The sequence below is a fragment of the Paenalcaligenes hermetiae genome (genome assembly GCF_039543645.1).
GTDB lineage: Bacteria > Pseudomonadota > Gammaproteobacteria > Burkholderiales > Burkholderiaceae_B > Paenalcaligenes > Paenalcaligenes hermetiae.
Genome location: NZ_BAABKD010000008.1, coordinates 230,686 through 277,333, shown reverse-complemented (window position 1 = coordinate 277,333; position 46,648 = coordinate 230,686). Strand labels below are relative to the sequence as shown.

At 48.5% G+C, this 46,648-nt stretch carries 39 protein-coding genes and 1 other RNA gene (1 of these 40 cut by a window edge); 28 read left to right on the top strand and 12 right to left on the bottom strand.

What is annotated here, in order from left to right; genetic code table 11:
- The coding region (locus ABD980_RS05700; RefSeq protein ID WP_345370250.1) for an RNA-guided endonuclease InsQ/TnpB family protein at nt 1–967 on the top strand (967 nt) is incomplete at its 5' end.
- A gap of 66 nt (nt 968–1,033) precedes the next feature.
- On the opposite strand, the gene ybaK is transcribed toward ABD980_RS05700, so the two are convergent.
- Both ybaK and ABD980_RS05690 read right to left on the bottom strand, forming a co-directional pair.
- Entirely contained in the window at nt 1,034–1,516 is a 483-nt protein-coding gene (gene ybaK, locus ABD980_RS05695) for a Cys-tRNA(Pro) deacylase (protein ID WP_260649226.1), read from the bottom strand.
- 14 nt (nt 1,517–1,530) lie between these two features.
- Nucleotides 1,531–2,448 carry a site-specific tyrosine recombinase XerD gene (locus ABD980_RS05690; RefSeq protein ID WP_345370247.1) on the bottom strand — a complete coding sequence of 306 codons (918 nt, stop codon included), beginning with the start codon at nt 2,446–2,448 and terminating at the stop codon, nt 1,531–1,533.
- A gap of 92 nt (nt 2,449–2,540) precedes the next feature.
- Here ABD980_RS05690 and modA point away from each other — a divergent pair, with 92 nt between their 5' ends.
- From modA to ABD980_RS05675, 3 genes are read left to right on the top strand one after another with little or no spacing between them, the layout of a single operon-like run.
- Nucleotides 2,541–3,317: a molybdate ABC transporter substrate-binding protein gene (gene modA, locus ABD980_RS05685; RefSeq protein ID WP_300648632.1), complete on the top strand. Its 777-nt coding sequence runs from the start codon at nt 2,541–2,543 to the stop codon at nt 3,315–3,317.
- A 60-nt stretch (nt 3,318–3,377) separates the two neighbouring features.
- Complete coding sequence (gene modB / locus ABD980_RS05680; protein ID WP_345370244.1) at nt 3,378–4,055, top strand: molybdate ABC transporter permease subunit; 678 nt, start codon at nt 3,378–3,380, stop codon at nt 4,053–4,055.
- 1 nt (nt 4,056) lies between these two features.
- Complete coding sequence (locus ABD980_RS05675) at nt 4,057–4,803, top strand: sulfate/molybdate ABC transporter ATP-binding protein (protein WP_345370242.1); 747 nt, start codon at nt 4,057–4,059, stop codon at nt 4,801–4,803.
- Here the strand turns inward: ABD980_RS05675 and ABD980_RS05670 are convergent, their stop codons facing one another.
- Nucleotides 4,804–5,616 carry a TOBE domain-containing protein gene (locus ABD980_RS05670; RefSeq protein ID WP_345370241.1) on the bottom strand — a complete coding sequence of 271 codons (813 nt, stop codon included), beginning with the start codon at nt 5,614–5,616 and terminating at the stop codon, nt 4,804–4,806. It lies immediately after the preceding gene.
- An 81-nt stretch (nt 5,617–5,697) separates the two neighbouring features.
- On the opposite strand from ABD980_RS05670, the gene ABD980_RS05665 reads away from it, so the two are divergent.
- From ABD980_RS05665 to ABD980_RS05625, 9 genes are all read left to right on the top strand, one after another.
- On the top strand, nt 5,698–8,346 hold the full coding sequence (locus ABD980_RS05665) for a PD-(D/E)XK nuclease family protein (RefSeq protein ID WP_345370240.1): 2,649 nt from the start codon (nt 5,698–5,700) through the stop codon (nt 8,344–8,346).
- A complete protein-coding gene (locus ABD980_RS05660; protein WP_345370239.1) occupies nt 8,336–11,629 on the top strand; it encodes a UvrD-helicase domain-containing protein in 3,294 nt (1,097 codons plus the stop codon). Before ABD980_RS05665 ends, ABD980_RS05660 begins: the two co-directional genes overlap by 11 nt.
- Before the next feature lie 16 nt (nt 11,630–11,645).
- Nucleotides 11,646–11,743: signal recognition particle sRNA small type (gene ffs, locus ABD980_RS05655), an RNA gene on the top strand.
- 103 nt (nt 11,744–11,846) lie between these two features.
- Complete coding sequence (gene dnaX, locus ABD980_RS05650) at nt 11,847–13,883, top strand: DNA polymerase III subunit gamma/tau (protein ID WP_345370238.1); 2,037 nt, start codon at nt 11,847–11,849, stop codon at nt 13,881–13,883.
- A gap of 49 nt (nt 13,884–13,932) precedes the next feature.
- Nucleotides 13,933–14,259 carry a YbaB/EbfC family nucleoid-associated protein gene (locus ABD980_RS05645; protein ID WP_260649217.1) on the top strand — a complete coding sequence of 109 codons (327 nt, stop codon included), beginning with the start codon at nt 13,933–13,935 and terminating at the stop codon, nt 14,257–14,259.
- Complete coding sequence (gene recR / locus ABD980_RS05640) at nt 14,260–14,868, top strand: recombination mediator RecR (RefSeq protein ID WP_260649216.1); 609 nt, start codon at nt 14,260–14,262, stop codon at nt 14,866–14,868.
- Between the two features lie 40 nt (nt 14,869–14,908).
- Nucleotides 14,909–15,958, top strand: a complete 1,050-nt coding sequence (locus ABD980_RS05635) for an ABC transporter substrate-binding protein (RefSeq protein ID WP_345370235.1) — start codon at nt 14,909–14,911, stop codon at nt 15,956–15,958.
- Between the two features lies 1 nt (nt 15,959).
- Nucleotides 15,960–16,760, top strand: coding sequence for an ABC transporter ATP-binding protein (locus ABD980_RS05630; RefSeq protein ID WP_377536209.1), 801 nt, complete (start codon nt 15,960–15,962; stop codon nt 16,758–16,760).
- Nucleotides 16,761–16,763: 3 nt separating this feature from the next.
- Complete coding sequence (locus tag ABD980_RS05625; RefSeq protein ID WP_377536197.1) at nt 16,764–17,552, top strand: ABC transporter permease; 789 nt, start codon at nt 16,764–16,766, stop codon at nt 17,550–17,552.
- A gap of 61 nt (nt 17,553–17,613) precedes the next feature.
- Here ABD980_RS05625 and tal read toward each other — a convergent pair whose 3' ends face one another.
- A complete protein-coding gene (gene tal / locus ABD980_RS05620; RefSeq protein ID WP_345370231.1) occupies nt 17,614–18,579 on the bottom strand; it encodes a transaldolase in 966 nt (321 codons plus the stop codon).
- A 164-nt stretch (nt 18,580–18,743) separates the two neighbouring features.
- On the opposite strand from tal, the gene carA reads away from it, so the two are divergent.
- Nucleotides 18,744–19,904 (top strand): glutamine-hydrolyzing carbamoyl-phosphate synthase small subunit, encoded by a 1,161-nt coding sequence (carA, locus tag ABD980_RS05615; RefSeq protein WP_345370229.1) that lies wholly within the window; start codon nt 18,744–18,746, stop codon nt 19,902–19,904.
- Between the two features lie 17 nt (nt 19,905–19,921).
- Nucleotides 19,922–23,152 (top strand): carbamoyl-phosphate synthase large subunit, encoded by a 3,231-nt coding sequence (gene carB, locus ABD980_RS05610; RefSeq protein WP_345370227.1) that lies wholly within the window; start codon nt 19,922–19,924, stop codon nt 23,150–23,152.
- Between the two features lie 38 nt (nt 23,153–23,190).
- Here the strand turns inward: carB and ABD980_RS05605 are convergent, their stop codons facing one another.
- From ABD980_RS05605 to ABD980_RS05585, 5 genes are all read right to left on the bottom strand, one after another.
- Entirely contained in the window at nt 23,191–23,826 is a 636-nt protein-coding gene (locus tag ABD980_RS05605) for a histidine phosphatase family protein (RefSeq protein ID WP_260649212.1), read from the bottom strand.
- A gap of 7 nt (nt 23,827–23,833) precedes the next feature.
- Nucleotides 23,834–24,736 carry a LysR family transcriptional regulator gene (locus ABD980_RS05600; protein ID WP_300647352.1) on the bottom strand — a complete coding sequence of 301 codons (903 nt, stop codon included), beginning with the start codon at nt 24,734–24,736 and terminating at the stop codon, nt 23,834–23,836.
- 5 nt (nt 24,737–24,741) lie between these two features.
- Nucleotides 24,742–25,839 (bottom strand): ABC transporter ATP-binding protein, encoded by a 1,098-nt coding sequence (locus ABD980_RS05595; protein WP_260649210.1) that lies wholly within the window; start codon nt 25,837–25,839, stop codon nt 24,742–24,744.
- Nucleotides 25,840–25,848: 9 nt separating this feature from the next.
- Complete coding sequence (locus ABD980_RS05590) at nt 25,849–27,549, bottom strand: ABC transporter permease (RefSeq protein WP_260649209.1); 1,701 nt, start codon at nt 27,547–27,549, stop codon at nt 25,849–25,851.
- A 65-nt stretch (nt 27,550–27,614) separates the two neighbouring features.
- The gene (locus ABD980_RS05585) at nt 27,615–28,937 is read right to left on the bottom strand and encodes an ABC transporter substrate-binding protein (RefSeq protein WP_260649208.1); all 1,323 of its coding nucleotides are present in this window, start codon (nt 28,935–28,937) and stop codon (nt 27,615–27,617) included.
- Nucleotides 28,938–29,130: 193 nt separating this feature from the next.
- Here ABD980_RS05585 and ABD980_RS05580 point away from each other — a divergent pair, with 193 nt between their 5' ends.
- Both ABD980_RS05580 and greA read left to right on the top strand, forming a co-directional pair.
- On the top strand, nt 29,131–30,453 hold the full coding sequence (locus tag ABD980_RS05580; RefSeq protein WP_345370219.1) for a solute carrier family 23 protein: 1,323 nt from the start codon (nt 29,131–29,133) through the stop codon (nt 30,451–30,453).
- A 229-nt stretch (nt 30,454–30,682) separates the two neighbouring features.
- A complete protein-coding gene (gene greA / locus ABD980_RS05575; RefSeq protein WP_260649206.1) occupies nt 30,683–31,159 on the top strand; it encodes a transcription elongation factor GreA in 477 nt (158 codons plus the stop codon).
- 90 nt (nt 31,160–31,249) lie between these two features.
- Here greA and ABD980_RS05570 read toward each other — a convergent pair whose 3' ends face one another.
- Nucleotides 31,250–31,666, bottom strand: coding sequence for a YhbY family RNA-binding protein (locus tag ABD980_RS05570; protein ID WP_345370217.1), 417 nt, complete (start codon nt 31,664–31,666; stop codon nt 31,250–31,252).
- Between the two features lie 17 nt (nt 31,667–31,683).
- Here ABD980_RS05570 and ABD980_RS05565 point away from each other — a divergent pair, with 17 nt between their 5' ends.
- The 5 genes from ABD980_RS05565 to ABD980_RS05545 all read left to right on the top strand — a co-directional run bounded on the left by ABD980_RS05565 (nt 31,684) and on the right by ABD980_RS05545 (nt 37,433).
- On the top strand, nt 31,684–32,319 hold the full coding sequence (locus ABD980_RS05565; RefSeq protein WP_260649204.1) for an RlmE family RNA methyltransferase: 636 nt from the start codon (nt 31,684–31,686) through the stop codon (nt 32,317–32,319).
- 103 nt (nt 32,320–32,422) lie between these two features.
- Nucleotides 32,423–34,357: an ATP-dependent zinc metalloprotease FtsH gene (gene ftsH / locus ABD980_RS05560; protein WP_260649203.1), complete on the top strand. Its 1,935-nt coding sequence runs from the start codon at nt 32,423–32,425 to the stop codon at nt 34,355–34,357.
- Nucleotides 34,358–34,380: 23 nt separating this feature from the next.
- Nucleotides 34,381–35,223 carry a dihydropteroate synthase gene (gene folP / locus ABD980_RS05555; RefSeq protein ID WP_260649202.1) on the top strand — a complete coding sequence of 281 codons (843 nt, stop codon included), beginning with the start codon at nt 34,381–34,383 and terminating at the stop codon, nt 35,221–35,223.
- A complete protein-coding gene (glmM, locus tag ABD980_RS05550; RefSeq protein ID WP_345370214.1) occupies nt 35,216–36,556 on the top strand; it encodes a phosphoglucosamine mutase in 1,341 nt (446 codons plus the stop codon). The genes folP and glmM overlap by 8 nt, the downstream gene beginning before the upstream one ends.
- 91 nt (nt 36,557–36,647) lie before the next feature.
- The gene (locus tag ABD980_RS05545; protein ID WP_345370212.1) at nt 36,648–37,433 is read left to right on the top strand and encodes a GNAT family N-acetyltransferase; all 786 of its coding nucleotides are present in this window, start codon (nt 36,648–36,650) and stop codon (nt 37,431–37,433) included.
- Here ABD980_RS05545 and ABD980_RS05540 read toward each other — a convergent pair.
- Nucleotides 37,430–38,953, bottom strand: coding sequence for a Ppx/GppA phosphatase family protein (locus ABD980_RS05540; RefSeq protein ID WP_345370210.1), 1,524 nt, complete (start codon nt 38,951–38,953; stop codon nt 37,430–37,432). The genes ABD980_RS05545 and ABD980_RS05540 overlap by 4 nt on opposite strands.
- 157 nt (nt 38,954–39,110) lie before the next feature.
- Here ABD980_RS05540 and ppk1 point away from each other — a divergent pair, with 157 nt between their 5' ends.
- The 6 genes from ppk1 to ABD980_RS05510 all read left to right on the top strand — a co-directional run bounded on the left by ppk1 (nt 39,111) and on the right by ABD980_RS05510 (nt 45,889).
- A complete protein-coding gene (gene ppk1, locus ABD980_RS05535) occupies nt 39,111–41,201 on the top strand; it encodes a polyphosphate kinase 1 (RefSeq protein ID WP_377536198.1) in 2,091 nt (696 codons plus the stop codon).
- Between the two features lie 107 nt (nt 41,202–41,308).
- A complete protein-coding gene (pstS, locus tag ABD980_RS05530; protein WP_345370208.1) occupies nt 41,309–42,352 on the top strand; it encodes a phosphate ABC transporter substrate-binding protein PstS in 1,044 nt (347 codons plus the stop codon).
- A 124-nt stretch (nt 42,353–42,476) separates the two neighbouring features.
- Complete coding sequence (pstC, locus tag ABD980_RS05525) at nt 42,477–43,415, top strand: phosphate ABC transporter permease subunit PstC (RefSeq protein WP_260649197.1); 939 nt, start codon at nt 42,477–42,479, stop codon at nt 43,413–43,415.
- Between the two features lie 11 nt (nt 43,416–43,426).
- Nucleotides 43,427–44,293 (top strand): phosphate ABC transporter permease PstA, encoded by an 867-nt coding sequence (gene pstA, locus ABD980_RS05520; protein ID WP_345370204.1) that lies wholly within the window; start codon nt 43,427–43,429, stop codon nt 44,291–44,293.
- 31 nt (nt 44,294–44,324) lie between these two features.
- Entirely contained in the window at nt 44,325–45,101 is a 777-nt protein-coding gene (gene pstB / locus ABD980_RS05515) for a phosphate ABC transporter ATP-binding protein PstB (protein ID WP_260649195.1), read from the top strand.
- Between the two features lie 62 nt (nt 45,102–45,163).
- Nucleotides 45,164–45,889 carry an ABC transporter substrate-binding protein gene (locus ABD980_RS05510; protein ID WP_345370202.1) on the top strand — a complete coding sequence of 242 codons (726 nt, stop codon included), beginning with the start codon at nt 45,164–45,166 and terminating at the stop codon, nt 45,887–45,889.
- 92 nt (nt 45,890–45,981) lie between these two features.
- Here ABD980_RS05510 and ABD980_RS05505 read toward each other — a convergent pair whose 3' ends face one another.
- Nucleotides 45,982–46,648 carry the 3' portion of a TRAP transporter substrate-binding protein gene (locus ABD980_RS05505; RefSeq protein ID WP_345370200.1) on the bottom strand. The gene runs 323 nt beyond the window's last position, so the window shows 667 of its 990 coding nt (coding positions 324–990); its start codon lies off the right edge, out of view; the stop codon is at nt 45,982–45,984.

The window sequence follows — 46,648 nt, the reverse complement described above, 5'->3', positions numbered from 1 at the left end:
GAAAGAGCGCTACGAGCGCGGAGAGAAGAAGCTGGGCTACGCCGGGCTGTGCAAGATGCTCACCGAGTGGCGCGACAGCTTCCGCTACCCCGACCCGAAGCAGATCAAGCTCGATCAGGGCAACAGTCGTATCTTCCTGCCCAAGCTGGGATGGCTGCGCTACCGCAATAGTCGCGAGGTGCTGGGCACAGTCAGAAATGTCACCGTGAGCCAGTCTTGCGGCAAGTGGTTCGTAAGCATCCAGACCGAGCGCGAAGTTGAGCAGCCCGTGCCGCAGGGTGGCGCAGTCGGCATCGACATGGGCATTGCGCGATTCGCCACCTTATCGGACGGCACGTTCTACGCGCCGCTCAACAGCTTCAAGCGGCATGAAACGGCCTTGCGTAAAGCGCAGCAGGCGATGAGTCGCAAAACCAAATTCAGCAACAACTGGAAGAAGGCGAAAGCCCGCGTCCAGCGTATCCATTGCCGGATCGGCAACGCCCGCCGCGACTACCTGCACAAGTCCACGACCGCGATCAGCCAAAACCACGCGATGGTGTGTATCGAGGATTTGCAGGTACGGAACATGTCCAGGTCAGCGGCAGGTAGCACCGAAAAACCGGGAAGAAACGTTCGTGCCAAGTCCGGCCTGAACAAGTCCATCCTCGATCAAGGCTGGTTCGAGTTCCGCCGCCAACTGGATTACAAGCTGGCGTGGAACGGCGGCTGGCTGGTTGCAGTGCCGCCACAGAACACGAGCCGTTCCTGTCCGTGCTGTGGCCATGTGTCTGCCGACAACCGGCAGACGCAAGCCCGATTTGCGTGTGTGGAATGTGGCTTCGAGGAAAACGCCGATCTGGTCGGCGCGATCAATGTGCTAAGGGCGGGACACGCCCGGTTCGCCTGTGAAGTGAGCGATGCAGTAGGGTCGCCAGCAGCAGGAACCCACCGAAGCGACTCAGGGGCGGCATTGAGCCGCCCCTGAGCGCCGTAGGAATCTCCGGCCTTCAGGCCGGGGAGGATGTCAATAGAAAAGATAGCGGGGATGGGTTTAGTCTAGTGCTACATCCACGGGTTTTGCCTTAAGATAATCAACCAAAATTTTTGGGTTGATTTGTATTAGTAGACCTCGCTTGCCCCCATTAATATAGATGCTTTCATAATCCAAAATACTTTTTTGTACCCAGACTGGCATGGTTTTACGCGTTCCAAAGGGCGAAGTGCCACCAACTAAATAGCCCGAGTGACGTTGAGCTGTATTTGGTTCACAAGGCTGAATGTGCTTGACTCCCGTTTGTCTGGCAAGATTTTTAGTCGAAACCTCTTGGTCTCCATGCATAAGAATAATTAAAGGCTGTTTTTTTTCGTCTTCCATCACTAATGTTTTGATCGTGATATGTGGGTCAAGCCCTAATTTTTTAGCAGCATCATTAGCACCGCCTTTGGCAGCATAGTCGTAGATGTGCTCACTGAATGGAATTTTACGTTGTTTAAGCCAGAGAGTGGCTGGGGTTTCACTTGTTTTTTTTGCCATGATGATAAGCTAAGTTACGCTCTAGGATGGTGTAGAGCATGTAGCTGACGTAAACGCTCACGAGTAATGTGACTATAGATTTGGGTGGTGCTTGGGTTTTTATGGCCAAGTAAAAGCTGTACCATGGCCACGTCAGCACCATTGTTTAATAAATGTGACGCAAACGCATGGCGCAAGCTATGTGGGGATAAATCTTGTGTAAGCTGGGCTTGTTGGGCGTATTTTTTAATAATGAGCCAAAAACCTTGTCGTGTCATTGCTTTGCCTTGCGTGCTGATGAATACAGCATCACTTTGCCGCTGCCGCAAAATCAACGGGCGAGCGTGTAATAAATAACGCTCTAGCCAGTATTTTGCGTCCTCTCCGATAGGGATTAGCCGTTCTTGGATACTGTGTGGGTTTGGATGAATAACCCGTAGTACCCCTTGCGCTAAGTCTAGCTGCTCTAGACGTAGCGCTACGAGCTCACTCACACGCATCCCCGTTGCATAGAGAAGCTCAAGCATGCTTTTATCACGTAAGCCCAGTCGTTGTTGGGTGTTTGGAGCTTGTAGCAGGGCATCAATATCGGCATGGGTCAGCGGTTCGCTAGGTGTGGTCGTGATTTTTAGTGGGCGTAAGGATTCTGCTGGATTGTGATACGTTGGGTCTTGGTCACAGAGCCAATGGAAAAATTTCTTGATACTAGCAATACGTCGGTTAACCGTACTGGGCGAGGCATTGGCAGTGGGATCATTTAGCCATGCTTGCAGCTGCTCGGTAGAGACCTGGGTTAAGTCTTGCGAAAAGGGTTGCTGATCGAGCCAGTGCTTTAACTGTTGTAAATCACGCAGATAGGCGGCAAGCGTGTGCTCGGATAAGGCTTGTTGCCGTAAAAAACGAATAAATGCTTCGATAAAAGCCATGATGGAAAAGAAGAGGTTGTCTTCCAATTAAGATAGCTATATACCTATATATATAGGGGTGGTAAACTACTCAAACAAATTGTTAACTATAGCGCAAGTCAATCCTACACAAGGAGTCCATGGTGAAATTATCGCTTAAAAAATCGCTCAGTCGTGTTTTAACCGTTGGTGCAGTAGCATTTTCTTTTGTATCGGCGCCAGCACAAGCCGCAGATCTAGTGGTATCCGCAGCGGCTAGCTTAACCAATGCACTCAAAGAGGTGGGCGAACATTTTCAAAAACAGCACGAGGGCACACAGGTATTGAACAGTTTTGCGGCATCGGATGTGCTAATGCAGCAAATCGTCAACGGTGCTCCTGTGGATGTATTTGCTTCGGCAGACCAAAAAGCGATGGACAAAGCCATCGAAGCGGGAGCCATTGATGCCGATACGCGCAAGGATTTTGTGCAAAATGGTGTAGTGCTTATTGTACCGAGTGATAACCCAAAAAACATCCAGAGCTTAGCCGATTTAGCTAAAGAGGATGTCACACGTGTAGCGTATGGTAATCCTGCTACTGTGCCCGTTGGGCGTTATACCCAGGGTTCCTTAGAAAAATCTGGCGATTGGCAGGCTGTAGAAAGCCGTAAAGTCCTTGGGCAGAATGTGCGTCAGGTCTTAGATTATGTGGCCCGTGGCGAAGTGGATGCCGGGTTTGTGTTTGCTACAGACGCCGCCATTATGAAAGACAAGGTCAATGTGGTACAAGAGCTAGAAACCACTGTGCCGGTGACATACCCAATCGCATTGGTCAAGCGTGATGGTCGCAATGAGCTGGCTCAGGCTTATTTAGACTTTGTGTTATCAGAGGAAGGTCAGGCTATTTTGGCTAAATACGGTTTTAGCAAGCCCTAACCTTGGTGTTATCTTTGAGACGAAGGCTGCTTGAGCAGCCTTTCTTGCCCGGTATTCCCCATGTCTGATCTTTGGATCCCCCTACTGCTTTCTTTAAAAGTCGCTGGTTGGGCAACCTTATTTGCTGCTGTTCTCGGCATAGCAGTGGCTTTTTTGCTCTCGCGCTGGCGCTCGCCGTTATGTAATTTGGTGGACTCTATTTTGACTTTACCAATGGTTTTGCCGCCTACTGTAATTGGCTATTACCTTTTGGTTTTATTAGGGCGTCGTGGATGGCTAGGGCAGTGGTTATCTCAATGGGGGATTGAACTGGTCTTTACGTGGCAAGGCGCCGTGGTAGCGGCTACTGTCGTGGCTTTTCCATTGGTGTTAAAGTCTGCGCGTGCCGCTTTTGAGGATGTGGATTATCGGCTAGAGGATGCGGGTATCGTTTTGGGATTAAGCCGCTTACAGGTGTTTTTTCGCGTCAGTTTGCCTTTGGCGATGCGTGGAATCATGGCAGGGGTACTGCTTGCTTTTGCACGGGCTTTAGGCGAGTTTGGAGCGACCCTGATGATAGCAGGCAGTATACCCGGGCGCACGCAAACGTTGTCGATTTCTATTTACGAAGCTGTGCAGGCCGGAAATGATGATCTGGCAATGATTTTAGTGTTAGTGACCTCGGCAAGCTGTATTGCAGTATTGTGGTTTGCTGGTTTATTAACCCCAGCGCAGCAGCGCCATCGGGGGGCTCGTTAATATGGCGGTTTCTATACATATACAGCGCTCGTTAAGCTCAGCAACGCGACAGTTTGAGCTCAATATACAGTTAGACAGTCAGGCGCAACGCATTGCTTTGTTTGGGCCCTCTGGGTCGGGTAAAACATTAACCATCCAAGCGGTTTCGGGGTTAATGACACCGGATCAGGGCAGTATTGTTGTCAATGACACTCTGCTATTTTGTTCTCAAAAAGGCGTAAACCTGAGCCCGCAACAACGCCATTTAGCTTACTTGTTGCAGGATTATGGGTTATTTCCCCATTTGACCGTCGCGCAAAACATTAGTTTTGGTTTGCGCAAAGGGTGGTTGAATCCATCTAAAAAATGGGTGCCTGCTCAAGCAAAAAAATGGATTGATGCGTTTGAGCTAACGCCAATTTTAGGGAATTACCCCGGGGAAATTTCAGGTGGGCAAAAGCAGCGTACCGCTTTAGCGCGAGCTTTAGCGGTGAATCCCTCCATGCTGTTGCTCGACGAGCCTTTGGCGGCTTTGGATATTAACTTGCGGGTAAAAATGCGCCAGGAGCTCAGTGCACTGCAAAAGCGGCTGGGCATCCCTTCGATTATTATTACGCATGACCCCGAGGATGCCATTGTGTTAGCCGATGAAGTGTATCGTATTGCCGATGGGCGTATTGTTGGTCGCTGTACACCCGCCGAGCTAAACCATGAAATCCAGCGCAGTAGCGAGCAGCTACTGGTGGATTTACAAAAAACCTCGCATTAGTTATTCCATGGTGCCAAGCAATACGCTAGATGCTTTGAAAATAGCGATGGCAGGTTGTCCTACCTTAAGCTTCAGATTTTCTAGGCTTTGCATGGTAATGATGGCGGTAATGCGGTGCTTTTCAGAAATTTTGATACCTATTTCAGCATTAACGGCACCAGATTCAATATGGGCAATGGTTCCTTGGAGCTGGTTGCGCGCAGACAGCTTACTTTCAGAAGGCAGACCTACAATAATGGAAGAGGCTTTTAGAAAAGCAAGCGCGCGCATGCCCTCTTTTAGCCCCATGCTATCTACACTTTCATTGGTAATAGAAGCAATAATAGGTTGCGTGCCACCGATGTCTAAGGCGACCTCTGTATTGACGGCACCGAGTGTGATTTTAGTGATTTTGCCCGCAAAATTATTACGAGCCGAAGTTTGTACCATCATAGTTTGTAATAACTCCAGATTTTTGTCTGAGCCAGGTTGAGCTTTGGCTAAGTGGCTCATAAAGCGCTGGTGTGCTGCGTCCAGCTGTTGGTAGAGCTCAAGAATTTCTAATGCTTTTGGGGTAAGGGAAGCCCCACCGCCACGCTGACCGCCTGTTGTGCGTAAAACCAAAGGCTCATCTGAGAGATTGTTCATGGTGTCAATGGCATCCCAGGCGGCTTTGTAACTCAGGTCGATATGACGTGCGGCGGCGGAAATGGAGCCGTGCTCATGAATCGCGGCTAAAAGCGCCATGCGCCTTGGATTGCCCCAATTTAGTTTGCCAGAACGAAACCAGATAGAACCAGCGAGCTCAAAAGGAGGGGTGTTTTCAGATGACATGGTTATGGTTTAATAGTGTGGATGTAACAAAAATGGAAGCCGCACTCAAGCGCGTCATGCATTCTATTTAAAGGATTAAAAATGGGCTTGTCCTGTGATTTTAACCAACTCTTGCAATTAGAAAGCACAGAAACCCTAGTGCTGACGGTTAACAATCGTTTTGCCCGGCGGTTGCTAGCACAATTACAGCATAGCTTATTAGGCCAGAAAAAAGCCATGGCTGTACCGGATATTATGCCGTTTTCTGCATGGTTAAGACAGGTCAATGATGATTTAACCTTTTCTGATAATAAGGCGCCCGCTGCTTACTTGCTTGATTCATTTAGTCGTTTATATGTTTGGGAACAAGTGATTTATGAGCAAGAACCAGAGCAATCCTTATTGATTGATGTGCCACAGGCGGCCAAGATGGCAGCGGAAGCGGATCAGCTTATCGATGAGTGGGGCTTACAGATTGAGCCAGAGACTCATACCGGGGACTCCGCGCGCTTTATGCAATGGCGTCAAGCATACAGAGCACATTTAGAGCAGTATGATTTAGATGATGTTAACCGAGCTACAGAGCGGGTTGCACAAGCCTTAGAAGCTGGGGACTATATCCCCACTTGGCGGCATGTGGTCTTGGTGGGTTTTCATGAAATTTCACCGCGCTTGCAGCGTATGCTCGATGCGCTCTTAATGCATGGGGTTCGTTATTATTTCTATCGGGCGGAGACTAGGGATCAGACACATTGTGAGCGCATTCAAACGTCTTCTCCTGATGCCGAGTGGCGATTAGCGGCTCGCTGGGCAGCGCAGCAGTTACGTGAGAATCCGCAGGGCTGTTATGCCATTGTGGCTTTGGAGCTTGAGCAGCAGGCGGCTTTTGCACATCGGGTGCTTGCACATGAGCTAGCTCCTAGAACAGCTGGGGATAAGTTTTTTGCTTGGAATATTGCTGTCGGTAGACCACTGGGGCAGTGGCCACTGGTTCGCGCAGCGCTTAATTGGTTAACGGTTTTAACTCAGGTTCATGCGGGCGAGGTGCGCGGTGCCACCATGGGGGCGGCACTTTTATCTGGGTATTGTGTGGGGGCTCAGACAGAAAAATCGCAGCGAGCCCGTTTAGATGTATTGTGGCGCACACAACAAAAAAATCGCTTAGACTTAGTGCAGCTTGATGAGGCGATTCAAAACTGTGAGCAATTAGGCGTAGCGTGGCGTGCTGTGCGTGACTATCTAAAGGGGCTAACGACGGCGTTAACCGTTTCACAATGGGTGCCTCACTTACGTGAATTATTACGACTCCTGGGTTTCCCGGGCGATGTCAGCTTAGATAGTCACAACTATCAAGCCATGAAAGCGTTTGATCAGAGACTGACGCAGTTTGGTCGTCTTGCACCGATATTTGGTGCCTTAACATTGACTCAAGTGGTACAAATGTTGGCGCGCTTTATGCATGAGACCCTTTTCCAACCGCAGCGCGATGCTTCGGCTCGTCTAGATGTTTTGGGGTTACTTGAGGCCGAAGGGGGGCAATGGGATGCCATATGGGTGATCGGTGTAACGGATCAAGTATTACCTGCTACCCCTAGCCCTAATCCTTTTATTCCTTATGCTGTATTACGCGCGGCGCAAGCGCCACGCTCCACACCCGAGCGGGAGCTACAATGGGCGCGCGGCATGTTTCAAGCCTTACAAAATGCCACGCCGCATTTGATATGCAGTTATGCCTGTCAGGATAATGGGCAGGCATTACGCCCTAGCCCTTTAATTGAGGGGCTGCCTGAGCAGATTTGTCCTGACCCATTAACCACCACAATATCTAAAGGGGTGCGCTTAGCGCAGCTCGAGGATCACCAAGGTCCACCCGTACAAAAAGACGAAAAGATTTACGGTGGTACAGCAGTGCTAGATCGACAAGCCCGTAATCCTTTGTGGGCTTTTGTGAATTATCGCTTGCATGCTCAGCGCTTAGCGGAATACGAGGACAGTGGGCAATTAAGGCTGGTACGGGGTACATTTTTGCATTTGGCGTTGGAATACGTCTGGCAAGCTATTTCCCCACGGACTAGTACGCAACTGCTTCAAGAGCATCATGCTGGCCGACTGGGTGACCTAATAGAAAGCGCCATCGACAAAGCGGCTGCGCAGACCTTATTCGCTTTGCCTGCGGTGATCAAGCAGCTCGAGTGCCAGCGAGCTAAGCAGGTGCTCACGAGCTGGTTTGAGCTGGAAACTGAGCGCGCTCCTTTCGAGGTAGTGGCGTTGGAGCAAAAGCACCACTTGCCTGGGTTTGCCGCTACGATGCGTGTAGACCGCATCGATCGTTTAGAGGACGGCTCTTATTTACTGGTCGACTACAAAACCACAAAAGTGAATAAAAATTACACTGCGTGGTTGCGAGCGCGTCCGATTGAGCTCCAGCTTCCTATTTATGCTGCACTACTCGAAACACAAAATAAACCAGTAGCGGGTCTGGTTTTTGGGTTTTTACATTATGCGTGTGCACTAGGGGGGTATGGTGGCGATCAGGCACCTCTTACGAGTACGGAAACAAAACAATTTTCGCAGCAGTTTAGGGATTGGGATGAATTAAAACAGCATTTGCAGACGCAGGTATGGGCCTTAAAGGATGAGTTCTTACAAGGTGTGGCACGCAATCAAGTCATTGACCCTAATGACTTGCGTTACTGTGACGTGTTGCCCTTTTTACGTTTAGAGCAGGAGTACGAGCAGGATGAGACCTAGTGATGCTGTGGTGCGGGCAGATGCGATCGACCCTTCGCGTTCTTTTTTAGTACAAGCCCCTGCAGGCTCAGGGAAAACAGAGCTGCTCACCGATCGCATTTTGGCATTGTTGGCATTGGTACAACAACCCGAGGAAATTGTTGCTATTACTTTTACGCGAGCGGCAGCGGCCGAAATGCATGCTCGTGTGATAGAAAAACTGCATGCCGCATTAGGGCCTGAGCCGGCCGAGGATTACAAAAAAACCAGTTGGCGGTTAGCAAAACAAGCGTTAGCGAATGATGCCAAACAAAACTGGCAGCTACTTAGCCATCCATCACGGTTAAGTATCCGTACTATTGACTCTTTGTGCGCGCACCTAGTTAAAGCCATGCCATGGTTAAGCGGTTTGGGGGGGGTGCCAGAGGTTTCCGATCAGGCCGACAGCTTATATAGCAAAGCGGCGCAAGCCACAATGGCGCTCGCAGACCGCTATCCTTCTATTGTGTTCCTAATCCAACATTTAGGGGTGAATCTGGCAGATGTGGAGCAGCTGTTGGTGGATATGCTTGCCAAGCGGGATCAGTGGCTACCCACATTAGGGGCGGTGGATGCGCTATCTCAGTTACAGCATTACCTAGAGGATACGATTCGAGAGCGCTTGCAGCAGCTTGAGCAGGCACTGCCCTATGGTTGGCAACAAAGCTTAGCGCCTTGCGCCGTGTATGCTCATCAGCATTTGGTGCTTAGCCAGAAGCATTATTTAGCGCCTTTAGCAGACTGGAGTGAGCAGCAGCCGTTGGTGCCTGAGCCAGAGGACTTGCCGCGCTGGCAAGCACTGATCCCTTTGCTTTTAACCAGCGATCTGATCCCACGCAAGTCGCAAGGGATGAATGCGAAAGTGGGCTTTCCGGCAGGGGGAAATAAAGCACTCAATCAACAAATGAAAGACTGGCTCGATCAAGAGGGGCCAAACCCGCCGTGGCTAGCTCCTTTGGTTGCTATACGAAACTTGCCTGCGGCGTATTCAGAAAAAGAGCAGGAGCTATTGCAGCATTTAGCACAGGTGCTTTGGATTGCAGTGGCTCAGTTGCGTCTGGCTTTTATTGAAAGTGGGCAAGTGGATTTTATTGAAATTGCTCAGCGTGCACTGGTTGCTTTAGGTGAAGCGGATAACCCCTCTGATTTACTTTTACGCTTGGATCGACGTATTAGTCATTTATTAGTCGATGAATTTCAGGATACCAGCCTGAATCAAATTCAATTGCTAGAAAAGCTCACCTCTGGCTGGCAGCCTGGAGACGGACGCACAGTATTTTTGGTGGGTGACCCCATGCAATCCATTTACCGTTTTCGTAAAGCGGAAGTTGGGTTGTTTTTAGAAGTACAAAAAAACCAACGCCTAGGTGAAGTTTCACTAGAGGCGGTAACGCTCACGAATAATTTTCGTTCCACACAAAATGTGGTGCAGTGGGTAAACCAGCTGGGCCAACACCTTTTCCCCGCGCAGCATGATCTAGAGCTAGGTGGTGTGCCTTATACGCCTTCAGATGCTTTTAATCCTGCTGATCCTACCTCGCAGGTGGTAACGCACCCCTTTATTTATGAGCCTAACCAAAAAGATCTTGCGCAAGCACAGGCAGAGCAGCGTGTGGTGGAACTTTGTCAGCAAGCACTAAGCACTTACGCAGATAGTCCTAAACCTGTGGCAATTTTAGTACGTGCTCGTAGTCATTTAGGGCAAGTGATTCGTGCTCTAACCAAAGCCGGCATACCGACTAAGGCCGTTGATATTGATCAGCTTACGGCACGCCCTGTGGTGCAGGATGTAGTGCAGCTAGTGCGTGCCTTATCCCATCCAGGGGACCGTTTGGCTTGGTTGGCTTTATTGCGCTCGCCTCTTTGTGGGCTCACTTTGCATAGTTTGCACCGCCTGTGTGGTCATGATCGGGTAGAAACAGTGCCGCAGTTAATTCACCAAGCCACCGCTGAGGCATGGCCTGCCGATGAGTGGGAGCGCTTGCAACATGTGGCTGGGGTTTTATTAGACGAAAGGAACCGCAGCGGCACCATGCCTTTTGCGGCGTGGGTAGAGTATTGTTGGTTGCGACTGGGCGGGGATCAGGTGTATGCCGATCCAAATGATCAAGCGGATGCAGAAAACGTATTTAGGCTATTAGAGCAGCTAGCACCCTATGGCGATATCGATTTGACCATTTTTGAGCAGCAGGTTGATCGATTATTTGCTCAGGCTCAATTGGCGGCCCATGCAGTCGAGGTAATGACCTTTCATAAAGCTAAAGGATTAGAGTTTGAAAGCGTGATTTTGTATGACTTAAATCGAGGGTCCCGTCATCAAAAAGAACCTTTGATGGCCTTTGAGCAAAGTCAGGGGCGTTTATATGTAGGCATGGCCAAAGCGTCGGATGCACAGAGTAAAGATCCGATCAGTCTATTTATTGCTGAACGGGAAAAGCAGCGAGAAGCCTATGAGCTGCAACGTTTACTGTATGTAGGGGTAACGCGTGCGCGCAGCGAGCTCCATCTGGTCGCAATCATGGAAAATAAAACGAATTTTGCTCCAACACGAGGATCATTGCTTGATTTGCTGTGGCCAATGGTGGAGGTGGATTTTGCTAACGCGCAAGCGGAGCAAGTGATGCTACCTATACCAGTAGAGGAGCCAGGTACTGCTCCTTATCAATACTTGGTTCGAGTTGCTGATTTGACAGATCTTCCAGTGGTGACAGCGCGACCTATATCCCAAGGCGATAACAAGTGGACCTGGGTAGAGGAGCCGTTTAAAGAAGCGGCAATTGGTACAGTTGCTCACGCGTGGTTAGAGCGGATAGGAAAAGAGGGGCGTCAAGCCTGGCCCGTATCGCGCATAGAGCAAAGTGTGTTTGTGATACAGCGGCAGTTGCAGCGCACAGGTATTCAGCACGAGGAGCTTGAGCAAGCTGTTAATGATGTAAAAGAAACATTGGTCATGACCTTAGAAAGCGAGCGCGGGCAGTGGCTATTGGATGTAGCTAAAGCCTATAGAGAGTGGACTTTGTTAGACGCCGAGGGTCGCGTATCTATTATTGATTTAGCCATCTCTCAAGAGGATCATTGGCTGATTGTGGACTATAAAACGGCAAAGCCTTATCCCGGTCAAAGCGAAGCGCAATTTATTGCCAGTATGAAAGCACGTTATGCGGATCAACTGCGTAGGTATTGTGCTCAGGTTTCAGCACTTGATGGGCGTCAAGCGGTAGCGGCGTTATATTTTCCGCGCGCCTCGCTTTGGTGCCCGATTTAATGTTATACTAATTCTTGGTGAGCCCCTTCGCATGGTTCAACAGTCAACCTGGTCAGGTCGGGAACGAAGCAGCCACAGCTGTCTCGAACCAGTGCCGAAGTCAGGCTCACCGCCTCTTCTATGGGAAATCCTTCCTCTCTTCTCCCCCATCTTCTCCAAATCCGGTACACTTTATTAGCCGTTGGCTTTTTTCTGACTACCGAGTGATTCTCCCTTCATGACATACCAAGTTCTGGCTCGTAAATGGCGTCCGCGCTCTTTTGATACCCTTATTGGTCAAGAGCATGTGGTACGTGCGTTAACCCATGCTTTAGACACCCAGCGTTTACATCATGCCTGGCTTTTTACGGGCACCCGGGGTGTGGGTAAAACAACTTTGTCTCGTATTCTTGCCAAAGCGTTAAACTGTGAAAAAGGGGTAAGCGCGCACCCATGTGGAGAGTGCCGCTCCTGTGTGGAAATTGATCAGGGACGGTTTGTCGATTATGTAGAGCTGGATGCCGCCTCAAACCGAGGTGTGGATGAAATGACGCAGCTGCTAGAGCAAGCGGTCTATGCTCCTAGTGCGGCGCGTTATAAAGTCTATATGATTGACGAGGTGCATATGCTAACGGGGCATGCCTTTAATGCCATGCTCAAAACCCTCGAAGAGCCTCCCGCTCATGTGAAATTTATTTTAGCGACCACAGATCCGCAAAAAATTCCGGTAACGGTGTTATCACGATGCTTGCAGTTCAATCTGAAGCAAATGACCGTACCGGCTATTGAGCAGCATTTGCAGTTTATTTTGCAACAAGAGACCATCCCTGCAGAGCCCACAGCACTGCGCTTGTTAGCACAAGCAGCTCAGGGCTCAATGCGTGATGCGTTATCTCTTACGGACCAAGCGATTGCCTACAGTGCAGGAACCGTTTCCACAGAAGCGGTGCAGGGCATGTTGGGTACTATTGATCAGTCCCACTTAATTCAAATTCTTCAAGCGTTGATTGACGGCACAGGCGAACGTTTGGTAGCGATCGCAGATGATATGCTGCTCAGGGGGCTATCCTTTGAGGGGGCGTTAGCCGATTTGGCTGTACTATTATCACGGATCGCTATTGAGCAGCGTGTGCCGGGCGCATTACCGCAGGACGAGCCTAACTTAGCCGCTATTGAGCAGTTAGCGCAACAGCTTTCTGCGGACCACGTGCAACTGTTTTATTCTGTGGTGGTACATAGTCGCGATGAAATTCGCTTGGCTCCAGATGATTACGCCGGTTTTATTATGGCGTGCCTGCGGCTACTGGCATTAACGCCTGCTGGAAGTTTACCCACGCCAGCCCGAGCAATGCCGGATTCGACTCCTGCTGCACCTACGCTTTCCCCTACACCTGAGCCCGAAAAAACCGCTCCTGATGCTGCCCCATTGCCAGACGAGGCGTCTCCCCCACCGGCTTCCGTATCTTCGCCGGTTCGCTCTGCCGTCTCGCCTGATCCTGAACCACGCACAGGCATTCAGCCCGCCGTGATAGAAAGCGGTGGAGCGGCGGTCAAACAAGCAACAGAGGCGGATTTACCTCCGTGGGAAACGGAGCCATCTTTACCGGTGCAAAAAGCTGCTGACCTAAGGTCTGCTACTTCAGGGAAGTTGGCTAAGAGTCCAGAGCCTAGCCAGATGGCAACGACTAAAGCAGAGGACTCGGATTTGGAGCCTCCTCCTTATGATGAGCCGCCCTTAACAGCGCAGCCAGAGGATACGCACTTTGCTCAGGACACCGAAGACGATTTTTCCGCAGGGAGCCCTGAAGGCGGCGACATGGCTCCCTTGATGGATGAAGCCGTACAACAAGCGGTAGCAGCGTTGGACTTGCCAACAACAAAGCGCTTATCGCCGGAGCAAGTGACTGCAACCGATTGGGTTGATCTGGCGACAGCACTGCCTTTATCTGGATGGGCAGCGGAGCTAGCTCAACAAACAGAATGGGTTTCATTTGAGGACAATGTAGTGGTTTTGCGTGCTGCTATTCGCTCTGCCGATGATAGCCAAGCCAAAGCCCGCATTAATACGGTGTTAAACGAACATTTTGGGCGCGCGCTACAGCTCCATATTGAATATGGCGACACGGGTTCAGAAACAGCGTTTGCTCAGGCAGAGGCACTACGTCAACAGCGTCAGGAGCAAGCAGAAAACGATGCGCAGCAAAATCCGTTTATACTAGCACTCGAAGCGCAATTTGATGCTCAAATTGTCACGGGCTCGATCCGGGCTAAATAATGCCCAGCCGTAGCTCTTTCCATGATTTTATGATTTAGGACGATTTTCTATGATGAAAGGACAACTCGCTGGCTTGATGCGTCAGGCGCAGCAAATGCAAGAAAATATGAAAAAGGCGCAAGATGAGCTCGCCAACCTCGAAGTCGAGGGTGCCGCTGGTGGGGGCTTGGTTAAAGTTACGGTGACCTGCCGTAATGATGTACGTCGTGTTCATATTGACCCGTCTTTGTTAGAGGACGATAAAGACATGTTAGAGGATTTAGTCGCGGCGGCTGTTAACGACGCTTTGCGTAAAGCCGAGGCCACTTCTCAAGAGAAAATGTCCGCTATTACAGCCGGTTTGCCTTTGCCTCCCGGTATGTCTTTCCCGTTTTAAATGACCATATTATTACCTGAGCCTGCGCCGTTACGTGATTTGATAGATGCTTTTAAGCGCCTACCTGGTGTGGGGGAGCGCACGGCACGGCGTATGGCTTACCACTTATTGCAGAATGATGTCGTGGGGGCGCAGACACTTAGTCGCGCTTTGGATCAGGCCACGACAACGCTTGTGCATTGCCAGCGCTGTAATAGTTTTAGTGAAACAGAAATCTGCTTAACCTGTTCGAACCCACAGCGTGACCCAAGCTTATTATGCATCGTGGAAACGCCCGCTGATCAAAATATGATCGAGGCTAGCCATAGCTATAACGGCTTGTATTATGTACTGATGGGGCGCTTGGCTCCACTCGAAGGGGTAGGGCCTAAAGATTTGCAGTTTCAGCGCATAGCGAACCGTGCGCAGGAATCAGCAGTCAAAGAAGTCATATTAGCCACGAATTACACGGCAGAAGGCGAAACCACTGCCCATCACTTGGCCGAGTTCTTACGTGGTCAAGGCATCAAGCTAAGCCGGCTCGCACGCGGCGTGCCCGCCGGTAGCGAGCTGGAATATGTCGATGCCAGTACGATTGCTTGGGCATTGATGGAGCGAAAAAGCACGTAATAACAACGATTTTTCAGATAAAACTGATTTGGAGGAACACATGAGCATATCTCGTCGAGACTTGATGAAATGGGCCGCGATAACGGGTGGCTTTCAGTTAATCCCCCCTTTGGCTTGGGCAAATAACGCTCTGCAGCTAGAGAAAAAGAAAATAACCATCGCCGTGGGGGGCAAGGCTATTATCTACTACCTGCCCTTATCCATTGCGGAGATCAATGGGTATTTCAAAGATGAGGGGCTGGATGTAAAAGTGGTGGATTTTGCTGGCGGCTCTCGAGCACTACAGGCGGTTGTTGGTGGTAGTGCTGATGTGGTGTCAGGGGCTTTTGAGCATACGATTAACCTGCAGTCCAAAGGGCAGTTTTATCGTTCTATCGTACAACAAGGGCGGGCTCCCATGATTGTGCTGGGGGTTTCAAATAAAACCATGCCAAATTACCAATCCCCCCAAGACTTAAAAGGGAAAAAGATTGGGGTGACGGCTCCAGGGTCCTCTACCAACATGATGGTGAATTTCTTTTTAGATAAACATGGACTCAAGCCATCTGATGTGTCTTTCATTGGGGTAGGGGGCGGTGCTGGAGCGGTGACAGCAGTCCGTACAGGGCAGGTTGATGCAATTGCTAACTTAGACCCCGTCATCGGCACCTTAATGGAAAACGAAGAGCTAACGATTATTGCCGATACGCGCACCCTGAAAGATACGCAAGCGATTTTTGGTGGCAATATGCCTTCTGGTTGCTTATATGTCTCACAGCGGTTTATTGATCAAAACCCAAACACTACGCAAGCACTTGTTAATGCAATGGTTCGTGCGAATCAGTGGATTCATCGTGTCAGCCCCGAGGAAATTGCACAAACTGTTCCTACTTCTTATCTATTGAATAATCCTGAGCTCTATATCCAAGGATTAAAAAGTAACCTAGAGGCACTATCGCCCGATGGCTATATGGACGAGGATGGCCCAGCTACGGCGTTGCATGCCATGAGTGCTTTTGCAACAAATTTAGATAAAAGTCAAATTAATACAGATAAGCTTTGGACGAATGAGTTTGTCGAGGCGGCGGTGAAAAAATACTCGAATGGCTAAGATGAAAGCATTAAGTTTAGATAATATTAGTTGTGTTTTTCCATCTAGACATGGGGGTGGGAGTTATACCGCCGTAAAAGATGCAACAATTCACGTGGCCCCCGGCGAGTTTGTTTCTGTGGTGGGCCCCACTGGTTGTGGGAAATCAACATTATTGAATGTGGGGGCTGGCTTGCTCGCCCCTACGTCGGGCGAGGTGCGAGTGTTTGGGGAGCCGCTTCAGGGTGTAAACCATAGAGCGGGTTATATGTTCCAAGGCGAAGCGCTTATGCCCTGGCGTACGGCGTTGGATAATGTTACCGCTGGGTTAGAGTTTGCCGGAGAGAATAAAAAACAAGCGGATGAAAAAGCCCGCGAATGGCTAAAGCGAGTCGGTTTAGGTGGCTTCGAAGATAGATACCCTCATCAGATGTCTGGGGGGATGAGAAAGCGGGTCATGTTGGCTCAGACCTTAATACGTGATCCCGATATCATCCTAATGGATGAGCCTTTTTCTGCTCTAGATATTCAAACACGACAGTTGATGGAAAACGAGGTGTTAGAGATTTGGATGGCCAGTCGTAAAGCCGTACTCTTTATTACGCATGACCTTGACGAGGCCATCGCGATGAGTGATAGGGTTATCGTGTTGGCAGCAGGCCCTGGTACACACCCAATAGGAGAGTTTGATATTGATTTACCTCGTCCACGTGATGTGGCGGAAATCAGGAATAACACACGATTTGTAGAGTTACATGCTGCCATTTGGGATGTGCTTCGCGAAGAGGTGTTAAAAGGCTATGAGCAACAGAGACGAGGATAAGTGATGTCAAAAAATTTTATGTCTTGGCGATTAAGAGTCTGGCAAATACTTCTTTTATTGGTACTGCTTTTTATTTGGTACGTGCTGTCTCGTGACACTGGATTCGCTTTTTTCTTTGGTCAGCCCATAGAGGTCGCCAAAGTGATTTGGCAATGGTTTTTTGTTGATGGGGACATTTACCCGCACTTAGGGGTGACCCTGTCTGAAACGCTGTTGGCGTTTGTTATTGGGACAGTATCTGGTTTGGCATTTGGGCTATGGCTAGGCTTATCGCCCTCGGCTAGTGCTTTGCTAGATCCTTATATTACCGCGGCAAACTCGATGCCTCGTGTGATTTTAGCGCCTATTTTTGGTATGTGGTTTGGGCTTGGCATCTGGTCTAAGGTTGCCCTTGCTGTAACGCTCGTCTTTTTTATTGTCTTTTTTAATGTGTATCAAGGCGTAAGAGAGGTGAGCAAAACCTTATTAGATAACGCGCGTATGCTTGGGGCCAATCATAAACAGCTGCTCCGTTATGTATATATCCCCTCGGCAATGAGCTGGGTGTTTTCTAGTCTACATACCTCGGTGGGGTTAGCTTTTGTTGGAGCAGTGGTAGGTGAATACCTTGGTTCGGCTAGTGGTGTTGGCTATTTGATTTTACAGGCGGAAGGTACATTAGACGTGAATACAGTTTACGCGGGAATTATTGTATTGACCGCAGCAGCATTGGTGCTGGACGCGATGGTGAGTCTGGTTGAAAAAAAGTTGTTGTCTTGGCGCCCCCAGCAAGGGAATGCCACACAGCTATAGTATCTATTACACCCTTCGGATAGTAAAAATACCCGCCGAAGGGTGGATACATCCGCGTTAACTATTGCACTTGGGCTTTGGTTTGTGCGATGAGCTGGTCAAGAGCGATGGCGTCACGAATAAAAAAGCGAATTCCCTCAGCCAGTTTTTCTGTTGCCATAGCATCCGCATTTAGATCCGTTCTAAATACGATTTCATTACTGGCCTGCCACTCTGGTGCTGCCTGTTTGGATTGAGCAGCATCAAGGTGTTTGGTGACTTCGCCTTGGGTATTGGCTAGCTCACTCAGCAAACCTGGGCTAATAGTTAGCAAATCACATCCGGCTAATGCTAGAATTTGTCCCGTATTACGAAAACTGGCGCCCATGATTTCTGTTTTAACATCATAGGCTTTAAAGTAGTCGTAAATTTGGCGTACCGACTTTACACCAGGATCATTGACACCGGCATGGGCGGTTTCGTCCCAGCTAGTACCGGCTTGTTTTTTATACCAGTCATAAATACGCCCCACAAAAGGGGAAATCAGTGTAACTTTGGCTTGAGCGCATGCAATAGCTTGGGCTAAACAAAAGAGCAGGGTCAAGTTACACTGTATCCCTTCATTTTGCAGTTGTTTGGCGGCTTGGATGCCCTCCCAGGTGGAGGCCAGCTTAATGAGCACGCGGGATCGATCGATGCCTGCTTGTTCATATTGCTGGATAATGTAGCGCGCGCGTTCAATGCTGGCTTGCGTGTCAAAAGATAAACGCGCATCGATTTCTGTAGACACCCGACCAGGAACGATATCGAGAATGGCTTTTCCAAAGGCGACTAATAGGGCATCGTTGAGCTCAGCCGCATTGGCATTAGGGTGTTGTTTTATCGTTTCGACCAGTAAATGCTGATAAGCAGGCTGCTGGACGGCGTTGAGAATTAACGATGGGTTGGTCGTTGCATCCGTAGGCTTAAAGGCTTTCATGGCCTCAAAGTCTCCAGTATCGGCCACGACCGTTGTGTATTGACGCAAAGAATCAAGCAAAGTGGTCATAATAAGTCGCCAAAAAAAAGCAAAACAGGATAGTCTCTTAATGTAGACTATTTTTAATAGGTTTGTAGCGCTGTTGCTACTGCACGATATGTGCTTTATGCCCCATGCGAAGTCGGGGTATAATCGTTAAGTTTTATTTGTAAATTTTGAACCGGGGTTTAAACGTGCTGCCGTCTCTTTTTCCTGACGAGTCCAATGCTAGAAGTGCGATCCTAGCCCTTGCTGATGGGACCATATTTAAAGGTTATGCCATTGGTGCCGAGGGCTATACGGTAGCTGAAGTCGTATTTAATACATCGATGACCGGCTATCAGGAAATCCTCACTGACCCTAGCTATAAAGGTCAAATCGTTACACTAACCTATCCACACATTGGTAACACTGGGGTAAATCCCGAAGATGCCGAGTCGGAAGGCATCCAAGCCGCAGGGTTAGTGGTACGTGATTGCGCATTACGCGTATCCAATTTCCGCTCCACCCAGTCTTTGCCTGATTACCTCAAAGAGCAGGGTGTTGTAGCGATTGCTGGCGTTGACACGCGCAAGCTCACGCGTATTTTGCGTGAAAAAGGTGCCCAGAGTGCTTGTATTCTCGTGGGTGATGACACAGAACGGGCCATTGAATTGGCCCGTTCTTTTGCCGGGCTAGAGGGCATGGATCTGGTAAAAGAGGTTTCGACCTCTAACCAAAAAACATGGACCCAAGGTTCTTGGCAACTAGGCCAAGGCTTTACAGAATCCAAGCCTGAAACCGACGCTTTACATGTCGTGGCCTATGATTTTGGGGTCAAAGCCAATATTTTGCGTTTGTTAGCCGATCGGGGCTGTCGTATCACGGTAGTACCTGCTCATACCAGTGCAGAAGACGTGTTGGCCTTGAATCCAGATGGCGTTTTCTTATCAAATGGTCCAGGCGACCCAGCCGCTTGTGATTACGCGATTACTGCTACCCAAGCTTTTTTAGATAAAAAAGTGCCTTTGTTTGGTATTTGTTTAGGCCATCAGCTGCTTGGGTTAGCGGCAGGCGCACAGAGCGTCAAAATGAAAACCGGTCATCATGGAGCGAATCATCCAGTTAAACAATTGGATGACGGTCGTGTTTTTATTACCAGTCAAAACCATGGTTTTGCGATCGATGCAGATAGCTTACCCGCAAATGTACGCGTGACGCATGTGTCACTGTTTGATGGTAGCTTACAAGGCTTAGCGTTTACCGATCGTCCCGCATTTGGTTTTCAAGGTCACCCCGAGGCCACCCCTGGCCCCCGTGACATGACAGCACTTTTTGACCAATTTATTAGCCTGATGGCTAACCAACAGGCTTAATTGCCAGACAGATCATTATGCCTAAGCGTACAGATATAAAAAGTATTCTTATTATCGGGGCTGGACCAATTATCATTGGTCAGGCTTGCGAATTTGACTACTCCGGTGCCCAAGCTTGTAAGGCTTTAAAAGCCGAGGGTTATCGCACGATTTTAGTCAATAGCAACCCCGCCACCATCATGACCGATCCGGATACGGCGGATGTCACCTACATTGAGCCCATCACATGGCAGGCCGTTGAAAAAATCATTGAGCGTGAACGTCCTGACGCCTTGTTACCCACGATGGGTGGGCAAACCGCGCTGAACTGTGCTTTGGATTTAGCCGAGCATGGGGTGTTAGAAAAATACGGCGTGGAAATGATCGGAGCCAATGCCGAAGCCATCGATAAAGCTGAAGACCGCCTAAAATTCAAAGATGCGATGACCAAAATTGGTCTAGAGTCTGCCAAATCCGGGATCGCGCACAGCATGGAAGAAGCGTGGGCGGTACAACGCGAGATTGCGGAATATGTTGGCACTTCGGGTTTCCCTGTTGTAATCCGTCCTAGTTTTACTCTGGGTGGAACAGGCGGTGGTATTGCTTACAACATGGAAGAATTCGAAGAGATTTGCCGTCGTGGTCTCGAAGCTTCACCAACGAGCGAGTTGTTGATCGAAGAGTCTTTGCTTGGGTGGAAAGAATACGAGATGGAAGTCGTCCGTGATAGCGCGGATAACTGCATTATTGTATGTTCCATCGAAAACTTAGACCCAATGGGGGTACATACCGGTGACTCAATTACCGTTGCTCCGGCGCAAACCCTAACGGATCGTGAATACCAAATCATGCGTAATGCCTCTATTGCTGTGTTGCGCGAGATCGGGGTGAGCACAGGCGGGTCTAACGTTCAGTTTGCCGTGAATCCCGATAACGGTCGTATGATCGTTATCGAAATGAACCCACGTGTATCACGTTCCTCGGCCTTGGCTTCTAAGGCAACTGGGTTTCCCATTGCTAAAGTGGCTGCGCGCCTTGCCGTTGGTTATACCTTGGATGAGCTACAAAATGAGATCACGGGCGGGGCTACGCCTGCAGCGTTTGAGCCTACGATTGATTATGTGGTTACCAAAATCCCTCGGTTTGCATTTGAAAAATTCCCTCAAGCTAACTCGCGCTTAACGACACAGATGAAATCCGTGGGCGAGGTCATGGCTATGGGGCGGACTTTCCAAGAGTCCTTCCAAAAAGCGCTACGAGGCCTAGAGGTCGGTGTGGATGGTTTGAACCAAATGACCACGGACCGCGAAAAACTCCAAGTCGAACTTGGCGAGCCAGGTCCTGAGCGGATTTGGTATGTAGGGGACGCTTTTGCTCAAGGCATGTCTTTGGATGAGGTCCACGCCATTACCAAAATCGACCCCTGGTTTTTAGCGCAAATCAAAGAAATTGTTGATATTGAGCTCGCGCTAGAGCAAAAAACCTTAGCTGACTTAGATCGTGATACCTTATTGGGCTTAAAGCGCCGTGGTTTCTCAGATCGTCGCTTAGCGTTTTTACTGGACACGGTAGAATCCGAGGTTCGCAAGCTGCGCCATCAGCTAGACGTACGTCCCGTTTATAAGCGAGTGGACACTTGCGCTGCCGAGTTTGCTACTGATACCGCGTATATGTACTCGACCTATGAGGATGAGTGCGAGTCTCAGCCAACAGATCGTAAGAAAATTATTGTGCTAGGGGGCGGGCCGAACCGCATTGGTCAAGGGATTGAGTTTGACTATTGCTGCGTGCATGCTGCCATGGCGTTGCGCGATGACGGTTACGAGACCATTATGGTGAACTGTAACCCTGAAACCGTTTCCACCGATTACGATACTTCTGATCGTCTCTATTTTGAGCCCTTAACGCTTGAAGACGTATTAGAAATCGTCCATGTGGAAAAGCCGGTGGGCATGATTGTGCAGTACGGTGGTCAAACCCCATTAAAATTGGCTCGCGCGCTCGAGGCCAATGGGGTGCCAATTATTGGTACTAGCCCCGAATCGATTGATATCGCAGAGGATCGCGAGCGTTTCCAAAAACTCTTGCATAAGCTAGGTCTACGTCAACCGCCAAACCGTACTGCTCGTACCGAAGGCGAGGCGTTAGCTTTAGCAGCAGAAATTGGTTATCCCCTAGTCGTTCGTCCAAGCTATGTATTGGGTGGGCGAGCCATGGAGATCGTCCATGAGCAAGCGGATCTAGAGCGTTATATGCGAGAGGCGGTTAAGGTCAGCAATGATTCGCCCGTGCTGTTGGATCACTTCCTCAATAACGCCACCGAGGTCGATGTGGATTGTATTGCGGATGGCTCCGATGTGTTTGTGGGCGGTGTCATGGAGCATATCGAGCAAGCGGGGGTTCACTCCGGCGACTCGGCATGTAGCTTACCTCCGTATTCCTTATCCGATGAAGTGGTCGAGGAAATTCGTCGCCAAACGGCGTTAATGGCCAAAGCCTTGAACGTAAAAGGGTTAATGAACGTGCAGTTTGCGATTCAGGACGACGAGGTTTACGTCCTAGAAGTGAACCCGCGTGCTTCACGTACCGTGCCATTTGTTTCTAAGGCCACAGGCTTACAAATGGCCAAGTTGGCGGCGCGAGTTATGGCTGGCAAGAAAATCGCCGATTTAGATTTCTCTGCTAAAGCCAAGCCAGGTTATTACGCTGTTAAAGAGGCTGTTTTCCCCTTTGTGAAATTTCCTGGTGTGGATACGATTTTAGGCCCTGAAATGAAATCCACCGGCGAGGTCATGGGGGTAGGACGTAGTTTTGGCGAAGCCTTTGTGAAATCCCAAATGGCGGCAAGTGTAAATCTGCCTAAATCTGGTACGGCATTTATTAGTGTACGTGACAGTGATAAAGCAGAAGCCGTCGAAGTGGCACGTGGGCTGATTGACTTAGGCTTTAATATTGTTGCCACACGGGGTACCGCAACAGCGATCGAGGCGGCAGGCCTAAAGGTAAAAGCTGTCAATAAGGTCACCGAGGGCCGTCCTCATATCGTAGATATGATGAAAAACGGTGAAATTGCCTTAGTGATTAATACGGTAGAAGAGCGTCGAAACGCTATTGTCGATTCACGCACGATTCGTACCCATGCTTTGGCTGCGAACTTGGCTTACTACACAACCATTGCTGGGGCGTTAGCTGCTGTAGAGGGCTTACAGTATATGCGTCATGGCGAGGGCTTGTTGGTGTATTCCTTGCAAGATATGCACGGCGGTTAAGCCCATGATTAAAAAGCCGGACAATTGTCCGGCTTTTTTTATAACCCTTCGTTAGCCATCTCGATATGGTCTGTTTGGGCCCATGCCACCTCTTCCCACTGCTGTGTCGTAATCCTAAAATGATTGACACTGGCATTCATGATTTTGTAGGGGCGCTGGCTAGTTAAATCGATATTTTTTATATGGCGCCACACCATATCAATGACACCTCCATGTGCCACCACAGCAAGTTTTTGCTGGGGACGATCTTGGGCGATTTGATTAAAGGCACGAATAATACGCTGATAAAAAACAGGTAAAGACTCGCCTTCAGGGATCTCGGTTTGTGGATCGCGTAGATTAATAGTAGGAGCTTGGCGATCAGGCAGGGGAATAAGCTGTTGCCAAGGTTGCCCCTCATAGATGCCGTAGTTACGTTCACGTAGCATGGATAACTGCTCGACCTGATAACCATAGGGCTCAAAGGCGATTTGAGCAGTTTGAATGGCGCGTTGCAAATCACTGCTTAGCACAGCGTCAAAATCAATACGCTGTTGCTCTAAATAACGTTGTACGGAAAGGGCTTGAGCCTTACCAACATCGTTTAGCGGGATGTCGCGCCAGCCTTGTAGACGCTGTTCGGCGTTCCAATCGGTTTCCCCATGGCGAATTAACCAAATTTCAGTTCTAGTCATTAGTAAATTAAATAGAGTTAATGGTGGAGTCTAAAGACCAAATGTCTTTTAGCATGGAAACAAGAGCCATAATGAGTGGCGTTTGAGCATTTTCATTAGCACTAATAAAACCTAAGAGGGCATCAGCTTTAGCATGCCCCCAAATAGCAAAATGGTTTTTTTGCGCACCTTGTAAGGCGATCTCCTCGCGAATGAGTGCGCAACCTGCGCCAGCTCTGACTAAGGTATCAAAATGAGCCATGCTGTCATTATGCATAATAACCCGAGGCGTGAGTCCACGTCGCTCAAAGAGGTCTCGTAGTAGATAATGAATATGACTACCTAATGGGCCATCCAGCCATGGTAACTGTGCTAGCTCTTGCCACCCCCCTAGCTTGAGTTGAGGGTAGAGGGTTACGGGTACGGCAACCCTAAAGCTGACGCTACGAATGGGTAGCCAAAACACATCTAAGGGCGGATGAGGGCTAATAATAAAAGCGGCTTGTAACTGTCCTGTGGCGACGTGCTCAGAGAGCGTGTCGGCAGGCATAATCATGGTTTCCAGCTCAATTAAGGGTAGCCCGTGATGAATACGCTGTACAAGCTCCCCCAAGCGTAAAAAGTCTAAATGCTCACCTGGAATACCTAAACGCAGTTGACCACTGAGCTCTCCTTGAAGCTCTGTGGCTGTGGTTTTTATCTGCGTAGCCAGAGATAAAAGCTGCTCTGCCGTGGGCAACAGTTGCTCGCCGGCTTTGGTAATAGCCATTTTACGTGAGCTCCGTTCGAAGAGAGCCAAACCAAGACTTTGCTCCAGAGCTTTGATTTGTGCCGTTACCGCTGGCTGCGTTAAGCACAAAGCTTCTGCGGCGCGAGTTAGATTACTGAGTCTAGCTACAGTCACAAAGGCTTTGAGCTGGTTGATTTCCATGATGGCTAAATGGGAAGAAGACGAATTTGAGTAGGCTCTATCCCTATGGAAATTGGCGCGCCCACAGTATGTTGTGGCAAGCCGGAATAATGAGATTGGTCAGCAATAATAGTTTTTTCCCCACATTGAATTTCATAACGGGTGAACTCCCCTAGAAATTCACTACGAATCACAGTGCCTGGAATCCAAATATATCTAGCATCATTGCCTTTGTTCATATTCCCACTTTCTAATTGCACAGTGTGGGGTCTAAAGCTGGCGGCAAGGCGGTTTTGTTCTGGAACGGAGCCCTCGTCAACTAAGGGGACTTTCAATAAGCCTACGCCATCGATGTGCAGTTGTAGCATATTGGCTGAGCGCTCTTGCACCTGACCTTCTAACATATTCATGGTACCCACAAAGTTAGCTACAAAGCGATTACACGGGTAGTCGAATAAATTGGCGGGTGTACCGACTTGTTGCACAATACCTTGATCCATAACGGCCATGCGATCGGCTGTGGTCATGGCCTCTTCTTGATCATGAGTGACAAAAATGGTGGTAATACCAAGACGTCGCTGCAGGGCGAGTAATTCTTGTCGCATTTGTACTCGTAGCTTTTGATCTAGGTTAGAGAGTGGCTCATCCAGCAATAAAACCTGAGGCTCAATCACAATGGTACGAGCAAGGGCGACGCGTTGCTGTTGCCCACCTGAAAGCTCATTGGGGCGGCGCGTAGCAAAAGCCTCTAAGCCGACGAGCTCAAGAGCGGACTGCACTTTTTCTTGAATCTCGGCTTTGGGTAGGCGTCGTTCGACTAGACCAAATGCCACGTTATCCCACACACTCATATGTGGCCAAAGCGCATAGCTTTGAAAGACCATGCCAATATTTCGCTTATGTGGGGGAACATGGCTAATGTCAGCGCCATCGACAAGTAGTTGTCCAGAATTTTGCTGATTAAATCCAGCAATAAGACGGAGTAAAGTCGATTTGCCTGAACCCGAAGGACCAAGTAAAGCAAAAAACTCACCGGGTTCAATTACTAAATTAATGTCTTTCAGAACTTCTGTTTTACCGTAGGCCAAGCGGATATTACGGCATTCAACACTCACTTTTTTCATAATCAGCCTTTAGTTTTTTTGAGAGGGGCGTTGGCGCGCAGAGGTGCGCTCTACTACCAAATGCGAGGCATAGGTGCCGATAGCAACCACAATAACGGCTAACACACCGAGTGCAGCACCAGGGCCACGGCCAGAGGGGCTTTGCATATAAAGATAGATGCCATAGCTCATCGGTGCATCGCTATCACGAGTCACAAGCATAATCGTGGCTGATAGCTCAACGGCTGCGGTCATAAAGCTGGTGACAAAACCAGCCAATATTCCGCCTGCCATCAAAGGAATAACCACTCGTCGAATGGTACTGAACCGATTCGCCCCAACAGAGGCAGCAGCCTCTTCGAGGCTAATGGAGACTTGCTGTAAAGCCGCCATGCATGAACGTAAAGCATAGGGTAAACGGCGAACAGAGTACGCGATCATAATAATGACCCACGTCGAAGTAAAGCCGACCCCAAGCCCTGGGATTTCCACATCACGGAAAGTGCGTAATAACCCAATAGCTAAAACCAAACCTGGCACAGCAAGGGCAGCGGAGGCGATCCAGTCCAAAGTTTGTCGCGCTGGCAGCTTGGTGCGCAGAATAATATAAGCAATAGCGGTCCCAAGAATGACATCAATCAACGCGGCCAAACCACCATAGAGCATGGTGTTAGCAATCATGCCTTTAGAGTCTTGGAATACCGAAGCGTAGTGCGCCAATGTATAACCATCGGGTAAGGGGGCAAAACTCCAAACGGTGGCTAAAGAAAGTAGGAGCACGCCAATATGCGGCGAGAGCACAAGTAATAAAATAAATGCAATCCAAGCATAGGCGAGAATAGATTGTCCAGTACTGAGCTCGCGCTGTTGGATTGCGTTCCCTCCTTTTTGTATGGTGGAGTAATCGCGGCCCTTCAAGGCCCGAGCGGATAACCATAAAGCCAAAATAGAAAAGGCGATCATGATGACACTAATGACATAGCCGAGGGGGTCATCGATGCCGACTTGTGTGATACGTAAATATGCTTGTGGTGCAAGCATATTTGTGATGCCCAATACAAGAGGAGTGCCAAGGTCATCAAAAACTTTGACAAAAACCAAGGAGGCCCCCGCGACATAACCGGGCAGTGCTAAAGGGAAAATAATACGTCTAAATAAACGCCAGCCTTTGGAGCCTAGATTTACTGCTGCCTCTTCCATGGCCCCATCGATATTTCGTAGGGCGACGGTAAGATTCATCAGAATAAAAGGAAAATAGTGAATGGCTTCGACAAAGATAATGCCATTGAGCCCATCCATAATGGGCAAGGTGATACCAAACCAATCGTCAAGCAATAGGTTAACGGAGCCGGAACGTCCAAAAATGAGCTGCATCGCCACCGCACCAACAAAAGGTGGCATGATGAGCGGTAAAATCCCTAAGGTTTGAATAATCAATGCGCCTTTAAAGCGAAAGCGAATCGTAAAATAGGCCAAAGGTACAGCTATGAGCGAGGCAAAGACGGTGGCCATCACAGCCACATATAAGCTATTTTTAAATGATTCGGTTAAAAGGCTTTGATGAAGAAATGCACTAAAGTGCCCTAATGTGAACTGGCCATCCGCATTGACAAAAGCGGTATAAAAAACATTCCCGATAGGAATGACTAAAAACAAGACTAAAAATGCTAAAACAAGGCCAGCAACCAGCATTAAACCGGCTGGATAGCGAGAGGAAAAAGATTGAGCCATAGAAAGCCACTCTACTAAACAGACAACAGTGCCCACCCCGACGCAGAATCGGGGTGGCTAAAAAATTACAAGCGTGCTGCTTCCTTAGCGAGCTTTTCTGCTTTTTCGTACTGGATCTTGGCCCGCTCGTTCCATTCTCCCTGTAGCTTCGAGAGCTGTTGGTTCACTTTGGGATCTTTTTTATCGGCTTTGAATAAGTCTACAAGCGTAGCCTCTTGAACCGCTTTTTCATCCACTAAAGGCATCCATGCTAACTGCTTAGCTTCATCTAGGCGCGCTTTTGCTTCGGCAGAGGGGCTATCTCCTAGTTTTTTCTCGGCATCTAAGATGGCTTTGGTGGCGGCTTGCAGCTCTTTATGACGGAAAGTAATCGTTTGGTCAAATAAGGACTGAACAATAAAGTAGCGGCTTTGTGACAGGTTAACATCAAACTTAACCGTACTGCGCTCAACAATTTTCAACGGGTCTGGATAGCCCTCTGGGATATTTTGCATATTGCTGTAGGGCAAAACGGGCAAGCGTGAAATTTGTGGCAGCAAAAGCAGTTCCTGCCCCTCAGGACTTAATGTGAATTGAATGAATTTCTTTGCTTCTTCGGGGTTGGCGGATTCGCTAATGAGTGCAATGTTGGCAGGAACAATAGCCGTTTCCTCTGGGTAGACAAACTCCACAGGGAACTTAGAAAACTTACTGGATAAGCCGAAGAAATCAATCACAGGGCCAGCACCAAACTGACCGTTATTCACACCATCAGGAACACCAAAAGAGCGATCGGTTAAGGCCGCACTATTTCCAGCCATGCGCAATAAGGTGTTCCAGCCTTTTTCCCAGCCTTCGCCTTGAAGAATGGTTTCTACAGTTAAGTGCATAGTGCCTGAGCGAGAGGGCGAGGTAATCCCCACATTATTAAACCACTCTGGCTTAAGCAAATCGGACCAGGTTTTGGGGTCATCTAGCTTTTTGGCTTTGGTAAAACGGGTGTTGTACATAATCCCATAGCCAGCTAAGGCTTGCCCGAGAAAATAGCCCTCAGGATCATTGACTGGAAAACTACCGATCGTATTAGGTACATCTGGGTTAGCAATATCGCTGATTTTGCTAAGTAGCTTATCTTGAGAAAGCACTTCAAAAGCATCAGGTGCGCTAGCCCAGAAAACATCAGGTCGTTTTCCTGCGGGGGTCTCTTTGACAAAAGCGATACCAGAAACGGTGTTTTTATTGAGAATTTCTACGGTAATACCGGGATTTTGCTTTTCAAAAGCGGTTTTGTAGGCCTGTGTAAGGTCTTTGGGAAAAGACGTCACAACAGTTACTGTACCAGCCGCCGCTATTGGGGCGAGTGCGGATAAAGCAAAAGCTAAAGCAATATTTTTAGTGATGGATCTCATGGTTGTCTCCTCGTTAAGAGCCCTATTATTTTTTGGGCAGTTAACTTAGACTAGGAAATACAACAAGATATGTCCAATAAAAATAAATGATGACACTAATAAATAGAAACGACCATCACTTCAATCAGTGGCTTGCTTCGCTGCGTATAGCGCCGTAAACTTGCGCCACGTTCTTCTTTAATGATCTCCAATTATGTCTGAAACCTATTTTCCTCGTTGGCGCAAAGTGGATACTGTAGCGCCCGATGCGGTAGTGCAACCGCATGAGTACTTGCCCGCTACGCAAAGTGTTGCCATGGCAGCGCAGCACGTGGTAGCTATGTTTGGCTCGACCATCCTGGCGCCGTTACTGATGGGCTTTGACCCTAACCTTGCCATTTTAATGTCTGGGATAGGGACGTTGATTTTCTTTTTCTTTGTAGGTGGGCGTGTGCCTAGCTACCTAGGCTCCAGTTTTGCGTTTATTGGTGGAGTGATTGCGGTTACCGGCTATGCGGGGGCCGGCCCAAACCCAAATATAGGCGTAGCATTAGGGGCGATTATTATTTGTGGTTTGGTCTATACCTTAATTGGTTTGGTCGTGTGGTTGGCCGATGCACGTTCAGGTGGTGCTGCCCATATTATTAATAAAATGATGCCACCCGTGGTCACCGGTGCAATTGTAGCTGTGATTGGTTTAAATCTAGCTCCTATTGCTGCAAAAGGGGCTATGGGGACAGGGACCTTTGACTCGTTAATGGCGCTGATGACGGTGCTGTGTGTGGGCGCGGTGGCGATTTATAGTCGTGGTGTGGTGCAACGATTATTAATTTTAGTTGGGTTGATTGTAGCCTGTGTTATTTATGCCATCTTCACAAATGGACTGGGTTATGGCACACCGATTGACACCAGCGGGGTCGCTCAAGCCCCTTGGTTTGGCTTACCTAATTTTGCAAAACCGGTCTTTGAAGTACAAGCCATGTCTGTGATCGTACCAGTAGCCATTATTTTGGTTGCAGAAAACCTTGGTCACGTTAAAGCCGTTTCTGCTATGACTGGACAGAACCTTGACCGTTATTTAGGGCGAGCCTTTGTGGGGGACGGTGTGGCGACAATGTTGTCTGGTTCTATGGGTGGAACCGGTGTGACTACCTATGCAGAGAACATTGGGGTGATGGCCGCAACGCGCATATATTCGTCGCTGGTATTTGCCGTAGCTGCTTTGTTCGCGATCTTTTTAGGTTTTTCTCCTAAGTTTGGTGCCGTGATTCAAATGATCCCTGGTCCCGTATTAGGGGGTATGTCTATTGTTGTGTTTGGCTTAATTAGCGTAGCAGGGGCACGTATTTGGGTTGTGAACCAAGTGGATTTCAGTAAGAGTCAAAACCTATTGGTGGCAGCCGTTACGTTGATTTTAGGGGCGGGTAATTTCACGCTAGAATTAGGTATTCTAAAACTAGATGGTATTGGTACGGCGACTTTTGGTGCAATTTTAATGCACGCATTGTTGTCTTTACGCCCAGAGCGCCAAGCATAATGGATTCTTAGGCGTGATTTGCCCATTAGTTGGTTAGATCACGCTTGTAGGCTTGCAATTTCTTTAAGTTTTGCGCACAATAATCACAGCCCCATTGCTTTGGGGCTTTATTTTCAATGGGGCGAATGGTTTTAATTATTTCATTACGCTATCCCATCAATAATCTTCTATTCTATTTATATGCGCTCCTATTGCTACGGGGCGTTTTTCATTTTTATTCAGGATACATATGTCTGCGATTCCGTTGACAGCGCAGGGCGCTGAACGCTTAAAGGCGGAACTCCATCGCCTCAAAACGGTAGAGCGTCCCGATGTGATTAATGCTATTGCCGAGGCGCGAGCCCAAGGAGACCTTTCTGAAAACGCGGAGTACGATGCGGCGCGTGAGCGACAAGCCTTTGTAGAAGGGCGCATTCGCGAACTAGAAGGGATTATTTCTAATGCCCAAATTATTGATCCCGCTACGTTAAATGTAGGTGATAAAATTGTATTTGGGGCTACCGTTGCGATTGAGGATTTAGATTCCGGAGAACAAGTTACCTATCAAATCGTAGGGGATATGGAATCAGATATTCGTGAAAATCGCATTTCTGTTTCTAGCCCCGTTGCTCGCGCACTGATTGGTAAAAGCGAGGGGGATGTGGTCGAGGTTCAAGCACCGGGTGGCGTGCGCGAATTTGAAATTGTGACCATAGAGTACCGTTGATCGGTATTTATTGGCATTGGGTCGATGCAGGTTGCAAAGCCCGATATTCATGAAAAAGCCCACGCTTGATGGTGGGCTTTTTTGTAAAGATTAACGGCGTACGCGGACTTTTTTACCGGATTTGGTTTTTTTAAAACCGGCTGCGGCAAGTTTTTTTGGTGTATAAGGCTCGTTGCTTGAGCGCACCGCGCGTGTATCCATAGTGCCATCACTTAAAACAGATGGACGCTCGGGGTTTTCGCGATAGATGGTTAAGATCTTGCCAATATGGTGAATGGGTTCGGCATGGAGCTCAGCACATATTTGTTCATACATGGCTGTGCGTTCAGCGCGGTCATCGCCAGCCACGCGGATTTTAATGAGCTGGTGTACATTTAGGTGTAAATTGATTTCTTTTAGGACCGCCTCGGTTAAGCCGTTGTCTCCAATAAGAACAACAGGTTTAAGCGCATGAGCGGCGGCACGTAATTGATTACGAAGCTGAGTAGTAATAGTTAATGTAGGCATAATGAGATTGTACGGGAATGGGCAAGAAAAAAACCTCTAAAGCATGGGTGCATCGGCATATTAATGACCCTTATGTCAAACTAGCGCAACAAAAGGGTTATAGAGCCCGCGCTGCTTTTAAATTATTAGAAATTATAGAAACCGAAAAACTGTTGCATCCGGGCAACGTTGTGGTCGACTTAGGGGCTGCACCAGGCAGCTGGTCACAAGTCGCACGCGAGCGCTTAATGCAAAACGGCCAGATTAACGGCCGTATTATTGCTTTAGATATGTTGCCAATGGAGCCGATTGATGGCGTCGAGTTTATTTTAGGCGACTTTAGGGAAGATGAGGTACTAGATCAGTTAAAAAATTTGCTTGGGGAGCAAAAAGTAGACCTTGTTATTTCCGATATGGCCCCCAATTTATCGGGTGTGGCCGCTGCGGATTCGGTGCGTATCCAACATGTTTGTGAATTGGCTTTAGATTTTGCATTAAGTCACTTGCAACCCAACGGGGCTTTGATTGTCAAAGCCTTCCATGGCAGTGGATTTTCACAGATTGTACAATCATTTAAAGAACATTTCCGTCAGGTAAACACGCGCAAGCCCAAATCCTCACGTGATCGCTCAGCAGAAACCTTTTTGGTTGGGCGTCAATTAAAACAGGCTTGATTGCGCTACTCCTTCCCAATATCGGGTAGAATGTTCAAATTGGCACTTGTACAGCTTGTTGTCAGTTTTAGCCGTACAGGTTTAAGCAACTAGGAGGTTGGTGTTGAACAACTCATTTTCCAAAGTCGCCGTTTGGATGGTCATTGCGCTAGTTCTGTTTACCGTATTTAAACAGTTTGACGGGCGTCCTTCGGCTACCGACGGTGTGACTTATACCCAGTTTATGGACGATGCGCGCTCTGGGCGTATCTCCAAAGTCGATATTCAAGGCGATACACTTTACGTCACGCCAGATTCCGGGCGTCCATACTCGTTGACGTCGCCTGGTGATTTATGGATGGTACCCGAACTCGTCAAATCCGGTGTTCAGGTATCAGGCAAAGCACGTGAAGAGCCCTCATTCTTAACCAGTATTTTTATTTCTTGGTTCCCCATGCTCCTTTTGATTGGGGTGTGGATCTTTTTCATGCGTCAAATGCAGGGCGGCGGCAAAGGCGGGGCTTTTAGCTTCGGAAAATCCCGAGCGCGCATGCTCGACGAAAACGCTAACACCATCACCTTTGCTGATGTTGCTGGCTGCGATGAGGCCAAAGAGGACGTACAAGAGCTGGTGGATTTCTTACGTGACCCTTCGCGCTTTCAGCGCCTAGGCGGTCGTATCCCCCGTGGGGTCCTCATGGTGGGCCCTCCTGGAACCGGTAAAACTTTATTAGCTCGTGCAATTGCTGGCGAAGCCAAAGTCCCTTTCTTTAGCATTTCTGGTTCTGATTTTGTGGAAATGTTTGTAGGGGTTGGGGCGGCACGTGTGCGAGACATGTTTGAAAACGCCAAAAAACACGCTCCATGCATTATTTTTATCGATGAGATTGATGCCGTAGGGCGTCAGCGTGGTGCGGGCTTGGGCGGTGGTAATGATGAGCGCGAACAGACTTTAAACCAGCTCTTAGTCGAAATGGATGGCTTTGAAAAAGGGCAGGGGGTCATTGTTATCGCGGCCACAAACCGTCCCGATGTTTTGGATCCAGCGCTATTGCGTCCAGGTCGTTTTGACCGCCAAGTGGTGGTGTCATTACCCGACATTCGTGGTCGTGAGCAAATTTTGCATGTACACATGCGCAAGGTACCTTTGGCGCCGAACGTCGATGCACAGATTTTAGCCCGTGGTACACCTGGCTTTTCTGGGGCTGATTTGGCGAACCTAGTCAACGAAGCCGCCCTTTTTGCGGCGCGTCGTAACGGTCGTACCGTGGATATGCAAGACTTTGAAAAAGCCAAAGATAAAATCATCATGGGTGCAGAGCGTCGCTCAATGATCATGCCCGAAGAAGAGCGTCGTAATACGGCTTATCACGAATCAGGCCACGCGCTGGTTGCGCGCCTGCTACCTAAAACCGATCCAGTACACAAGGTCACAATTATTCCCCGTGGGCGTGCTTTAGGGGTGACTATGCAGCTTCCTGAAACGGACCGCTATAGCATGGATAAAGAGCGCTTGCTCAATATGATTGCTGTGTTGTTTGGGGGGCGTATTGCCGAAGAGGTCTTCATGAATCAAATGACGACCGGAGCCTCTAATGACTTTGAGCGAGCCACCCAGATCGCGCGCGATATTGTGACCCGTTATGGGATGACAGATACGTTGGGCCCTGTGGTGTATGCCGAAAACGAAGGCGAGGTTTTCTTGGGGCGTAGCGTGACTAAAACCACGAACATCTCTGAAGCCACTATGCAAAAAGTGGACCAAGAGGTACGCAAAATCATTGATGAGCAATACAATGTAGCACGCAAGCTCATCGAGGATAATCGCGACAAAATGGAAGCGATGACCCAGGCTCTATTAGAGTGGGAGACCATTGATGCGGATCAAATCGATGACATCATGGCAGGTCGCCCACCCCGTCCACCCAAAGATTACTCTGATAATAAATCAGATAAATCTGATTCAACCCCGCCTACCGCTGGGGCCCAGGTGGAGCCTTCTGAGCCAAAAACAGAAGACAAACCCGCTGATGATAAACCAGCGACAACACCGGTCTAACATTTTTTAAATCGTATTGTTCCATGAATAAAACATGGCTTTGCGGGCGCTTCGAACTCGGGTTGGAGCGCCCGTTATTGATGGGGATTGTCAACGTTACCCCAGACTCATTTTCTGATGGAAATCAGTATATTCAAACCGATGCGGCTATTGCGCACGCACAGCAGCTTGTGGCAGAGGGGGCTGATATTCTTGATATAGGGGGTGAGTCCACACGCCCTGGAGCGGAGCCCGTATCCGTACAAGAGGAACTACGCCGGCTGCTGCCCGTGATCGAAGCATTGCGTGAGCTCAATATCCCTTTATCGGTAGATACATTTAAACCAGAGGTCATGCGGGCCGTACTGGATGCGGGGGCAGACATTATTAATGATATTGCCGGTTTTAGGGACCCTGCTTCGGTAGCAGCAGTTGCTGACTCATCTTGTGGTTTGTGCGTGATGCATATGCAGGGTGAGCCTAAAACCATGCAGAAACAGCCCCATTATGACGACTTGTATGCCGAGGTGCGTCAGTTTCTTCTACAGCGCGTTCAGGCACTACGGGGTGCGGGGGTAGTTCCAGAGCGGATTATGCTAGATCCAGGCTTGGGCTTTGGGAAAACCGTTGCACATAATTACAGCCTTTTACGTGATTTGGCTGCTATTCAGATAGAATCCTATCCTTGGCTCATCGGGCTCTCACGCAAGTCGATGATCGGACATGTAGTAAATCGTCCTCCTCAGCAGCGGCTAGCAGGCAGCTTGGCTGGTATGCTTGCGGCGGTGGCGCGTGGCGCGGCAGTGGTACGAGTCCATGATGTAGCTGAGTCAGCGGATGCTTTACGAGTATGGCAAGCAGTAGAACAAGGAATCAATGATGAGTAATCGTAAATATTTTGGAACGGATGGGATTCGTGGCGAAGTCGGCGGGCCGACGATTAACGCGGAATTTGCTTTGCGCTTGGGTTATGCTGCAGGCAAAGTATTAGCGAAAGCACATACTACTGTGAATCGCCCCACCGTCATTATTGGTAAAGATACGCGTATCTCTGGTTATATGTTGGAATCCGCCCTAGAAGCAGGGCTATCGGCTGCTGGGGTGGATGTGTTGCTTGCTGGGCCTGTGCCTACTCCAGCCGTGGCGTATTTAACACGAACGCTGCGTTTAACCGCTGGTATTGTGATTAGTGCTTCACATAATCCATATCAGGATAACGGCATTAAGTTTTTTTCTGCTCAGGGCATGAAGCTGCCTGATGAGCTGGAACTGCAGATTGAGCAAGCGCTAGATTCACCAGTAGAGTGTGTGTCTTCCGATAGACTTGGGCGTGCGCGACGCCTTGAGGACTCAGCAGGGCGCTATATCGAGTTTTGTAAAAGCACCTTTCCCAACGAGTTAGATCTGGCTGGTTTAAAATTGGTGGTTGATGCAGCGCATGGAGCGGCATACCATATTGCACCGCACGTATTTCGTGAATTAGGTGCCGAGGTACACGCCATCGGCTGCGAACCCAATGGTTTTAATATCAATGATGGCGTAGGGGCCATGTGCCCAGAGCATTTGCTTCGCGTTGTTCAAGAGCGCGGGGCAGACTTGGGGATTGCTTTAGATGGTGATGCGGATCGTCTGCAAATGGTGGGTAGCGATGGTCGTCTTTATAATGGCGATGAGCTGCTATACATGATTGTGCGTGACCGAATGTTAACGCAGCCGGTAAAAGGCGTGGTCGGGACGCTAATGACAAACCTAGGCTTAGAGAATCGCTTAAAAGCCTTGGGTGTAGAGTTTATTCGTGCAAATGTGGGTGACCGCTATGTGCTAGAAAAGCTGTTGGAAAAAGGCTGGCTCTACGGTGGTGAAAGCTCCGGGCATCTATTGTGCTTAGATCACCATACAACCGGTGATGGGATTATTGCAGCTTTACAGATTCTTACGGCGATGCGTCATCACGGCAGCTTATTACGTGAGCTTGTCGATGATCTGAAAATGTATCCGCAAAAAATGGTAAACGTAGCGTGGGAACAAGGTCGAGACTGGACACAGTGTCAAGCGCTTGTCTCTGCAAAAGAACAGCTAGAAGCCGAGCTAGGGCAGCAAGGGCGTGTGTTAATTCGCCCATCGGGTACAGAGCCCAAGCTACGCATCATGGTCGAGGCCGAGGATCAAGCCTTGGTTGATCAAGGCATAGAGCGTTTGATGGCTGTGGATTTAGGCTAGCTCGTTAAATACGACGGTTTGGTCACAAAACCGTCAACTCGCTGCAACATAGTTTTGGCATGATGAAGGCACTTTTAGGAGCCAATTTGCTATGTTGCAGACCTCTTCAGCTTTATCCCCTTTACTCATTAATCAAGTTTGGCAAAGCCCGCAACAGGACGGCTTACAGCTACGCTTAGCACAAACAAAAAAAGAACTGCGTGCTGTGCAGCGCTTGCGCTTTAGCATTTTTTCGCAAGAAATGCAGGCGGTATTTCCTGAGGCACATCGTGGTATCGATGAGGACGAATACGATGCCTGGTGCGAGCACTTTATGGTCTTAGGTGGTGCTAAGCAAAAAGTCGTCGGCACTTATCGCATTTTACGTCCAGAGCAAGCGGCACGGCTTGGCAAATACTATACCGAATCGGAATTTGATTTAAGTCCCCTCGATGCGTTGCGGCCACAGATGGCAGAGCTGGGGCGCTCATGCATCCACCCTAAATACCGTAATGGCAGTGCGATTCTGTTGTTATGGGTAGGAATCGCGAACATGATGCGCGCCGGCGGTTATCGTTATCTATTGGGCTGTGCTAGCGTCAGCCTGCGTGATGACGGGGTAACAGCGGCAAAGGTCTGGCGCGAAGCCCAGAAATCCATGCGGGCCAATCCTACTGTGCCTTGTTTAACCCCACACCATCGCTATCCGGTAGAAAAACTGGATAGTGATTTACCAGCACGTATTCCACCGCTGATCAAAGGGTATTTAAATCTGGGTGCCGTATTGTGTGGGGAGCCCGCATGGGATCCGGATTTTAATACGGCAGATTTTCCTGTGTTATTAGACATTACTCAGTTACCTGAGCGCTATAAAAAGCATTTTGGCCTAGTCGATTAGCTCGTTGCCGTATCCAAGGTAGTTAGGTCTTTTTTATAAACCAGCTTAACGCTGAAATCGGCTTTAGCCCATTCGCTTTGCTCGGTGCGTAGCGAGAACTCGGAAAGCGGTCGGGCCGCAATCCACTGCTTATCAGCAAAAATGGTGGCACCATTTTTATCGACTTGGACACGAATCGGTAGCTGATCTAAGTCTTCTCGTCGACGCATCAGCATAACGCTTAGACGTAAGCATAATAAGGTTAGCCATTCACTACGGCTTGGTTGGTGGTGCTTGAGTTTATCAATACGCCCTTGGTGTCCTAAGCTTAAAAAAGCGAGTAAGGCTTGGTCATCGCGTGAAAAGCCGGGCATATCAGCATGTCCGAGTACATAAGCCGTATGCTTATGGTAATCATTGTGTGCAATAGATAAACCGACCTCATGCAGGTCGGCAGCCCAACCCAAGGCTTTTTCTAAGTCTTCAGTATCTGGGCTGGGTTTAAGATGGAGCTGCTGAAAGAGTGCTATTGCAGCTTGTTTAACGCGCTGGGCCTGTTTCAGGTCAATATGATAGCGTTTGCTTAGCTGAATCACGGTTTCCTCTCGTTTGTCGCGATCGGAGTCACGTCCGAGCAGGTCATATAGCACCCCCATGCGTAAAGCCCCCTCACCGCGCTGCATGGTTTTGATTTTCAGCTCTTCAAAAATAGCAATCATAATGGCAAGCCCTGCTGCGAGCACAGGGATCCGGTGAGGTTTAATCCCGGGCAGGTCTTCGGCCACTACTTTTTTATCACGGATAAGCTTTTTGCGGAGTTTGTTCATCCCCTCTAGGGTGATGCCGCGTTTCGAGTAGCCTTTGCCGACAAGAATGGCCTCTATGCCCTTGGCGGTACCCGAAGAACCATAAGCGTATTGCCAGCCGGCTTTACGGTACTGGTGTGCGATCACCTCGATCTCGCGTCGTGCCGCTAAGATGGCTTGATTCATACGGTTTTCGGTGATCAGACCAGTACCAAAAAAACGATCTGTGTAGCTTACACAGCCCATCGGTAGTGAGGACAGCAGCAACGGCTGATGGTTGCGACCGATAATGATTTCTGTAGAACCACCACCAATATCAACCATGAGGCGTCGCGAGGAGGAGGGGGGGAGCTCGTTATTGATGCCTGTGTAAATTAAACGCGCTTCCTCGTAACCGGAAATGACCTCGATAGGAAAACCTAAAGCCTCTTCGGCAACGCTTAGCATTTCTTCGCGGTTACTCGCCACCCTAAAGGTGTTCGTAGCGACTGCCCGCACGCGGTTTGGATGAAATCCCTGTATACGCTCATTAAAACGCTGCAAAATCGTAACGGCGCGCTTAATGGCGTCAGGGTGGATGCGCTTATCAGGCCCCATGTCAGCAGCTAAGCGTACTGACTCGTTAAGACGATCGATGGCATAAATTTGCGCATGCCCATTATGCTGTTCCACCCGCCCAATGGATAAACGAAAGCTATTAGAGCCTAAATCAACGGCGGCAAGTAATTGGTCCATAAGGGAATATCTGTGGTGAGTATGCTGCGATTATACGTTTAAGTACTCAAAAGCACAGCGTCTAAAAAGAATCCTCATTCGTTTATTGCGGTGTCGCAACAAAATCACTGTCATAAACAGGTAAAATGAATCAAGTATAAGGTTTGCGGTACTAACGATGACTATAGAAGATGCCTCCATGATTCCTAATCCTGATGTAATGCTCATTAACCGTGAACTATCACTGTTGAAATTCAATGAGCGCGTATTGGCGATGGCGGAAAACCCGTCCACGCCGTTATTAGAACGTTTGCGTTACTTATGCATCGTTAGCTCTAATCTGGACGAGTTTTTTGAAATTCGTATATCCAGTCTTAAAGAAAAAATAGATCAAGCGCCGCATCAGATGCAGGCCGATGGTTATACGCCGCTCGAAGCCTTTGCATGTATTCAGCAGAGCACCCATGATTTGGTCGATAAGCAAAACGAATTATTGCTAAATCAGGTTTTGCCGGCACTTATGGAAGAGGGGATTGGGCTTTTACGCGTTCCACAATGGACACAAGAACAGCGTGACTGGGCCTATAACACGTTTATGCGAGAGGTCATGCCCTTGCTTACCCCCATTGGCTTAGATCCAGCGCACCCTTTTCCACGGGTATATAACAAAAGTCTCAACTTTATTATTTCCTTATCTGGCGAGGATGCGTTTGGGCGCACAGGGGCGATTGCCATTGTGCAAGCACCACGTGCTTTACCCCGCTTATTAAAAATGCCCGAAGCGATTGCGGGCATTCCACATGGTTATGTCTTGCTCACAGCATTAATTAGTTGTTTTGTTGATGAGCTTTTTCCGGGCATGGATGTTAAAGGTTGCTATCAGTGGCGAGTGACTCGAAACAGTGATCTTTTTGTGGATGAGGAAGAGGTCACTAATCTACGACAAGCTTTGCAAGGCGAGCTATCACAAAGAAATTTTGGGGCGGCAGTGCGCTTAGAAGTCGATCGCTCTATGCCCGATGCACTGGCGGCGTTTTTACAAAAAGAATTCTTACTGACAGAAAATGATACATATCGCGTGCTAGGGCCAGTTAATCTATCGCGCTTATCGCGCTTATGCGATGTGCCCGATCGTCCGGATTTAGTGTTCCCCCCATATCACGCTCCCGTTCCTGCTCCTTTTGACCAACTGGACAGCCCTAAAGATTTATTTCACGCCATAGCCAAACAAGACCAGCTGGTGCACCATCCATACCAGTCTTTTCAGCCCGTATTAAGCTTTTTGCGCGCTGCGGCACTGGATCCCCATGTGGTAGCGATTAAACAGACCATTTATCGCACAGGTGAAGACTCCGAGCTGATGGCTATTTTGATGCAAGCAGCCAAGGCAGGTAAAGAGGTCACAGTGATTGTGGAGCTAATGGCTCGGTTTGATGAGCAAACCAATATTAACTGGGCGGCACGGCTTGAAGAAGCTGGTGCACATGTCAGCTATGGCGTAGTGGGGTATAAAACACACGCCAAAATGGCATTGGTATTACGTCGTGAACAGGGGGAGATCCGTCGTTATGGGCATTTGGGTACCGGCAACTATCACCCACGTACAGCTCGACTGTATACCGACTTTGGTTTGATGACTGCCAACGCAGATATTTGCGCTGATATGGAACAGGTGTTTAGTCAGTTGACGGGGTTAGGGACGCGACGCAACCTGCGTGTTTTATTGCAGTCACCATTTAATTTGCACGACACCATGATGGCTTATATTGAGCGTGAAATTGAGCAGGCTAAAGCTGGGAAAAAAGCACGTATCATGGCAAAAATGAACTCGTTGCTCGAGGCTAAAATCATTCACGCTTTATACGAGGCCAGTCAAGCCGGTGTGCGTATTGATTTAATTGTACGTGGTGCTTGTGCATTACGTCCTGGTGTGCCTGGCTTATCAGAAAATATCCAAGTTCGCTCTATCGTTGGCCGGTTTTTAGAGCACTCACGTGTTTTTTATTTTTATAACGATGGGGCGGAAGACCTTTATATTTCTTCTGCAGACTGGATGGACAGAAACTTTTTCCGTCGGGTTGAGCTTGCTGTGCCTGTTTTTGACCGGCGTTTAAAACGTCGAGTGATTAACGAGGCCTTTCGTTATGCATTGCGTGATAATCAGCTTGCTTGGAAAGGCTTGCCTAATGGTAGCTACCAACGTGTTCGAAGCCGGCGTGGCGCAATTTTCAATTTGCATGAGCACTTAATGCAAGAGCTAGGACAGTGATTTTGTGTTAAAACAGCTACTGTCACGAACATGTAATATTTGCGTCTTAAACTGCTTACAGATGCAGTAATAGACTGCCGATTACAAATCATCAAGAGGGTGTCTAGATGTTAAAACGTGCTTTTTCAAAACTAACCGTGGGTCTGGCTTTTAGCGCCATGGCTCTATCTGCTCAGGCCGTTAACGTAACAGGTGCGGGCGCGTCTTTCCCATATCCAATTTATGCCAAATGGGCAGCTGCCTACAATAAAGAGACCGGTAAACAAGTTAACTACCAGTCTATTGGTTCAGGTGGTGGTCAGCAGCAAATTATTGCTAAAACCGTTGATTTTGGTGCTTCGGATGACCCGATGAAAGGCGAGGCATTAGAAAAAGATAACTTACTTCAGTTTCCTGCGGTAATCGGTGGTACAGTTCCTGTAGTGAACATCGATGGCATTGAGCCAGGCCAGTTAAAATTATCAGGTCCTGTTTTGGCTGATATTTTCTTGGGTAAAATCACCAAATGGAACGATGAGGCGATTCAAAAGCTTAACCCTGACCTCAAACTTCCTGCTAACTCGATTGTAGTGGTTCACCGCTCGGATGGCTCTGGTACGACCTTTGGTTGGACCAACTATTTATCCAAAGTCTCCACCGACTGGAAAGAAAAAGTGGGTGAGGGCAAAGCGGTAAAATGGCCTACCGGCCAAGGCGGTAAAGGTAACGAAGGAGTAGCGGCGTATGTGCGTCAGCTTAAAGACTCTATCGGTTATGTAGAATATGCTTACGCCAAACAAAATAAACTGTCTTGGACTCAGCTCCAAAACAAAGATGGTCAGTTTGTACAGCCCTCACAGGAAACCTTTGCTGCCGCTGCAGCGAACGCAGACTGGAATAGTGCCCCAGGTATGGGTGTGATTCTTACCGATGAGCCCGGTGCAGATTCCTGGCCTGTAACTTCTGCCACGTTCATCTTAATGCACAAAGTACAAGACAAGCCTGAAAATGCAAAAGCGGTCTTGAACTTCTTTAACTGGGCCTTTGATAAAGGGGCCGACATGGCGAGCGAGCTCGACTATGTGCCTTTGCCTACCGAGGTCACCGACCAAATCAAGCAGGTGTGGGCTAAAGAAATCAAAGCCAAAGACGGTAGCGAAATCTGGAAATAATGCAGTTTTTTGGATTGCCTAACCGTTGGTAATACACAAGACGGTTCCATCAAAAGTTGGTGGTACCGTCTTGTTGTGTGACAATACTGCTTTTGCAAAATCACCAACTCTTTAAAACGCTGTCATGAAATCTAACCAAAATGTCTTATTAGACGTCTTGTTCAAAAACGTAACGAAAAGTTTTGCGTTTTTTGTTTTTATTCTGCTGGCTGCCATTATGGCATCGCTGATCTATGGTAGCCGTGAATCCATCTCAGCTCATGGGTTGGCGTTTTTATGGACCAACGAGTGGGATCCAGTTAATAATGAATACGGAGCGTTGGTTCCTATCGTAGGAACGTTGTTGACGTCGGCAATTGCTTTAGTGATCGCCGTGCCGGTTTCCTTTGGGATTGCCATGTTTTTGACTGAGCTGTCACCGGTTTGGTTACGACGCCCTTTAGGAACCGCTATTGAAATGCTAGCCGCCATTCCCTCCATTATTTATGGGATGTGGGGGCTTTTTGTTTTTGTGCCGTTGTTTCAGCGCTATGTACAGCCAAATATCATTTCTTTTTTTGATGGTATTCCTGTACTTGGATCAATTTTTGCAGGGCCGCCTTTTGGTATTGGGGTGTTTACGGCGGGCTTGATCCTTTCCATCATGATTATTCCGTTCATTACGGCGGTAATGCGCGATGTATTTGAACTGGTGCCCCCACTACTAAAAGAGTCGGCTTATGGCTTGGGGAGCACCACTTGGGAAGTCATGTGGCGTGTGGTATTGCCTTTTACAAAAAATGGCGTGATCGGAGGCATTATGTTAGGTTTGGGTCGGGCTTTAGGGGAAACCATGGCCGTGACCTTTGTGATTGGTAATGCCTTTAATCTTCCCAATTCGATTTTTGCTCCCTCTAACTCTATTGCATCGGCACTGGCCAACGAATTTAACGAAGCGGGTGGCATGCAAAAAGCCGCTTTACTAGAATTAGGCTTAATTCTGTTTTTAATCACCACGGTAGTATTGGCTGTTTCTAAAGTCTTGCTATTACGTTTAGCTAAAAACGAGGGTGCTCAATCCTAAGCAGCAACACTATGCAAAATACAACGACTTCTGTACTGAACCCGGATAATCCTCTCTATAAACGCCGCAACCGCTTTAACCGGCTCATGCTGACTTTGTCTACGGTTGCGCTGGTTTTTGGTTTGTTTTGGTTGTTTTGGATCATTATTACTTTACTGGTTAAAGGGGCATCAGCCTTATCCTTTACACTGCTCACGCAGCCCACCCCACCCCCTGGTGTGGAGGGGGGGTTATTAAACGCCATTTTAGGTAGCTTTATGATGGCGGGCATGGGGACCTTGATCGGGACGCCGATAGGGATTTTAGCCGGCACCTATTTGGCCGAGTTCGGTCAGCGCGGTTGGTTGGCACCAGCGACTCGATTCCTAAATGATGTGTTGCTATCAGCACCATCGATTGTGATTGGTTTATTTATTTATGCGATCCACGTTGCCCAGTTTGGGCACTACTCGGGTTGGGCGGGTTCGTTAGCCTTGGCGATTTTAGTGATCCCAGTGGTGGTGCGCTCTACGGATAATATGCTGCAATTAGTGCCAAATAGTTTACGTGAGGCTGCTGCGGCGCTGGGCTGCCCACAATGGCGTATTGTGATGTTTATCAGTTATCGTGCCGCGCGCTCTGGCATTATTACGGGTGTGTTATTAGCCGTAGCTCGTATATCGGGCGAGACCGCGCCCTTGCTCTTTACCGCATTAAACAACCAGTTTATGTCGTTAAATATGAACGGGCCGTTGGCGAACTTGCCAGTGGTGATTTTCCAATATGCAGCGAGCCCCTTCGAGGATTGGAACCGCCTCGCTTGGGCAGGTGCCGTATTGATCACTTTGTTTGTGTTGGGCATCAATATTTTGGCTCGCACCTTATTCCGTAACAAATAACGCCTCGCCTTTTTTCGATTAAATGATGACTATGCAAAGCAACTCTACAACTGAACGTATTAAGCTCGAAGTAAAAAATTTAAATTTTTACTACGGCAACTTCCATGCCATTAAAGACGTCAATATGAGCATCAAGGAAAACAAGGTGACGGCATTTATTGGCCCATCGGGATGTGGTAAATCCACCTTGTTGCGTACTTTTAACCGCATGTTTGAACTCTATCCTGGGCAGCGAGCCGAGGGGGAAATCCTGCTGGATGGAGAAAATCTATTAACCTCTAACTTAGATATTTCATTATTACGCGCTAAAGTTGGCATGGTTTTCCAAAAACCGACGCCGTTCCCAATGAGCATTTATGACAATATTGCTTTTGGGGTGCGCTTATTTGAAAAGTTAAGCAAAGGGGAAATGGACGAGCGGGTAGAGTGGGCACTGACTAAAGCAGCCTTGTGGGATGAGGTCAAAGATAAGCTCAAACAAAACGGTAATGGATTATCGGGTGGTCAGCAACAGCGCTTGTGTATTGCTCGCGGCGTTGCGATTAAACCAGAGGTATTGTTATTGGATGAGCCAACCTCGGCATTGGACCCCATTTCTACAGCGAAAATCGAAGAGCTCATTACAGAGCTAAAAAACGATTATACTGTGTTAATTGTGACGCATAATATGCAACAGGCTGCCCGCTGCTCAGATTACACCGCTTATATGTATTTGGGCGAGCTTATGGAGTTTGGTGAAACGGACCAGATTTTCGTGAAGCCCGCACGCAAAGAAACCGAAGACTACATCACTGGACGCTTTGGTTAATCGATTTGCGAACTATTCTTAAAGCAGCCTACGGGCTGCTTTTTTTATTAAGGAGACAATTCATGTTGAATCAGGTAGACGCTGTGATGAAAAACCTAGCACCCCAAGGCGAATTACGCATTGCGCTAAATTACGGCAATACAGCACTTGCACAACGTGGTAAAGATGGTGTTCCTTTAGGGGTAACGGCAGACCTTGCCAGAGAACTCGCTCGTCGCCTTGGCGTGGTGCCCCGTTTTATTAGTTATGACGCTGCAGCAAAAGTAGCGGCCGCTGTGGAGGAAAATGCTTGGGATATCGCATTTATGGCGATCGATCCTAAACGCGCAGAGAAAATCGATTTCACCGAAGCCTACGTACTGATAGAGGGAACCTATATGGTTAAAGACACGGCACCGTGGTTGCAGGTGGAAGAGCTAGATCGAGAGGGGGTGCGTATTGCGGTTGGGCAGGGCGCGGCTTATGATTTGTTTTTATCTCGGCATTTACAGCATGCCGAACTCGTTAAGTTTTCCACTTCGGCTGCAGCGATTCATGGGTTTGTAGAACAGGGCCTGGAGGCGGTAGCCGGCGTGCGTCAAACGTTACAAGCATATGCGGCAGAGCACACAGGATACCGTATTTTAGACGGCCATTTTACGGCTATTCATCAAGCCATGGCGCTACCTAAAGGGCGTGATGTGGCTTTGCAATATGTGACTGATTTTATTAAAGAAATGAAGGCTAACGGATTTGTAGCCGAAGCATTGCAGCGTAGCGGCCAAGGCGGGGCAACCGTTGCACCTTAATAATGTCAAAGCCCACAGCCGTAAGCGTTTTATAAGCTTGCCGCTGTGGGCTTTGTGAAATGCCATCACACGAGCCACATCGTATGGGTGGACTAGGGGGTTTGGGCTTTTATTTGTGCTGCTTCTTGCTCCAATGCTTTAAGGGTAGGGGACTTGGTACGCCATACCTGATACCAGTTTTCTATACTTTCACCAAAAAATGCTCGATCCACCTTAAGAATCGAAACCCCTGTGGTTTGGATTTGGTCTAAGTAGTCTTGATCAATTTTTTCATAGGCCAAGATAATTTGCTCTAAATGCTTGGCGACGATTTCTTGTAATAGTTTTTGTTGTGTTTCGCTCAGGGTCTGCCATTTTTTTGCTGAAGCCACAGCAACCATCGGTAGCATCATGTGTGATGAGTGTAAAACGGTTTTAGCATGGTCGATGTATTTAACATTCCATGCACCCTCAAAGTCGATTTGCATGCCATCGATTTGACCATTAGCAAAGGCATCATATAGCGCAGGTAGTGGCATAGGTGTAGGCGCTGCGCCAACCTTACGCCAAAAATCGAGCTCAGGCTCAATGGGGATCGTGCGGATTTTTTTGCCTTTTAGATCTGTCCCATCGTTAATCGCTGCACGCATCAGAATTTGGCGCATTCCCGCCATGCCATAACCTAAGCCCACCAAACCCAGACTGTTAAGTTCTTGAAGCATAGCGGTGGCGGTTTCGCCTTGTAATAACTGACTGACTTGTTGTGGGGTATCAACTAAA

What these genes read in the sequence shown, in the direction of transcription:
- ABD980_RS05605 (WP_260649212.1), bottom strand. Translation starts at nt 23,826, where the DNA reads ATGACTAGAACTGAAATTTGGTTAATTCGCCATGGGGAAACCGATTGG.
- pstA (WP_345370204.1), top strand. Translation starts at nt 43,427, where the DNA reads ATGCAAAATACAACGACTTCTGTACTGAACCCGGATAATCCTCTCTAT.
- ybaK (WP_260649226.1), bottom strand. Translation starts at nt 1,516, where the DNA reads ATGGCAAAAAAAACAAGTGAAACCCCAGCCACTCTCTGGCTTAAACAA.
- ABD980_RS05585 (WP_260649208.1), bottom strand. Translation starts at nt 28,937, where the DNA reads ATGAGATCCATCACTAAAAATATTGCTTTAGCTTTTGCTTTATCCGCA.
- ABD980_RS05630 (WP_377536209.1), top strand. Translation starts at nt 15,960, where the DNA reads ATGAAAGCATTAAGTTTAGATAATATTAGTTGTGTTTTTCCATCTAGA.
- tal (WP_345370231.1), bottom strand. Translation starts at nt 18,579, where the DNA reads ATGACCACTTTGCTTGATTCTTTGCGTCAATACACAACGGTCGTGGCC.
- ppk1 (WP_377536198.1), top strand. Translation starts at nt 39,111, where the DNA reads ATGACTATAGAAGATGCCTCCATGATTCCTAATCCTGATGTAATGCTC.
- ABD980_RS05595 (WP_260649210.1), bottom strand. Translation starts at nt 25,839, where the DNA reads ATGAAAAAAGTGAGTGTTGAATGCCGTAATATCCGCTTGGCCTACGGT.
- modB (WP_345370244.1), top strand. Translation starts at nt 3,378, where the DNA reads ATGTCTGATCTTTGGATCCCCCTACTGCTTTCTTTAAAAGTCGCTGGT.
- carB (WP_345370227.1), top strand. Translation starts at nt 19,922, where the DNA reads ATGCCTAAGCGTACAGATATAAAAAGTATTCTTATTATCGGGGCTGGA.
- ABD980_RS05545 (WP_345370212.1), top strand. Translation starts at nt 36,648, where the DNA reads ATGTTGCAGACCTCTTCAGCTTTATCCCCTTTACTCATTAATCAAGTT.
- ABD980_RS05635 (WP_345370235.1), top strand. Translation starts at nt 14,909, where the DNA reads ATGAGCATATCTCGTCGAGACTTGATGAAATGGGCCGCGATAACGGGT.
- ABD980_RS05670 (WP_345370241.1), bottom strand. Translation starts at nt 5,616, where the DNA reads ATGTCATCTGAAAACACCCCTCCTTTTGAGCTCGCTGGTTCTATCTGG.
- ABD980_RS05510 (WP_345370202.1), top strand. Translation starts at nt 45,164, where the DNA reads ATGTTGAATCAGGTAGACGCTGTGATGAAAAACCTAGCACCCCAAGGC.
- ABD980_RS05665 (WP_345370240.1), top strand. Translation starts at nt 5,698, where the DNA reads ATGGGCTTGTCCTGTGATTTTAACCAACTCTTGCAATTAGAAAGCACA.
- ABD980_RS05580 (WP_345370219.1), top strand. Translation starts at nt 29,131, where the DNA reads ATGTCTGAAACCTATTTTCCTCGTTGGCGCAAAGTGGATACTGTAGCG.
- modA (WP_300648632.1), top strand. Translation starts at nt 2,541, where the DNA reads ATGGTGAAATTATCGCTTAAAAAATCGCTCAGTCGTGTTTTAACCGTT.
- ABD980_RS05565 (WP_260649204.1), top strand. Translation starts at nt 31,684, where the DNA reads ATGGGCAAGAAAAAAACCTCTAAAGCATGGGTGCATCGGCATATTAAT.
- dnaX (WP_345370238.1), top strand. Translation starts at nt 11,847, where the DNA reads ATGACATACCAAGTTCTGGCTCGTAAATGGCGTCCGCGCTCTTTTGAT.
- ABD980_RS05660 (WP_345370239.1), top strand. Translation starts at nt 8,336, where the DNA reads ATGAGACCTAGTGATGCTGTGGTGCGGGCAGATGCGATCGACCCTTCG.
- greA (WP_260649206.1), top strand. Translation starts at nt 30,683, where the DNA reads ATGTCTGCGATTCCGTTGACAGCGCAGGGCGCTGAACGCTTAAAGGCG.
- ABD980_RS05540 (WP_345370210.1), bottom strand. Translation starts at nt 38,953, where the DNA reads ATGGACCAATTACTTGCCGCCGTTGATTTAGGCTCTAATAGCTTTCGT.
- recR (WP_260649216.1), top strand. Translation starts at nt 14,260, where the DNA reads ATGACCATATTATTACCTGAGCCTGCGCCGTTACGTGATTTGATAGAT.
- ABD980_RS05675 (WP_345370242.1), top strand. Translation starts at nt 4,057, where the DNA reads ATGGCGGTTTCTATACATATACAGCGCTCGTTAAGCTCAGCAACGCGA.
- ABD980_RS05625 (WP_377536197.1), top strand. Translation starts at nt 16,764, where the DNA reads ATGTCAAAAAATTTTATGTCTTGGCGATTAAGAGTCTGGCAAATACTT.
- pstS (WP_345370208.1), top strand. Translation starts at nt 41,309, where the DNA reads ATGTTAAAACGTGCTTTTTCAAAACTAACCGTGGGTCTGGCTTTTAGC.
- ABD980_RS05570 (WP_345370217.1), bottom strand. Translation starts at nt 31,666, where the DNA reads ATGCCTACATTAACTATTACTACTCAGCTTCGTAATCAATTACGTGCC.
- pstC (WP_260649197.1), top strand. Translation starts at nt 42,477, where the DNA reads ATGAAATCTAACCAAAATGTCTTATTAGACGTCTTGTTCAAAAACGTA.
- folP (WP_260649202.1), top strand. Translation starts at nt 34,381, where the DNA reads ATGAATAAAACATGGCTTTGCGGGCGCTTCGAACTCGGGTTGGAGCGC.
- ABD980_RS05600 (WP_300647352.1), bottom strand. Translation starts at nt 24,736, where the DNA reads ATGGAAATCAACCAGCTCAAAGCCTTTGTGACTGTAGCTAGACTCAGT.
- glmM (WP_345370214.1), top strand. Translation starts at nt 35,216, where the DNA reads ATGAGTAATCGTAAATATTTTGGAACGGATGGGATTCGTGGCGAAGTC.
- ABD980_RS05590 (WP_260649209.1), bottom strand. Translation starts at nt 27,549, where the DNA reads ATGGCTCAATCTTTTTCCTCTCGCTATCCAGCCGGTTTAATGCTGGTT.
- ABD980_RS05645 (WP_260649217.1), top strand. Translation starts at nt 13,933, where the DNA reads ATGATGAAAGGACAACTCGCTGGCTTGATGCGTCAGGCGCAGCAAATG.
- pstB (WP_260649195.1), top strand. Translation starts at nt 44,325, where the DNA reads ATGCAAAGCAACTCTACAACTGAACGTATTAAGCTCGAAGTAAAAAAT.